The following is a 57,671-nucleotide window of genomic DNA, read 5'->3' as shown; positions in this document are numbered from 1 at the left end:
GGATATAAGAACTCCGCTCGCGCAGACGTCCTGTCTGTGTGTTGCGTAGCAAACGTTTTTGCCCTGTCAGCAAGACACGGACGGAGGCCTAATCATTTTCTCAAAGAACTACAAGTTAACTGCCAATGGCTAATAGCTACATATATAGATAAAATTTCCAAATACTGATTCACATTATCAATGAATATTCCATCAAACAGAAATAAACAAAAACAAATTAATTATCTTTGCGCGAAATCATTACCCTACATCACATACATTCGAGATGGAATACAGACTAAATAAATATATCAGCAACTCCGGATTTTGTTCCAGACGTGAAGCCGACCGCTTTATAGAAGAGGGCCGTGTGACTATCAACGGCAAACGCGCCCAAGTGGGAATGCGGGTTCTTCCGGGACAAAAAGTAAAAGTAAACGGAGAACTTATCATAAATAAAATCGAGCCGGTATACATTGCTTTCAACAAGCCGGTAGGCATCGTCAGCACTACCGATCCGCAGGAAAAAGATAATATTATCAATTTCATACGGCACGAACAACGGATATTTCCTATCGGACGACTGGATAAAGATTCCCAGGGACTAATCCTCTTAACCAATGATGGCGACATTGTAAATAAAATATTACGGGCAGGCAACAATCACAAAAAAGATTACCTTGTAAAAGTAAACCGCCCTATTACAAAAGACTTCCTTACGCGCATGGCACAGGGTGTTCCTATACTGGATCGCGTTACCCGTCGATGCGAAATTGTAGAGATAAACCCCTATATGTTCCGTATATCGCTTATACAAGGGCTGAACAGGCAAATCAGACGTATGTGTGAATATTTCGACTATGAAGTTCTTAAACTCGAACGCATACAGATAATGAATATCAAACTCGGCGATCTGGGACAGGGAAACTGGCGCAACCTGACACACGCCGAACTGGAAGGACTTTTCGATATGCTGGAAAATTCTGAAAAAACGCAGACAAACAAGGCTTCGAGCAATAAAACTTTTAATAAGGCTCTTGAAGAGTTTGATATAAAAACCGACTATAGAAAAGCCAGCATCGCTGCAAAATATGGAAAAACTAATAAAACGGATAGCACGAATAAGAAGTCTTCGAATACCTCTGCACCATCCTCCGACGAAAATGAACATAAGGCAAAACCGAAACGAAAAGGCAAACCTGCCAGCGGGTTACGCGTAGGCAAGCAAAAGGTGGCTGCCAATAAGCCTAAAGGCGGTTCAAAGCCAAAGCCTAAAGCGAAAAATCAATCCAAAAAGAAGCCTCTTAACTAGGCTTATTTTCTTTAACGATAAAATTATAAGCAGTAATTATTGTCGAATTTAGGGGCGAATATCTATTTGCCCCTAAATTCTATCGCTCCCTCAAATATTATATTGATTTTCATTTGCTATTTTATTCAAAAATTAATGACCGTTCGCCATTCATATTTATATTATTTTATAATTCTTTTCACTACCTTTGTATGCCTATTAAAAAGTCAATTTATTAACTTGAAATAAAAATATGGTTTCCTTCTTTCAAACCCCTTCCAAGAACATCATTGCTGTTCAAACAAGCTCAAGTCTTAACGCCGATTTTATCCAACGTCTCACATGGGCATTCAGTGGTGCAACCTTGCTCGAAGCAGAAAATGTTCCGGGCTTTTTTGTTGGTCCGCGCCGCGAGATGATTACCCCATGGAGCACCAATGCAGTGGAAATCACGCAAAATATGGGTATCGGCGGAATCATGCGTATAGAGGAATTTTTTCCGGTAGATACAAACGACGCGAAACACGACCCGATGCTTCAACGCATCTATGACGGACTGAATCAGGAAGTATTCAATATTTACAAGCAACCTGAACCGATCATCGAAATAGATGATATAGAAACATACAATCAGCAGGAAGGCCTTGCCCTCAGCGAGGATGAAATAGAATATCTGAACGAAGTAAGCAAAAGACTCAACAGGAAACTAACCGACAGCGAAGTATTCGGATTCTCGCAGGTAAATTCGGAACATTGCCGCCACAAGATTTTCAACGGTACATTTATCATCGACGGAGAAGAAAAAGAAAGTTCGCTTTTCAAATTAATAAAGAAAACATCGCAGGTAAACCCCAACAAGCTGGTATCGGCATACAAAGACAATGTAGCCTTCAGCCAGGGACCGGAGATAGAACAATTTGCACCGGAAAAAGGAGAAGAACCAAGCCTTTATCAGAAAAAAACAATCAAATCGGTTATCTCCCTGAAAGCCGAAACCCATAACTTCCCTACTACCGTAGAGCCTTTCAATGGTGCTGCTACCGGTTCGGGAGGTGAGATCCGTGACCGTCTGGGCGGAGGAAAGGCATCCCTGCCAATCGCAGGAACCGCCGTATATATGACATCCTACCCACGTACAAAAGCTGGGAAGGCTTGGGAAGAAACTATGCCGGAACGTCCTTGGCTATACCAGACACCGGAAGAAATACTGATAAAAGCATCGAACGGAGCATCCGATTTCGGAAACAAATTCGGACAACCGCTTATCTGCGGCTCGTTGCTTACATTCGAACATCAGGAAAATCAGAAGAAATTTGCGTACGATAAAGTAATCATGCTGGCCGGCGGTGTTGGCTTTGCGAACAAACGCGACGCGCTGAAAGGCGAACCTAAACCGGGAGAAAAAGTGGTTATCCTCGGAGGGGACAACTACCGTATCGGTATGGGTGGAGGCGCTGTATCATCTGTAGATACAGGACAATACTCAAGTGGTATAGAACTGAACGCCGTGCAACGTGCCAATCCTGAAATGCAGAAACGTACCGCGAATGTGATACGTGCATTGGCAGAATCGGATAATAATCCAGTTGTCTCTATTCACGACCACGGTGCAGGGGGACACCTGAACTGCCTTTCGGAGCTTGTAGAAGCTACCGGAGGAAAAATAGACATATCCAAACTTCCTATCGGCGACCCTACCCTTTCGTCAAAAGAAATTGTAGGTAATGAAAGTCAGGAGCGTATGGGCTTGCTTATCCCTGCCAACGCGACCGACAGAATTAAACGTATTGCCGAACGCGAACGCTCCCCGATGTATGTTGTCGGAGAAACGACTAACGATATGAAGTTTGTATTCGAGCAAGCTGACGGAAAGCGTCCTATCGACCTCAAACTGGAAGACTTCTTCGGAAAAGCGCCTAAGACAATCATGCGCGACGAAACCATTGACGAAGTTTATACAAACCCTGAATATGATATCTCCAAACTGGAAGATTATATAAAGAATGTGCTACAACTGGAAGCCGTTGCCTGCAAAGACTGGCTGACAAATAAAGTTGACCGCTCGGTTACAGGTAAAGTGGCACGCCAACAGACACAGGGAGAAATCCAGTTGCCATTGAGCGACCTTGGAGCCGTAGCCCTCGATTATAAAGGGAAGGCAGGTATAGCAACATCTATCGGCCATGCGCCGCAGGCTGCGATGGTAGACCCGGCTGCAGGTTCTGTACTGGCAATAGCCGAATCGTTGACAAACATCATTTTCGCACCGATCGAGGATGGATTGAAAGGCATTTCATTAAGTGCAAACTGGATGTGGCCTTGTAAGAATCCGGGAGAAGACGCACGTCTTTACAAAGCAGTAGAGGCTTGTTCAGAATTTGCCTGCGAACTGGGAATAAACATTCCGACAGGTAAAGACTCCTTGTCGATGACACAGAAATATGGAGATGATAAAGTATATTCACCGGGTACGGTAATTATATCGGCTGCGGGTGAAGTGAAGAATATCCGCAAGATCGTATCTCCGGTGCTGGCATATATCAAAGGTACTTATCTCTACTATATCGATTTTTCTTTCGATACGTTCAAACTCGGAGGCTCCGCATTTGCCCAGACAATGAGTAAACTCGGTGAAGAAGTGCCGACCGTGAAAGACCCTGAATATTTCAAGAATGCGTTCAATGCGGTGCAGGAACTGATAGACAGAGGGCTGATACTTGCAGGGCACGATATATCTGCCGGAGGACTTGTAACAGCCATGCTGGAAATGTGTTTTGCCAATCCGCAGGGAGGACTTGAAGCCCGCCTCGACAAACTGCATCACGCAGATCTGATCAAAGTATTATTCTCAGAAAATCCGGGTATACTTATTCAGGTGAAACATCACCACCTAGTAGAAAAAATACTGGACGATTACGGTATCGGCTTCGCCATCGTTGCCCGCCCTATCGAAGAGCGCAAATTTGTTATCCAAAAAGATGCTTTCAGTCAGGAATTCAATATAGACGAATTACGTGATGCATGGTTCGAACCGTCATATCTTCTCGACAGGAAGCAAAGTACCGAAAAACTGGCGTTGGAACGTTTCGAAAACTATAAGAAACAGCCGCTTCAATTCAAGTTCAACCCTTCGTTTACAGGTAAATTCGCTCAATACGGTATCGACCCTAACAGGACTACGCCAACAGGCCTGAAAGCTGCTGTTATACGTGAAAAAGGCACAAACAGCGAACGCGAAATGGCTTACTCCCTATATCTCGCCGGTTTCGACGTAAGGGATGTGCATATGACTGACCTGGCCTCGGGACGTGAGACACTGGAAGATATCAATTTAATCGTATTCTGCGGAGGATTCTCTAACTCGGACGTACTAGGTTCGGCAAAAGGATGGGCAGGTAGCTTCATCTACAACGATAAGGCAAAAGAAACACTTCGTAAATACTACGAGCGTAAAGACACATTGAGCCTCGGCGTATGTAACGGTTGCCAGCTGATGATGGAACTGGATCTCATCTATCCGGAACATGACAAGCATCCGAAAATGGAACATAATCGCTCACATAAATATGAATCGACTTACATAAGCGTGGATATTCCTGAAAATAAATCAGTAATGTTCGGTTCATTATCGGGAAGTAAGATTGGTATCTGGGTTGCACACGGTGAAGGACGATTCGCTATGCCGAAGGCTGAAGCCGAATATAATGTAATTGCTAAATATATATACAGTGAATATCCGGGAAATCCTAACGGTTCCGATTATGATATAGCGGGGGTTGTTTCGAAAGACGGACGTCATATAGCAATAATGCCCCATCTCGAACGCTCATTATTCCCTTGGCAATGCGGACACCATCCTTTCGAACATCGTAAAGATGATTTTACTCCTTGGATGGAGGCATTTGTAAATGCAAGAGAATGGGTGAAGAAAGTGAAAAGTGAAAAGTGAAAAGTCAGAAGATACATATATTAAACAGGCATGGGTTTACAGCCCATGCCTTTTATCCTTATAGCGATGGCTAAAAACAACGATACATCAAATTCTATCTTTACATTCCTGAAAGCGAAAGAGCAAAGGACTGACCATATTACAATGATAGTCAATAATATAATCGGAAATTATATATAAAAAAATAAAGAAGATATAAAACAATGAATAAAGCATCTATATACGAATATACAATGAAAGTGCGCGACTACGAATGCGATGCGCAAGGCATAGTTAATAATGCTAACTACCAGCATTATTACGAAGTAGTCCGCCACGAATTTCTGGAGCAACACGGGTTGAATTTTTACGAATTGCATGAGCAAGGTATAGATGCAGTAGTAGTAAGTGTTTATATACGATACAAACATTCCCTGCGCGGTGCCAATGATTTTATATGTACTGTCGATTCCATTGAAAAAGATGGCATCCGCTATATTTTCAACCAGAAAATCATTCGCCTGAAAGACAATAAAGTTTGTTCGACAGCGAGGGTGGAAACAGCCTGTATGGTAAACGGAAAAGTAGGAAAACCTGAATTATTCGATAAAACTCTCGGGCATTTGCTAACTAGCTAATCATTAAATTATGGCTTTAACTTTTGAGAACAACATGAAGGTACGTGACTACGAATGCGATTCACAAGGCGTGGTCAATAATGCTATCTATCTGCATTACTTCGAAGCTACCCGCCACGAGCTGATGGAAAAATGCGGTTTACGGTTGCGCGATCTTACCGAAGCTAATATTATCCCCGTTGTGCGGAATGCCAATATCAGCTACAAAAGTTCCCTCCGCGGCTCAGAATATTTTATTTGTACTGTCAACATAGAAAGGAAAGGTGTCAGGTATTACTTTCATCAACAAATAATCCGTGTCCCCGACAACACTTTATGCGCCAGTGCTGTTATAGAGGTAGTGTGTCTAATGGATGGCAAAGTTTCTGCACCGGATATGTTTGACAAAGCTTTTGCAGATTACATTAAATAATATACTAATTATCTAATATGCCAATGTGCCAATGGAATGATAAAGATATTATATTGGCACATTAATAATTAAAACAATGAGTTCAAAGATTACATTATACATTGCCCGTCACGGCAAGACAATGATGAATACCCTCGACAGGGTGCAGGGTTGGTGCGATTCACCGCTAACAAAAGAAGGCATAGATGTAGCCCGCTATCTGGGCTACGGACTGAGCGATATAAATTTCCGTACTGCTTATTGCAGCGACCTGCGCAGGACTGTACAGACAACCAAAATAGTTCTGGGAGCCAAAGGACAGGAAGATATTCCCGTGATCGAGCTCTCGGGATTACGCGAAGCATGCTTTGGTAGCTTCGAAGCCGATTTTAACCATCATATGTGGAACAGTGCCGCTTTATACCTCCATCATACTTCGTCAGAAAGTATGATTAAAGCGATTATGGAAAAAGAGATCAGCTACCGGGAGGTACTCGATGCCGTCAAAAAACTGGATAAAATGGGCATGGCCGAAAACTTTTCCCAGGTAGAAGCACGCACTCAGGAAAGCCTTCTCGAAATAGCAAGAAATGAGTCTCAACACGGCGATGCCAATATACTGGTCATCTCGCACGGGATGAGTATACTGGCTATGTTACTGGGACTGGGAGGAGACAAATTATTTAAGAAACCATTGGAAAATGCAGCTGTATGCAAAGTTATTTATCAGGACGGAAAGTTTACGGTGGAATCAATGGCAGACATGAGTTTTGTGGAAAAAGGTAAAAAAGAAGCGGTTACAATATCAGGACAATGAAAAAAATATATTTAATAATATTCCTCGCCTTATTTAGTATTACTCTGTTTGCGCAGAAAGAAACAGTTCCGACGTTTGCATATGACAGCACAACTAATTTCCTGGGCAAAAATGCAATAGGATATACAGGGCAGGAACTGTACCTGAAAGGACTGGATAAATCATCCCAATCTTTCGGATATAGCGGTTTTATACTGAAATACAAAAAAGACGACGACCTGCTGAACGACGAAAAGAATATATATAAACCGAACGATAATTACAATTCCCGTTACGAAGATCTGGCAGGTAAGTATTTCCATGTACTTGAAGTTATCAGGCACCCGAAAGCAAAAACAAATACTAAAGATTATAGTGACGAATTCTATCTGAAATTACAGGAACTTTCGAGTGGAGATATCATATATTATAAATATAATGCCGAAGCCGACTATACTTTTCCCTTTCTTGTAAAAGGCTTTTTCGAAAAGCAAAAAGAATTACTGACAGGGAAAGAGTATGTAATATCGGACGATATATTAAAGATGTCCCGTAATCTGGTTACAAATAAGGCTCTGGCTTTCACCACCGGACAGACATGGAAATGTACGGACGTGACAATGGACAATACAACGAATGAACTCTCATTGGTTCTGCAAAATGCAAAGGGTATAAAAACAGCTGTCCCCTACTCTTCCACACTGAAAAATGAGAGCATCAAGAAAGTATATACTGTGGCCGAAGCCTCAGCCCTGACAAGAAAATATAATGTAAATAATTTCCGCCGTATCCTGCAAAACAAAATCAGAGTTGGGATGACCAAGGAAATGACCCGCCTTGCATGGGGTGAACCGACAGAAATAAAAGAAAACGGAAATACGGAACAATGGTTTTATCCTGCCGGAAACCTGACTTTCAGAGGTGACAAAATTACAAGTACAAAATAAAATCCAATTACTTAAAACTGTATATTTGTACTTTAAATATAGATAAATGGATAAGACCCAGACAGCCCAAAAGGCATCTGTTTTTAGTATAATAGGTAATACTCTTTTAGCAGTATGTAAATGGCTGGCCGGATATTTCGGCAATTCCTATGCCCTGATCGCCGACGCTATTGAATCCACCGCCGATATATTTTCTTCCATTCTCGTTCTCTTAGGCTTAAGGTATGCCAGCAAACCTGCGGATGAAGACCACCCATACGGGCATGGGCGGATAGAGCCGCTTGTTACCTTCGCGGTTGTAGGCTTTCTTATCATTTCTGCTACAATTATCGCGATAGAAAGTATAGAAAATATACGTACGCCGCACGAAGGCCCCAAGCTATTTACATTATTTGTACTGGGAGCAATCATTATATGGAAAGAATTATCGTACCGTCTGGTAATAAGAAAAGCAAAACAAACAGGAAGCACATCTCTGAAAGCTGACGCCTGGCATCACCGTAGCGATGCTATTACTTCTGTCGCGGCTTTTATAGGAATATCCATCGCTATTTATAAAGGAGAAGGGTATGAATCAGCTGACGACTGGGCAGCATTATTCGCAGCATTTATTATCCTGTATAACAGTTACCGCATACTGAAACCTGCATGGGGAGAAATGATGGATAAAGATATGTATACGGATATGGCCAACAATATCTGCGATTTTTCAAAAACAATAGACGGAGTGGTAGATACCGAAAAATGCCATATCCGCAAAACGGGGATGTCATACTATGTAGACCTACACATTATTGTAAATAAAAATATTACTGTGAAAGAAGGACATGATATTGCCCACGAACTTAAACGCAGGCTAATAGCCCATAAACCCGAAATAGCAGATGTGCTGATACATGTAGAGCCTTCGAGATAAGCCTCCTATCCTATTACAAGAGAGGTCATACTCAGCGATCCGGCGATTACCTTATCGTTAAATATCCTAATCTGCTCATCCCTTTCCCGCAAAGCCAAAGTGTAAAGTAATGGGATATAATGCTCGGGAGTAGGAATAGCCAGACGGGCCGCATTGTGCAAACGGGTATAATCTATCAGGGAATGGAAATCTCCGTTCAATATCTTATCTTTGAACAAGTCATTCAGTTCGAAAGCCCAGTCGTAACCATATTCCGTATTGAAGTCATCCCCTTCGATGCGTACCATCCGCAGATTGTGAATCATATTTCCACTGCCTATCACCAAAACTCCTTTGCGGCGCAAAAAAGCCAGTTCCCGTCCCAGATCGTAATGATACTGCATTCCTTTGAAATGGTCGATACTCATCTGCACTACCGGAATATCCGCCATGGGATAAATGTGTTTCAATACGCTCCAGCTACCATGGTCGAGTCCCCATTCATAATCTTCTCCGATGATAACATCGTTTATCTGTCCTCTGACTAACTCAGCCAGTTCTTTCGATCCCCGGGCAGGATACTGCTGGGCAGATAATTCACGGGGAAAGCCATAGAAATCGTGTATAGTCTTAGGTTCATTCATGGCAGTAACCAAAGTTCCACGAGTTTCCCAATGGGCTGAAATACAAAGAATAGCCTGTGGTTGCGGAAGATTTTGCCCCAATCTGCCCCATGCCTGTACAAACTCGTTATCCTCAATGGCATTCATCGGCGTACCATGCCCTACAAATACAACCGGCATAGGCGGTGTATCGTGAAACTGCATGGCTTGTTTATGTAAATCTTTTAGTGTCATAAATCTATGTTATTTAAGCTAATCAGTGGATGAATTTTAACGCTCTTTTTTTTCTAACGCGCCTGCCGTCTTGTATTTGGCTAACGCCGATTTGGCTCCGCCGATTTTCAATTCGGCTTCGCTCCAATTCATTTTGCCTTGATGCAAAACGAAACAAAAAATCAAGGCTGCATCCCCCGGCGACCCAAAACCGCAGCTTCGGTAGGGCAAAATAATACGGAATCATCTTTAGCCGGATTATCAGCAGGGTATAGCAGCTACCGTATTTTGCCCTACACCTCCGCTTTACGGATTGGGTACCCCGCCTGCGGGACGAGGCCGGAATCGCGATGCGACGACAGGACAAAGGTTTTCCGGGCTTTAGCCGCACGTGCGTCAGCAGCACCGTTAGCTTTAAGTACGGGGCACCCATAGGACGAAAAAGGCGTTAAAAACAAAAACGTGTTTGAGCTTATCCGCTAATGCGTATTATATACATCCCGGAGCGAGTTTTTTTTATTTAGCCTTTGAGCCCGTTATGGGTCGGACGTTGAAGCGGGGCGCTAAAGCATTTTTGGGTCCTTTTGGGGCTTAGGCCAAAAGGAACGCAAGCAATTTTAATTGCGCGCAGTAGAAAAATCGAACAATTTTATACGACAATAATCTCTTCAACTACTTATTGGCGGAATTTATAAAATAACGGCCTTGACACTATAGTCAAAGCCGTATATAATAAAAATACCGTTTAATGTATTATTGAGCCGCTTTAGCTACAACTGTTATCTGCAATTCGATATTATCGTTTACAATATTTTCTTTCAGATTGGCAAACAAAGTCTTTGAACCATATTTCACATTCCATTGAGTACGGTCGATAGTAAACGGAACGGTAACAGCCTTATACAGTTCACCTTCTTTTGTAACTTTTGCACCGAAAGAGATATTCTTCTCTACATCTTTCAGTTTCAGATTACCGCTAACCGTATAGTTTACACTGTCGTTTGGTGTTGCCAGAGCTTCCACTTTTGTAATAGTAAAAGTACTTTCAGGATATTTTGCGACATCAAAGAAATCTTCACTTTTCAGGTGGTTTACCAGCATTTCATTCATTTTAGCTTCGGTAAGATCTTCATCTACGATCGCATTCATATCTATTACGAACGAACCCGAAGCCACTTCTTCCCCATTAACAGCAAGGCTTCCACTCTTTATACCGATTGTTCCGTGATGGGAACCCCCTACTTTAGATCCTACCCAATGTATAGATGAAGCAGAAGGGTCTACTGTCAGTTCTACTCCGGTCCCAGATGCCGCCACCTGAGCGTCAGTTCCTTCAACCTTGTTTTTAGCAGCGTTGTTGCACGATGCTACGAATATTAATGATGCGATAGCTAATAAATATGTTTTCATTCTCAATTTCCTTGTTTAATATTAATATAATTTTGTTTTAAATATGTCGCAAAGTTAAAATACTTTATTCTATTATCAAAATAGTTATATTGATACATAATCATAAAAAAATTAATAGATTTGCAGAATAAATCAATTAAATAAATATCTACAACTAAAGAGTAAACAGATTTGGCATACGACATGTTCACTCTCTAAAACTATAAATCATAATTATTATATGGTCAATCTGGAATGGTACAGAACATTCAAAGCAATTTATCAGTACGGAACACTAACGCGGGCAGCACAGGAACTGATGATATCCCAACCCAATATGAGTATCCAGCTGGCATCGCTGGAAAGCTATATCGGACAGCAATTATTTGTCAGGCTTCCCCGGAAAATGATGCCCACCGAGTATGGCAAACAGCTCTATACTCAAATTGTGGAATCGATAGATAATCTGGAGCGGGTAGAAACCGAATTTAAACGTACCGTTCTGAATAAAGCCCCAAGTATCCGTTTAGGCACACCTGCCGAAATCTTTAATGATTATCTGGCAGAACATGTAGGTAATCAGAAAGACCTGCATCTGACAGTAGAATATGGTCTTGCTGATACTCTGACCGAAAAGGTTATCAGTAACGATCTCGATATAGCTATCATCACACGGCAAAATAAATCTGCGGATAACCTTACTTACGAAGCATTATTCACCGAATCGTTTATGATTGTCTGCAACCCGGCTATAGATACGACAGATTTTGACGCCTGCATAGAAAAAAACAGTATAGAAGATATCGAAAAATGGCTCAAAGCCCAAAAATGGATTGCCTATAGTACCGATCTGGCATTAGTAAGAAGATTCTGGCGGGAGAATTTCAAAAAACGTCCTATACTGAAACTGCATGCGACCATACCGGACAATGACGGCATATTGAGGGCTGTAAGTAATAGCGATGTATTGGCGGTTTCATCTGACCTGATTGCGGGGAGAGCTCTGGAAGAGGGATTGGTAAAAATACTCTGGAAAGGAAATATACCTGCAACAAATACTCTGTATCTGGCATACAATAAGGATAAAATACAACCTCAATACGTAGAAAAAGTACGAACTTTCATAAAAACACATATTAATACCACTGAATAAACTCTATCTGCCACATGAAATATATAATAATACCCATACCATTCTTATTCACATCCTGTAATGTAAGTTCTATCGCAGGATTCGGCATAGCAGGCATCGTTGCCATGTTTGTCCTGATGTTCATACTCTTTGCCGTCATGTTTTTCCTGATTGCAAAAAGACGGAAACAGGGAGAAAAAAGCCTTGTAAAATTTAATAATGACGTCTATATTGCGCTCAACAAACTATCTTCCCCTCAGCAGAAAATAAATATGCTGAACAACCTGATCGAACGCATCAATAATGATGAGAAATATAAAAAAGATACCGAGTGGCGTAATAAAGTGCTGGTAAAAACATATATGCACCTTGCTACTATCTATTATCAGACAGGCAACGAAATGGAGACGCTCAATACATGCTCGAAAATCATAGAACTCGACCCTAAAGACGGAATGGCTTTTTATAACCGGGGATCGATTTATAGCAATATGGGTCTGTATGAAAAAGCGCTGCATGACTTTAACCGGACCATAGAATTACTGCCCGATTATGCCAGTGCCTACAATAACAGAGGACTGACACATGAAAAAATGGAGCATTATGATGAAGCACTCGCTGATTTTGATGAAGCCATAAAACTGGAGGGTTCACCCGTTGCCTGGTACAACCGAGGAAATACATATTACGAACTGTCTAATTACCGGGCAGCTTTGGAGGATTATCAGGCGGCACTGGATAATCTCGATACAGCCAATGACAGCGAAATGAAAAATGATATAGAAATCAGTATACGCGCGACAAAAGAAAAGATAGCTGATATATAAAATTAATGGAAGCATAGGTGCTATCTATACTCCAAAGTTGTCTGTTCGGTTTAAAAAGTATAATTTTGCACATCTTTTTCAGATCAGGCTTCGTATTGTCTGGAAACATCCTGTATTTTATATTTAAAATATTTAAACATCCATAATGAAAAATAATATATCCGATTTTGAAATAATGGCGCCTGTAGGGTCATACGACTCTCTCACAGCAGCCATACAAGGAGGAGCTGATTCTATATACTTCGGCATCGAAGGACTGAATATGCGTGCCAGGTCATCCAATAATTTCACAATCGACGATCTGAAACAAATAGCATCTGTCTGTAAGGAGAACGGGCTCAAAAGTTATCTTACAGTCAACACCATTATCTATGATAATGATATTTCATTGATGCGTCAGATAGTAAATGCCGCCAAAGAAGCCGAATTGTCAGCTATTATTGCGTCCGATGTATCGGTAATGATGTATGCCCGCAGTATCGGTGTGGAAGTGCACCTTTCCACCCAATTGAATATTACCAATACAGAAGCGTTGAAATTCTACGGACAATTCGCCGACGTCGTGGTGTTGGCCCGCGAACTGAATCTCGATCAGGTAGCAGCTATCTATAAAGATATTGTAGAGCAGAATATAAAGGGCCCTAACGGTGAACTCATTCGTATAGAGATGTTTTCACACGGTGCGCTCTGTATGGCTGTATCGGGTAAATGCTACCTCAGCCTGCACGAACGCGACCTGTCGGCAAACCGTGGAGCATGCAACCAGATATGCCGTCGCAGCTATATTGTAAAAGATAAGGAAACGGATATAGAGCTTGAGATAGATAACGAATATATCATGTCACCAAAAGACCTCAAAACAATCCACTTCATGAACAAGATGATGGATGCAGGTGTACGTGTATTCAAGATAGAAGGCCGTGCCCGCGGCCCTGAGTATGTCCGTACCGTAGTAGAATGCTACAAGGAAGCTATAAAAGCCTATTGTGAAGGTACGTTCACAGAAGAAAAAGTTGAGAACTGGGACGAACGGCTGGCTACGGTATTCAACCGTGGATTCTGGGATGGCTACTATCTGGGACAAAGGCTCGGTGAATGGTCCAGCAATTACGGTTCGGGTGCTACCAAACGGAAAGTGTATATTGCAAAAGGAATCAAATACTTCTCCAATCTGGGCGTGGCAGAATTCCTGATGGAAACCCAGTCGCTGAAAGTCGGAGACGAGATATTGATTACAGGACCTACCACCGGAGCTGTTTTTCAAACGGTTGAAGAGATTCGTGTCGACCTTAAATCTGTCGAAGAAACAGTTAAAGGCGAAAAATTCTCTATAAAAGTGAGTGATAAAATCCGTCCTTCGGACAAACTTTTCAAGCTCGTAAAAGTGGAACGGAAAAAGAAATTTGTAGAGAAAGTATAATAAGAAGGCTGCCCCATAAGCCAAATTGAGGCAGCCTTTATCTTTTATTCTTTACATCCTACCATATAAAAACCCGAAGTTTTAGCTCCATCTGTAGTTATTCCATATAGCTCTGTTATCTTACCATCTTCCGGTTTTATTTTACTTCTGTCAAAAAAGACTTTCCCATAACGACATTTATCCATGAATTTATTCCACGAATATTTCTTCCCGTCTATCACATACCAATAAATACGAAGATAACCCGACTTATTCCCGTCTGCTTTCTTATTGTATGACCTTGGAAAAACTGTAGTTTTGTTTTCCAAATCTCTTGTGTCACTCATCATCATTACCTCAAACTTACCCGTCGGCGGATTACCAATTCTATTTTCAGACTTGTAGCCGTTCTTATCTATATATTCATTCAGGGCCTTACTTACACTATCTCTTTGTTGATTCGTCGTTACTTGCAATGGAGGAGGTGGTGGTACATCTTGTTTTATCTGGGGAGGAGTAAACTTTATTGCTGACTTAGATACAACCTGATCCACATCAGCAGTTGCAGAGGATGAAAGTTCCTTATCCAACATTTTCACATCCGATAAATTCTCTGTACTTTCGTAATTGATGAGCGTATTTAATGGCTCATTTACTGAAGGGCGGGCAAAAGCGTATACAGTAAGTATACCTAACGGGAGCAATAATAAGAGCTTCAACCGTGCCCATTTGTTTGATTTTTCTTTTAACATCATAGTAATTCGTTTTTTAATTTTACTGTGGTTAAAGCTGTTGGCTAGAGTGTAGGAGCTTGCGCCAACGGCTTTTTTTACTAATAAGAGTTGATATTTTGTTGCATCAATACCAGATTCTAAAACACTTATATCGGCCTGATATTCATGTATATCTTTCAATTCCCTTTTCAAAAGCCACGCAGCCGGATTGAACCATTGCACAAGAACAACCAGTTCCATATAAATCAAGTCGAGGGAATGCCGGTGCCTGATATGGGCCATCTCATGCGTAATAATTTCCGAAGAATTACCGGCATAATCCGGTTCTGACAAAACAATATACCTGCGCCAGCTAAAGGGATTTATATCAGAAGAAACGACAACAAATATATGCCGATTTTGTACAATCTTACGCCCACCCCGGATAAGGCGATACATTGAATAAATCGATCTGGCCAGTATTATCAGATTAACTCCGCTACCTATCAGGTATATAAACAATAATACCGTACCAACCAGAATAGCCGGATTTTCCGGTTCGGATAAGGAAGGTAAAGCCCGTATATCATACCGGTATATCTCCATATCAGACGACTGTTCTACAGGAATGAGGGCTTCTTCTATAAGGACGAAAGGTTTCTGAATAGGACTGTATTCCCGTACATTTATTTTTATAAGAGGTAATGCAAAGCAAATCCCGGTACCAATAAGTATAACCGCGCGGTTGAAACGATGAAAAGTTTCATTAGACAAGAATGCCCTCACACAAATATAAAATAATGTGAAGCATGCAGTAACTTTCAATATGTAGAAAAGAAACTCTTCCATCGTTTTTCCGATATTTAGCTCAAAACTCTTTTACTTATTTTTAATCTGACGGATTAATTCCTGCAGTTCATCTATCGACAACTTCTCTTCTTCGATCAATGATGAAACAACACGTGTATACGAGTTGCCGAAATACTTATCTACTACATTGCTGAGTGTGCTTTTTCGGTAATCGTCTTCTGAGACCAAAGCATAGTACTGATATGTATTCCCGTAAGCCTTATAGCCTATATATCCCTTTTCCTCCAGTGTGCGCACAATCGTGGAAAGGGTATTATAATGAGGCTTTGGTTCATCTTGCAAATCGAGTAATTCACGTACAAACATCGGGCCTTTGATCCAAAAACAGGCGAGTATTTCTTCTTCCTTTTGTGTCAGTTTTTTCATGGAAATATTCTTTTGTAATAACTATATCACAAACATAACTATATTTTTTAGTAATACAACTATAAAATATAGTTACACGCCCATGATTAACAATAATTAACTATCATATAATACAGACACATAAGCATAAACAGAATTCATTCATTTAATAATCAGACAATTGCTACACACATAAATAAAAAAGACCGCTAATCAGCGGTCTTTCTCATTCTATATATAAGTATTTCTTTTATGGATTTATCAGGAACAGTACTGCCCTGTTCTTGTCATTATCAAGTTCAAACGGTTGCAATCCATCACCTTTCCAGTTAACGGAAATTCTATTCTTATTGATACCGTACTTTTCTTCTAATACCTTTGCTACAGCATTTGATCTCTCTTTTGAGAGACGCAGGTTAATCGCTGCATTACCGGTTTTCTTATCCGCATATCCTGTAACAACTACAGTAGATCCGGGATTTGCATTAAGATAATTAACAGCCAGTTCGATTTTAGCCCATTCTGCCTGGTCGATCACCCATTTATTGATTCGGAAAAATACCGGGTCCGGCAAAAAGAATGGCTTACCTTTTACGGGTGGTTCCGGAGCCGGAGTTTGCGGTAATGTTGGCTGAGTAACTTCTATTTTAGGATCTTCGGGTTGTGGAGCCGGAGGTGCAAAAATATCAGGACAATCGAAATTTTTTCTGCGTTTAGCCATATTCGACTGGCTCACACTTAATTGTTGCGTACTTCTTTTTACGACTATTACTTCCTCCCCGCTATTCAGTTGGAGAAGTACGGAATCTCTGGAAGTTTCACAATTACAAGGATCGGGGTTCGCCTTATTGCTTTGTGCACTTAAAGAAAAAGTCAATACCCAAAACAGGATTGGTAGTAATAAAAATCTCATTTTCATAATTTCATATGGTGTTAAGGTAATACCTAATTTATAGCTTTAGTGAGTTCGAAGTTTTTTCTAGGATACAAATTTATACATTATTCTCAAATTATTTTTTATTTTTTATGAAAAGATTCATTTTTAACGATAAATATGCGTATTTCAGCTTTTTAATTGGAAGATAATCCTCTTTCAATAAATTTTCGGGTCAAATAATATCTATAATGATAAAGTTATTCAACAGAAACAACAGACAGAAAAATATAAATAAAACACTACTTTTGTTACTCTTTTAAACATTGTACATTACCGGGATAATACAATCTCCGTTTTTAATTACTATTTCATATAAGAAAATAATGGAGCAAGAAACAATCATAGAAATATCAGCGGCCGTACCCCGTCTGGAGCATCTGCAATTTGAAGAAGCCGTCAATTGGCAAATCAAAAGCGGAGAGCACTGGGCTATTATAGGCCCCAATGGAAGCGGGAAAACCATATTAACTGATATCCTATTGGGAAAATACGCCCTTAAAACCGGTGAAATATTATGTAAGAACAGCAAAGGAGAAAACCTGCCTATTTCATCTGTAGCCAAAAGCGTAGCTTTCCGCGACATATACAGTATCATCGATTCTCAAAACAGTTATTACCAGCAACGATGGAATAAAGGCGACGAACAGGAAATACCATTGGTTAAAGAACTTGTATCCAAAGCCGACCCCATATGGCTGAACACATTGCTCGGGTGGTTTGGTATATCTGAATTGATGGATAAGGAAGTGAACATGTTGTCGAGTGGAGAGCTTCGTAAGTTCCTTATCGTACGCTCGTTACTATCCAAGCCCCGCATTCTTATACTCGACAATCCATTTATAGGTCTGGATGCGGCTTCGCGAACTGTTTTGAACGACTTGCTGGCACGTCTGGCAGAATTGGAAAACCTTCAGATTGTCCTGATCCTTTCCAACCCGCACGATATACCCGAGGCCATCACGCATGTGTTACCCGTATACAATAAAAAAGTACTGCCAGCCCTATCCTGTAAAAGTTTTCTCAACGATACGGATTTGAAAAACTTATTGTTTGCACAAACCGGTAGCCTGAACATCACTTCCCTGAAAAATGATTTTGACAACGAATCGTATTCCTTCGAATACGCCGCGGATATGAAAGATATACACATCCGGTATGGAGAACGTACAATACTAAAAGATCTGAACTGGCAGGTAAAACGCGGTGAAAAGTGGGCTTTACTGGGTGTTAACGGTTCAGGAAAATCAACTCTGCTAAGCCTTATCTGCGGAGATAATCCGCAAGCTTACGCAAACGACATTACCTTATTTGACAGAAAGCGGGGTACAGGAGAAAGCATTTGGGATATAAAAAGACGCATTGGTTATGTTTCTCCCGAGATGCATCTCTATTATCAGAAAAACGTAAGATGCCTCGATGTTGTAGGTTCAGGATTCTTTGATACAATAGGCCTGTACCGCAAATGTAACCCGGAACAGGAAAACCTTGCGCAGAAATGGATGGAAGCCCTCAATATCGGCCACCTCAAAGACATCTCGTTTCTCAATGTATCATCAGGAGAACAGCGCCTAGTGTTATTGGTGCGGGTATTTATAAAAAACCCTGACTTGCTGATTCTGGATGAACCGCTTCACGGGCTTGATATCGCGAATAAAAAACGTGTCAAAAAACTGATAGAAGATTTCTGTGATAAAGATAAATCCCTGATATATGTTACACATTACGAAGACGAAATACCTGATGTTGTGAACAAACGGCTAGTATTAACAAAAAACGTATAACCCCGGACTCCTCTGCATCTTCTAAACATTGCAAGCTATAAATTGTTAATATAAATAGATTAAATAAGATAATTTTATGAAAACGATATTATACTTTGCGATTCTGTCTTTACTTGTTTCAGCGTGCGGACAAAACAAGAGTAACGATATTCCGAAATCCGCGCCGGCTGTAAATGCATCCGAGTCGGAAAATGATTCCCAAAATCTGAAAAACGTGGAATTAACGGATGTAGATGGCTATTTTTCGACAAAAAGAGTCACTTCTCCCGAAGTTATGTTATTGAACGAAACAGACTTCGACAAATATTTCCACCCTGCCAAAACATTGGATAATGTGTTGACGATTATAGATTTTGATACGCAAAAGGCTGGTGCAATTATTTTACCGGAAACAAAGAATGACGTCACTATTTCGCTGGACAGTTCGTATCTGAAAGGAAGAACTCTCAATATCATATATTCAATCATGCAAGAATCTGACGAACGGTCGTTTACAATAACTCCCGTCAAAGTTTTCACGTTCGATGCAAGCCTGAATATAGATTCGGTTGCTTTCTACAATGGTGATTCCATTGTAAAGTTTGCTGTTAAATAAATATAGAACGAAAAGAAGGGGATAAGTAATTGTTGCTTATCCCCTTCTTTTATTTTATCCGGTAATCAGAATCTAACTCCGTATCCCAACATTATATTGGCATTATCTACATCCTGAAACGAATATTTAAATTCCAAGTTCAGATAACCATTATTACCTATATCGTAACTTCCTCCCGCACCGATATTCACACCGAAATCCGTACTGCTATCAGAATATCCGCCAAAAGAAAAGCGATTATTCACCATGGCAACACCAGCCAGAGGATATAATGAAAAACCGCGCTGGATAGGAAATACATAGTGTATATTTGCATTAAAATCCAATCCGGTCAAATGATTATTTGGAAAATAGAAAGTGAAATCCGGTGCCAGACGGAGATTATTTGTTATAGAATAACGTCCTTCAACGCCTAAACCGAATCTTTCATAATCCGTTTGATATCCGGCTTTAACTAATACTGATTTGGAACCGCTTTGAGAAAAAGCCCCGATAGAGAGGCCAGCCAGAACTAATACTAAGAGTAATTTTTTCATTTTGTGATAAATTAGTTTATAAATAAGTGAATCTTTATCGATTTTCTTTTATCTATAACAACAGAATTATTGATTAGGTTCATTCACCTGTATTACTTATCCTGAAAAGAATCCCTTTGTTGAACTCATTTTTTATACGATTCTATGCTCTTTGTAAAAAAATTATTACTTTTGAATTAGGATTAAAAATGTCTATTTAAAATGGTATTCAGATTTTTACTTTTATCGGATGAAGTGGAAGACTTCAAACGTGAAATTCAGATAGATGCAGATGCTACATTCTTTGATCTGCACAAAGCTATTGTCAAATCGGTCGACTACAAAGAAGGCGAAATGACTTCATTTTTCATTTGCAGCGACGATTGGGAAAAAGAACAGGAAATCACTCTTGTGGAAATGGATACAAGCCCCGAAGAAGATTCCTATACGATGGAGGCTTCCATATTAAACGACTTCCTGGAAGATGAACGCCAAAAACTGATGTATGTATTCGATTATCTGACCGAACGTGCATTCTTCATGGAACTCCGCGAAATCATCACAGGAAAGAATCTCGATGAAGCAGTGTGCACTAAATCTACCGGTAATCCGCCTGCGCAAGTCGTTGACTTCGACACAGTAGCGGCAACCTCTTCCTCTCTTGATATAGGAGAGAATTTCTATGGAGACGAAGGCTATGACATGGACGAGCTCGACGCTGAAGGTTTCGATGGTCTGGATAATGCCCCGCTACCAAGCGACGAGGAGTATTGATGAAACAGCTTATAGTTCTGCTTGGTCCTACCGGCGTAGGAAAAACAGCGCTTAGCCTCAATCTTGCAGAGCACTATCATTCGCCCATTATTTCAGCCGATTCCCGGCAATTTTTTAAAGGATTGGAAATAGGTACTGCTGCACCAACGACAGAGCAATTGTCACAAGTGCGGCATTTTCTTGTTGGCATGCTCGGTATCACAGACTATTACAGCGCCAGCGAATTTGAGCGGGATGCGTTGGATATAATAGCAGAACAGCATAAAACACACGACGTACTGGTTGCCACAGGCGGCTCCATGATGTATATCGATGCATTATGCAATGGTATAGACGACGTACCCACAATAGACGAAGGACTAAGAAAAGAGCTATATGACCTTTACGAAAAAGATGGATTAGAACCTATCCGTGCACAATTGAAAACCCTCGACCCGGATTTTTACAACATAGTAGATCTCAGAAATTACAAACGCGTAATTCATGCGCTGGAAGTATGCCTGATGACAGGAAAACCATATTCCTCCTTCCGCACCAATACAAAGAAGCCACGACCATTCAATATTGTAAAGATAGGACTGATGCGAGAACGTGAACAGCTTTACGAACGTATCAACCGACGGGTGGACGAGATGATGCTGCAAGGTCTGCTCTATGAAGCGAAACAATACTATCCGCAGCGCCAGCTCAACTCCCTGAATACAGTAGGATACAAAGAACTGTTCAAATACTTCGACGGCGAATGGACACTTGATTTTGCTATCGACAAAATTAAACAAAACAGCCGGATCTATTCCCGTAAGCAAATGACATGGTTTAAGCGGGATAAAGATATACACTGGATAAATCTGTCGGAAACGACTGAAGAAGAAGCTTTACAACGAATAATTTCTATCGCAGGTAATCATCTGTAATTTTTTCCTACCTTAGATGTATGAAACGAGGACATGCCGATTTACCCCTCCACTACGGAACTGTACCCCCTTGGTTGGCTCAACGGATGAGTCTTCTGGGCGGAGCCATTGCCGAAGCCATCGTTATCGAATACGGGCGTCCGGCATTGTTGCAGCGCCTTAGCGACCCGTTCTGGTTTCAGTCATTAGGATGTGTATTAGGTATGGACTGGCACTCGTCGGGCATAACCACCTCTGTGATGAACGCTCTGAAAAAGGCAATAAACAAACGTTCGGCCGAGCTGGGTATCTATGTTTGTGGCGGACGGGGGAAATCTTCACGGCAGACACCTGCCGAGCTTATTGAGATAGCCAATAAAACAGGTTTGGACGGGGACGAACTGGTAAGAAGCAGCAAATTATCGGCGAAAGTGGATAATACGGCTATTCAGGATGGCTATCAGCTGTATCTACATTCTTTTGTTGTAACTATTGATGGGGAATGGACTGTTATCCAGCAAGGCATGAATGGGAACAACCGTATGGCACGGCGCTACCACTGGCTTTCGTCGTCCCTTGAATCCTTTATGGAAGAGCCGCATACTTCTGTCTGCGGAAAAAATCAAGGTTTAATACTGAACCTGACGGATAAACTTGCTGCCCCGACCAAAGAAGGGATTCTGGAACTGACAAAAGAAACTCCGGATAAACTGATGAATGAGGTTTCCATCATTTTGCCGAACCATCATGACGTACAAGCCGAAGATGTGAATCTAAAACGTCTGGGAGCCGCGCTCATTCTTGCCCATGAAACAAATGTATCTGATATAGAATCACTCCTGCTACTCGAGGGTGTGGGGCCACGCACATTACAATCGCTTACTTTGGTCAGTGAAGTGATACATGGTACACCATCACGATTTTCCGACCCGGCACGCTTTTCATTTGCCCACGGAGGGAAAGACGGACATCCGTTCCCGGTTCCGACCCGGGTATATGATGAGACAATTGAAATATTCGACAAAGCTATCCATCAGGCAAAGCTGGGAGATAAAGATAAATCGGATGCGCTCAAAAACCTTTCTAAAATATCGCAGGAGATGGAGAAAGCATACTCCCCCAATAATTACTTTGACGATTTGGTACAACACGAACGGAATACCTCATACAAATATGGGGGTAAAACCGTATTCGGAGATGCCAGGAAACCAAAGGATGAAGGGACGCAGCTGAAACTGTGGGACTGACCATGAGACCCCGCTAATACAGAGCGAAGAACTATTCTTTCTTTGAAACATTCCTCATCGGCTTGTGTGTTACCGGGACAATAATCTGCATTTCATCCATCTGGCTGCCTTCAGGTATAATCTGAACAATATAAGCTTCTATAAACCCCATAATGGTGGTTGCTACGATCATACTTTACCATGCGGCAATAATTATATAAAGAATCCGGAGATGAGGGGTAAAACTCTACAAGGAGGTTTCAGAGAAAAGAAGAATTAAAAGGCAAAAGACTGAACGATACAATTTATCAGGTGTTTAACCGTTAAAAACAAATAAATTATCGTTACTTTGCACACCATAATCCACTAAATTTGTGAATGAGGCTTAAATATATCATATTATCCGTTTTGTTTTTCGTTTTTGGGTTCAGTACCGTTTACGGACAGTGGGATGCCCAGATAAGCCAATACTGGCGGATGAAGAACTTCTACAATCCTGCCTTTATCGGCGAAACGGGCAATATTGAAAGTTCGATGTTGCACCGCCGCCAGTGGGTAGGTATGACCAATGCCCCGGTTACTTCCGTAGTCTCGTTGAATATGCCCTTCAATTTCCTTGGTAAAGAGCATGGTATTGGCGCGATAGTCACAAACGAAAAAGCAGGGCTATTTTCTAACACGTATTTTCTCGGACAATATGCTTATAAGTTCAAGTTCAAGAATAATAAGATGTTGCATATCGGGTTACAGGGCGGTTTGCTTAATGTGAATTTCGATGCTGCCGGCATACATATTCCCGGCAGTAACTATCATACCCCGGGCGATCAGGACCCTGCATACCCCTCTGCTGCAGGCAGCAAAGTCATTGATGCAGGGCTGGGCATGGCATGGATCACATCCGACTATTATATAGGATTCTCGGCTACCCACCTTTGGGAACCGAAGTTCGACCTGAACGATAACAGTTCGGCATTCGTAGGACGTACCTATTATTTAATGGGAGGATACAATATTAAATTGAATAATCCGTTAATAGAATTGCAGCCTTCTGCTTTCTTTAAATCTGATGCTGTGACCTATCAGTTTGATATTACGGCAAAAATTGAATATAATGAGCTGTTCAATGGGGGAATATCTTGGAGAAAAGACGAAGGTTTTGTATTTTTGTTGGGCGTAAAAATAAGGAACATAGACGCAGGCTATTCATACGACTTATTGACATCGGATGTGTCGACAGTCAGTCATGGAAGCCATGAGTTGTTTATACGCTACAGCATTCCCTTACAAAAGAAACGGGAAGTAAAAGCGAGCAAGAGTATAAGGATATTATAGGGCCCCGCCTAGCCTCCCCGGAGGGGGAGAATATAAAATAGAATAATAAAGAGTTTCCCCTTGGGGTTAGGGGGCTTAATACAAAATTACGACAAACAATTAAAATCAAGCCTAAAAAATTAGTAGCCGAAGGCTAACATACATATATATGAAACAACTGTTTTTTGTAACTATAGCTTCACTTGTATTACTGGTTTCCTGCGGAAGATCGACAGGCGGTTCAGGCATTGGCGGTGAAGTAACCGGACAAAAAGGCTCATCATGGGCCGAACCGTCACCTTACGGTATGGTACTGGTATCAAGAGGTTCGATAGAAATGGGCCCTGCCGAAAACGATTCCCTGTGGGATATAAAAGCTAATCCGAAAGGTGTATCCGTCGATAACTTCTGGATGGACGAAACGGAGGTGACTAACTCGAAGTATCGCCAGTTTGTATATTGGGTACGGGATTCTATTATCCGTGAACGTCTGGCAGACCCGGCTTTCGGAGGTGATGAAACCTTTAAAATAACAGAAGACCGCTACGGGGAACCGGTAAAACCTTATCTGGACTGGAAAAAACCAATTCCCAAAAGGCCCTTGGAAGAGGAAGAGCGTGCTATCAACAGTGTAACAGCCATCCATCCGATAACAGGAAAAAGAGGTATAGATCCTACCCAAATGAATTTCAAATATGAATGGTTTGACTATACAGAAGCAGCCAAACGCAGAAACAGGCTGAATCCACAAGACCGGATATTAAATACGGACATAGCAGTGGACTTGAACCAGGTGGTAATGATTTCGAAAGATACAGCATATATAAATGAAGAAGGACTTCCGGTGAACGAAACGATCGTTCGCCCTTTGAGTTCACTTTTCGACTTTGTCCATACCAAGATTGTAAATATATACCCTGATACGACAGTTTGGGTGAATGATTTCAATAATGCATACAACGAGCCTTATATGAGGATGTACTTTTCTCATCCGGGCTATAATGACTACCCCGTAGTCGGCGTTTCATGGGAACAGGCCACAGCTTTTGCCGAGTGGCGTACGATGTTCTACCGTATGGGGCAGCCGAAGAATGCCCGTCCGATAGAGAACTTCCGCTTACCGACCGAAGGTGAATGGGAATTTGCTGCACGAAACGGGCGTAGCGAAAACAAATATCCGTGGGACAGAGAAGGCACAATGGATGAAAAAGCCTGTTTCATGGCTAACTTTAAACCGGGAGAGGGAAACTATACCAAAGACGGGAATCTGATACCTTCGCGTGTAGCATCATATATTCCAAACCGCTTTGGAATATATGACATGGCAGGAAACGTATCGGAATGGACATCAACATCTTATACAGAATCAGGCACAGAACTGATGAATGATATGAATCCACAATACAAATACGATGCGGCTAAAGAAGATCCATACGCTGTAAAGAAAAAAGTCGTAAAAGGCGGTTCGTGGAAAGATATAGGACGCAATATCAGAGGAGATATGAGAGAAGGTGAATTCCAGAACCAACCACGCTCTTATATCGGTTTCAGATGTGTAAGAACACAAATCGGCTTTGCAAAATCAAAGAAATAATGAAAAGAATATTCCACATAACAACAATATTGCTCTGCGTGTTCTGCCTAACCAATATGATGCAGGCGCAGAACCAGCAGGAATCGCTTCGCGACAGACTGGCCAGAAAGCAGCAGCAAGAGCAAGGAGCACAAGGTCAGAACAATGGCCCTAAGGTGCCTCAATTATCAGTTCGCGCCGAAATGATGAACGAGAATCAGACTCAGAATCTGGCAAATGCCACATGGATACGTGAAGTATACCGGTTTCTGGATCTGACTAAAGGGAAAAATGCCGCCTTACTATATCCGGTACAGTCCGTAGGACAAAAAATGAACCTGTACACAATGATTTTCAAACTGATGGCCAACGGAAGCCTTATAGGATATGACTGGAATCAGGGACAGGATTTGTTTACAGACAACCTGATTATAGATTTCGGCGATGTACTTAACCGGCTTGAAATACCGTATCAGAAAAACGGTAATGTCTATACATTCGATGAATTTAGTATTCCCAGCAATGAAGCGTTGGGTTATTACATAAAAGAAGCCTGGTATTTTGACCAGTCGAATTCAGTACTGGGTGTAAAAACAGTGGCCATATGCCCGGTCTTGTTCCGCCAACGTTATTTTGGTGATGACGATATGGAATCGTCCATATCAGCTGCAGGTTCCCGCGAACCGCAATTCTGGATACCATACGAATATGTAAGACCATATGCGGCGCGTATGCCAATTATGACTTCCGACCTGAATAATGTAATGAATAAAACCATCGATGATTATTTCAGGCTCCGACTATATGAAGGAGAGATATACAAGACAACCAATATGGAGAATAAGTTCCTGCAAGAAAAATTTACCACTCCGGAGGCATTGAAACATGCACAGGATAGTATCGAAACCCAACTGAAGCAATTTGACAAAGATTTGTGGGTTATCAACGATTCGATAAAAGCAGCGGGGGATATGAATCCTAAAAAGACAAAGGCATCCAAAGCCAGTAAACCGAAATCATCCTCATCAAATGCAACTTATTCAGCACGCGACAGAAGATGAAAGATTCTGACTAAATAAATAGAATATAAGAAAGCGGCGATCTCTTGATTGCTGCTTTTTTGTTACTCTTTCACGGAAACTTTATCTATAGAATATCGCTGATGGATTTTTTTCATCAGGAAATAGTTCCTTGACATTTTTTGAACCTGAAAACGGAGATACAGTAAAAAGTAAGAGAAAGAAAAATTTGTAAGAAGTGTTACTTTTGTTACCTTTTAACAAGTAGTAAGTTATAAGTAAAGAGATACGAGTAGACGAGGTACGAGGTACGAGTTGTTGACTGTTCACTGAAAAAAGTGTTACCTTTGTTACCCTTTTGCGCTTTAGCGTCTCTGCATGAAATACTGTTAACTGATGACTGTTGACTGCTAACTGATACATGTGTTACCTTTGTTACCTTTTAACTAAATATAGTTGAGAATATGAAATTAGAATACAGGGTCAGTAGTGAGATAAAAAGCAAATATGAACTTACAGAATTATTAATTTTTCATTCTTAATTATTAATTAGTTTCTGTTACTTTTGTTACTTTTTCATATCTGGATACAGATAAAACAAGAGAGGCTTTCCTCTCGGAAAGCCTCCTCTCTCACATTAATTATCTTAACTAATTAGTAACAGATCATTTAAAATCTGATTCCTAATTTTATCATCGGTTGTGATAAGATTGAAAAAGAGTGACTATCTGATGAAAGCAACCCCAATCCCGCCTGAGGACGGATACTGTAAGTTGAATACTGATAAGCCACCGGACGAATATCGAATCCTAAGAATAAAGCAGAATTAATAAAATAGTCCGCACCTACAACCGGAGCTACCTTCAATGCATAAGCCTCACCTACACTCGCACCCAGATAGTCCTCACTATCTTCGGCATTTGCAGATACACGGCCATAAGCATAACCGAATTCACCTCCTAGGCGCAGATGTAATTGATCCCATTTCGTTTTGAAATAATGATCCGCACCTACTGTCACCGAGAATTGAATATTATCTCTGCCAGGCACAGCATTATAGGTAGGAATATCACCGGATTCTGAGCCTGTACCGGTAACTTCATTATAAGCCGGATTGTGGCTGAAATTAAATCCTCCCGTCAATTTTAGCGCCCACTTGTCCGACACAAACCATCTGCCTTCTATATCCAATATCGGATTCTTATCGAACCATGCCGATGTAGATGCCGACAAAGTATAAGCCGGGTTGTTGGGAGCCGGAGCATCTGTCCCGATATATGACCCGACTCCAAAGTTGACAGAAACCATCCAGTCACCTTTTTTCGGAGCCACGTCACTTGAGTTTTGAGCAAAAGCCGAAAAAGCAAAGGACAGGAGCATTGTTAAACATAATATTTTCTTCATTTTAGCTTCTGTTTTTTATCAGAATGAGTTGAGGAAGGAATATTGTTTCCTCAACTCATTGCCAGATAGATTAACCTTCCAGTGTTTTTATTTGATTTTCGCGTCTATTATAGCTTTAGCAACAGCTGCTTCCTTTTTAGCTGCATCCATCTGGAGTTTTTCTTGAGCTACTTCTTCTGTCAGAGCAGCAATCTCGGCTACTTTCGTAGATATATCGTATGTAGTAGTAGCTTCCAACTCTTTGATATCTCTCTCTATGTTACTGATAGCCAATGTAGTGCTAGCAATAGCATCTTCAAGTCTTTCTATCTGCTGCTCTTTTATATCTCCTATATATGTGCCGTTAAATACAGCTGATTCAAGCGTCCAGTAGTAGTTTCTCAAAGAATTTGCTTCACGAACTTTTACATCCTTAGCATCAACAGCTGCATAATAGTCTGTTCTTGCTTTATCATAGGCAGCTTTTAACGTTGCCGGAGTAGATTCATCTTTGTAGATAGCTTTCACGGCTTCCATATCAGCAATATCTTCTGTCAAATAATTAATAGCGTTAGTAGCATCTTCCACTGCATGCTGCGCATTGTCAACCTTATTTTGGCCGTCATAGTACTTGTTGCTTTTATCGGCAAGAGTTACTGCGGCTGCGTTATCTGCAGTATCAGCAGCGGCAACAGCAGCGTCAGCAGCATCTTTCTGAGCCTGTGTAGACGAAGGGTTGTTATAAACTGTATTGCGATCTTCTATTGCTTTATCCAGAGCCTCTCTTGTTTTAACTTTGTCAGCTTCTGCTTTTCTGAAATCGGTATGTAATCCTACCAGTGCCGAAGTAGCAGCAGTAAAATCAGCTTCTGCTTTAGTCTTATCTGCTTTAGCTGTAGCCAGATTAGCTTTCATGTCTGCAAGGATTGTGTTCAATTCAGCGATTGTATACACCTTGTCGGTTCTCCAGTTGTAAGCGTTATCATAGAAATCGTACCATGTATTACTTGCATTGTTGTAAACGATCTCCGCTTGCAAACGTTTGTTTTCAAGAGCAGGGATATCAGTAAACAGCAGTATTTTTTCGTCGGCTTTTGCTTTAGCTATTTCTTTTTCGATATCTTTTATATCAGTAGTAGCTAAAAGATCCTGCCATCTCTTAAGGTCGGCTTTGTCGTTTTCGAGGCCAATGTTCATATTAGCGATATCTCTTTCCTTCAACCTGATATCATTAGCTAAAGTTTCATTTTTCCCTGCTTTATATCCGGCAAGCAACTCATTTTCTTTAGCCAATCTGATTGTCTTTTCAGACCAGACAGCTGTATGTGCATTTACTTTAGCTATCGCATCCTGATATGCAAGTACCGCAGCTTTCAATTCCGGATCTTCTACTGCGGCTTTAGCCAAAGCTTCAGCCAACTCCTGTTGCGCTGTTACAAGATTAGCTTTTTCCCGTTCCAATTCAGCCTCAGCTTTCTTGATTGCTACTTCTGTAGCTTTTTCCATTTTCTTGATCTCTTCAGCCCAATACTTTTTCTGGTATTCTGTTTCGGCTTTCCTGTACTCAATTTCTGCTTTAATTCTTTCTGCTTCCGCTTCTTTCAAAGCTTTTTCAGCTTCTGCAAGGATTTTTTCAACCTCCGCCTGTGCTCTTTTAAGCTCTGCATCAGCCTTCAGCTGGTCGGCCTTAGCGCCACGCAATTGGGTTACGCTTTGCGACTCGTTGTCATCAACGCACGATGTTGTAGAAAATACAATTCCTGCGCACGCTATAGCCAATACAGGAATATAAAACTTAAGTTTTTTCATAATAAAAAAGCTAGTTGTTAATAAATTAGTTGTTTATCAATTCAGTTATTTATGTGATAGCATATGTTGTCTCTAAATATTAAAATATATCAAAAAGATATGTTTCTACGATAATTATCTAACTTTACTTGTTTATATATACTGTGAATAGCTAAGCACTATTCATAAATACAATATTTGATTGCAAATATACAATTTTATATTGTATAAAAAAGTTTTTTTGATATTATTTTAAAATTTGTAAAAGGAAAATGAACGACAACTGGGATAGACTTGTAAAAGTCATAGAATCGACCAATCTCTCTATCAATAAATTTGCAACCTCAATAGGTCTGAAAAGATCTGAAAACTTGTACCGCATAAAAAATGGCAAGAATTCAATAAGCAAAGATCTGGCAGAACAAATTACAACAAAATATTGCAATATAAGTAAAGCGTGGTTACTTACCGGGGAAGGAACGATGTACATCAACGAATCTGAAGAAAACAGGAAATCTTCATCCAAAAAGAAAATACCATTCTATGATTCCATAATAATGGACTCGGATGAACAGACCGAAATCACTCTTCCCGAACCACTATATTATATCGAGGTGCCATCATTGGCTAATTGTGATCTTGCAGCACTCTTTGTCGGAGAATCAATGAAGCCGGAGATACCATCCGGTTCGATAGTTGCACTGAAAGAAATAAACCTGCATCTGATACTCCCGGGAGAAATGTACCTGATTGTAACAGACAAGTACACAACAATTAAATATCTAAGAACTGTGAATGAAAACAACACTCTGTTGCGGCTCATCCCACGCAATACCGAACATTATGATGAAATGCTTCTGGATAAATCTCTTATACGCCGCTTGTTTTTAGTTAAGGGTGTAATTTCTACAAAAGTGTTATAAACTTATACAAATAGAGAAAAGGCTGATCTCCAACAGTCAGCCACTACACATCCTATTTATCACAGGATAAATACTGCGCTTCTATAAACTGTAATTGACTTCTCAACATAGTAATCCGTGTCATTTTATAACCCACACTCTCAGCCTCGGAAATAGGACGTGAATAAATATACTCTATCTCCATAGGCCTCCGATAATCAAAGTCCAGCTTCATGCTGGGAGAGTATGGTGTCATATGCCGTGTCATCTCCAATATATCCCTCGCATAGCTTTCCGGTATAGAGAACCTGCCCTGACCGACAGAATTAGCTCCATGCACGACTTCGAGCATAATGCTGTAAAGTAATTCTACCATAACCGGATCACTCATTAAATTAGCGGTGGTGCTATTCATTACAACTGTCATACCATTATAAGGGATGTTCCAGATCAACTTCATCCAACGGGCCTTCTCCAGTTCGAGCACCTGTGTTCTTACACCGGATTGTATGAAATCATTACATACCTGTTCTAATATTTCGGGATTGGCACACGAATAAGAGCCAATGTTGAGATGCCCCTCATCGAAGTGCCCGATATGTCCTTCCCCTATTTTACTGGAACAGATAAAAGCAAGTCCTCCGGCAATGTTCAGTCCCGGAAAATCCTTCTGTAAATCGGCTTCCAGCCCCAGACCGTTCTGAATAAGTATAACTACCGTATCTTTATGTAGCAGAGGCGGTAAAAGTTCTTTTAGCAACTTATTATTTGTTGTTTTCAAGGCAACAAGTACGACATCACATTTCGGCATATCCGATGTTGATCTATATGCATATACAGACTTCAAATAAAAATCCCCATGGACGGAATCTACTTTTAGTCCATTATTCTTCACGTATTTATAATCGGAATGAAGCAAGAAATGAACTTCCTGTCCCGAATTAGCTAATCTACCACCATAATAACCACCTATGGCTCCGGTACCTATTACTGCATATTTAAGTGACATAAAACGATTCTCTTAAAAAATAATTTAAAATGTACGAAAACCTTACCATAAGATCAATTTTCGTCGTCTCTTTACCTATAGATAAATATATTTAGATTTCATAAATATACAAACAAAAAGCGACTATCTTCCGATAGCCGCTTCCAATTCTATAATCAAAACTTACTAGTCTTTGAATTTTGCTTTCAGGAACTCGCGGTTCATGCGGGCAATATTTGCAATAGATACGTTCTTCGGACATTGTACCTCACAAGCCTGTGTATTGGTACAGTTACCGAAGCCCAGTTCATCCATTTTACCTACCATTGCTTTCGCGCGACGTGCTGCTTCTACACGTCCCTGAGGAAGAAGTGCCAGCTGGCTTACTTTAGCCGATACAAACAACATAGCCGATCCATTCTTACAAGCGGCAACACATGCACCACAACCGATACATGATGCTGCATCCATAGCTTCGTCAGCATCTGTCTTTGGAATAGGTATAGCATTAGCATCCGGTATACCTCCGGTATTTACACTAACATAACCTCCCGCCTGCATGATTTTATCAAAAGCAGTACGGTCTACCATCAAGTCGCGGATAACAGGGAAACCTGCCGAACGCCAAGGTTCAACCGTAATGGTTTCACCATCCTTAAATTTACGCATATGCAGCTGGCATGTTGTAATATCTTCGTCCGGTCCGTGAGGATGTCCGTTTATATAAAGGCTACACATACCACAGATACCTTCGCGGCAGTCGTGATCGAACACGACAGGCTCTTTGCCTTCGTTGATTAAGTTTTCATTCAAAATATCCAGCATCTCAAGAAAAGAACTTTCTGTAGAAATGCCTTTTAATGGATATGTCTCAAAAGCCCCTTTTTCCTGAGGACCTCTCTGACGCCAAACTTTTAATGTTATATTGATTAATTTTTCCATTTTTTTGAGTTTTTAGATACGAGATACGAGATACGAGATACAAGTTTATTGTTTTAAAGAATTTATTAAAGCTGACAACATTTTAATTATTTCGTTAAGTAAAGCATTCAGCGTTTGGTACACAATTTCTGATAAATATTCTAATTCTCTGGAAATTATCATTTGTGTTTCCAATTCCGAGGCAGAACCTAAAGCAATGTATACAAAATGTGTACATTCTTTTTTTGAACCTCTACCAAATCCTTCTGCTATATTGGAAGGTACAGAAACAGATGAACGCCTCATTTGAGAAACTAAGCCAAATAACTCTTCATTTGGAAAGGATTTAGTTTCAACATATATCTGTTTCACCAAACTGATACTCTTCTGCCAAACAATCAAATCCTTATGAGTTCCCATTTTCAAAAACTTGTCTACTCGTTTACTTGTTAACTCGTCAACTGATTTAAGCCTTGTAATTTCTTTGTTGTCTAACTACAAATTCATAGTCGAGAGGTTCTTTCACCAGCTCAGGAGCTTGCTCTTCACCTTCATATTTCCAGCAGGCAACATAAGAATAATGTTCATCATCACGCATAGCCTCACCTTCCGGTGTCTGATATTCTTCACGGAAGTGGCCTCCACAAGACTCATTACGATTCAATCCATCATATGCCATCAATAAGCCTATCTCGATAAAGTCTGCTAAACGCAATGCTTTTTCAAGCTCTGTATTCAGGCTAGTAGCTTCACCCGGGATGCGGACATTTGACCAGAATTCCTTTTTCACAGCTTTCAATTTCTCGATTGCTGCTTCCAAAGATTCCTTTGTACGGCCCATACCTACAAAATCCCACATGATAAGCCCCAGTTCCTTATGGATAGAGTCAACAGAACGTTTCCCCTTAATATTCATTAATTTGGCAACTTTCTCCTTAATCTCATTTTCTGTCTGAGCAAATTCAGGCAGATCGGTACTGAAGCGAGGAACAGAAATCTGGTCAGCCAGATAATTCTGGATTGTATATGGTAATACGAAATATCCGTCAGCCAATCCCTGCATCAGAGCAGATGCCCCCAAGCGGTTAGCTCCATGGTCGGAGAAGTTGGCTTCACCAAGTGCAAACAAACCTTTGATGGAAGTCATCAACTCATAGTCTACCCAGATACCACCCATCGTGTAGTGGATCGCCGGATAAATCATCATCGGTGTTTCGTATGGATTTTCGTCTACAATTTTGTCGTACATCTGGAACAGGTTGCCATACTTGGCTTCAACTACATCTCTACCAAGGCGGTTGATAGCATCAGAGAAATCAAGATAAACGGCCAGACCTGTAGAACCTACACCAAAGCCGGCATCGCATCTCTCTTTAGCTGCACGTGATGCAACGTCACGAGGCACAAGGTTACCGAAGGCCGGATAGCGTCTTTCCAGATAGTAATCCCTGTCTTCTTCTTTCAATTGAGTTGGCTTCAGTTTGCCTGCGCGGATAGCTTCAGCATCTTCTTTCTTTTTAGGAACCCAGATACGGCCATCGTTACGAAGCGATTCTGACATCAGAGTCAGCTTAGACTGGAATTCGCCGTGAACGGGAATACATGTCGGGTGAATCTGAGCGAAGCAAGGATTCGCAAAGTAAGCACCTTTTTTATAAGCCTGAATAGCTGCAGAACCGTTCGAACCCATTGCATTGGTAGAAAGGAAGAATGTATTACCATATCCACCTGTAGCAATAACAACTGCATGTGCTGCAAAACGCTCCAGTTTACCTGTTACAAGGTTGCGGGCAATAATACCACGGGCACGTTCTTCTCCATTGTTGTCCTTCACAAGTACAACATCGAGCATCTCATAGCGGGTATATAGTTTCACGCTGCCTTTGTGCACCTGACGGCTCAATGCAGAGTATGCACCCAGCAACAGCTGTTGTCCGGTCTGTCCTTTAGCATAGAATGTACGCGATACCTGTGCTCCACCGAAAGAACGGTTATCCAGCAAGCCTCCGTATTCGCGGGCAAAAGGAACTCCCTGAGCCACACATTGGTCGATGATACTGTTTGCAACCTCCGCAAGACGGTAAACGTTTGCTTCGCGGGCACGGTAGTCACCACCTTTGATAGTATCGTAGAAAAGACGGTAAACCGAGTCACCATCATTTTGATAATTCTTTGCAGCATTAATACCTCCCTGTGCTGCGATCGAGTGCGCACGGCGGGGAGAATCCTGAATACAGAAGTTAAGCACATTGAAGCCCATTTCTCCAAGAGAAGCGGCCGCCGATGCTCCTGCAAGGCCTGTACCTACTACAATAATGTCGAGGCGACGTTTATTAGCAGGATTCACCAATTTCTGGTGCGCCTTATAGTTGGTCCATTTTTCTGCCAATGGCCCTTCAGGTATTTTTGAATCTTTTTTTGGATCTAGTATATTACTCATATCTGTTTTTCTTTTAATCTTTAACAAAAATAATCAGCGCCTACTTAACAAAACGGACACAGTAAATGTCTTGCATAAAAGTAGATGGTTACAAAAGCAAATGCCAGACAAATAACAGTGGCAAGTACCTGACTGATCACTTTCCAGCGATTCATCCAAACCAGATTGTTCCAACCGATGGTTTGAACTGCACTCCAAAATCCGTGAGATAAATGGAACCACAATGCAACATACCAAACAAGGTATGCAACCACAACCCAGGTCTGACTGAAATAATACTTGATGAAAGCGGCTCCGTCCTGAGGAGAAACCATTTCGCCACCAAGCGCCACTTCGTGATGTCCCATCAATTCGGTAAACATCATTTTATACCAGAACTGGCTAAAGTGAAGCACCATGAAACCAATGACAATTACACCCAGGACAAACATGTTTTGTGAAGCCCACTCTACATGTTTAGGACGTACGTTTACTGCATAAGCGTCACCTCCGCGTGCTTTACGGTTTTGTAAAGTCAGAATAAGAGCGTAGATGAAGTGGATGGCAACAAGTGCACCCAAAGCAGCAGTCCCGGCCACAGCATACCAATTAGCCCCTAATAAAGCGCAGATGGTATTGTAGGCATCCTCCGAAAATACAGCCGTCACGTTCATCGAAGCGTGAAACAGCAAAAACAAGATAAGAGCGATACCAGTGATACTCATTATCAACTTCTTACCAATAGAAGATTTAAGTAACCAACTCATAAATTAAAATTGTTTTTAGTTATTTAGAATAGTTAAATTTTTAGCTGATAGTGATAGAAAATAACCATATGCAATTGCTTTTTTCTATTGTCATGCAAAAATAGATTAAATAAAGGGATTTTCAAAAGAAATGGAATGCGTTTTTGATTAAAAAGTAAAATGATTAGTTAATCCGTGAACATATTTTTTCGTATATTCTATTTTGTTCACAGCTAGGGTTTACTGTAATAATCATAATGTAAATTTTGAGTGGAAATAGTAACAGAAAGTAATTAATAACTAAGAATGAAAAATTAATAATTCCTGTAAGTTCAGATTTGCTTTTTATCTCACTACTGACACTTTATTCTAATTTCGTATTCTCAACTATATTTAGTTAAAAGGTAACAAAGGTAACACATGTATCAGTTAACAGTATTTCATGCAGAGACGCTAAAGCGCAAAAAGGTAACAAAAGTTACAGCTTTTATACATTTTAATTTTTAAACCTTAAATCTTTAAATCCTTATTCAACCTTTCAAAGAACGGTAAGCCGTTAAGCTCACTATATAGATAAACCAGAAATATAAACATAACAAAGAGGGTGTGTCAAAAGTAAAACTGTACTATCAAATTATTACCCTCTTTGCCATTCTGAATGTAATGAAGAATCTCGACCCTCCTGGCACGAGATGTTTCACTCCGTTCAACATGACAACCAACGGTCACAGGAGCGTAGCGTATGTAAATAGAAAGAAAAACTGCTTTTGACACACCCTCCTTATCTTTTCTATCTAAGCTTTTTATATATATTTCTGCGCAAGGTCATAAACCTGCCGGGCGGATTCATCCCACGAATATTTTTTTATCTGTTCCAGACCTTTAAGGCGAAGTTGCTCCCTTAAGTCCCGGTCTTTCAGCAATTGGTTTATTTTAGCTGTCATATCTTTCACATCATATGGGTCTACATATAAAGCGGCATCCCCGCTAACCTCACGCAAAGCGGGAATATCGGAGCAGATTGCAGGACAACCATAAGTCATGGATTCCAATGGCGGTAGTCCGAACCCCTCGTATAAAGACGGGTAGACGGACAGCAATGCATCCTGATACATTTTTTGGAGCTGATTGTCAGGGATATATCCCGGCAGATGCACATTCTCTCCTATCAGTTTTTTTAGATCAGGAGTATTGAATGCCTTGAAGGACATGCCGATGATATATAGCTTTACCGATTTATTGTCTATCTTATCGAATGCTTCCACCAAACGACTGAAATTTTTACGGGGGTCCATGGATGATACAGCAATTATATATTTTTCGCTGTCCGGGTCAGGCTTATAATTCAATATTTCTTCCCGTGCAGGTTTATTATGAAACGGCACATTGCTATGTATCACATGTATTTTAGCCGCATCTATCCCCAGTGTATCCACAATCTCATTTTTAGAAAACTCACTCACTGTGAGTACCGCGTGCGCTTTTTTGCCTATACGGGGCATCATAAAATGATAAAAACGGTAATAATTCTTCGAGAACCATTCGGGGTAACGCTCATGCGATACATCATGGATAGTCATTATCTGATTATCATAGGACAAGGGACCGCATCCGGTGAAACTGATAAGCAACGGGCTGCCGATACTCTTCAGATAGCGGGGCAATGAGACTTGTTCCCACAAATGAGTTTTCAGCGAACCGCACTTTACCGTTCTAAAACTGAACTTGTAATCGGGCTGTATTTCCTGCGGAATGGACACATGAAAATCCACACCCATCTCGTGCAGTTTATTACATATCTCGAATGCATAGCGGTGAACGCCTGTGGCCTTTTGAGTAAGAAATCTCCCGTTTACAACGAACATATAAGAGTCTGTTTAAATTTTATTTAGGTAACCAGTCTTTATTTTTTTCAATAAATGCATCCACAAGACTATCCACCCGCTGTGTCATTGCATCCACATTCGAAGAATTTATTTCATACTTAGGGTTAAACATATTAGTCATTATGGTATCGCCCAAAGCAGGGCTAAAATGGGTAACATCCCCATAATAGTTCAGATCTGTAATCTCATTCCTGTCGAGAAAAGAAACGACCCTTACATTGTCGTACTTCTCCACCATCCGGATAAACTTAGCCGCAAAACCAAGAAACTGGCTATAATAATCATGCTTGCGTGTATGATACCAGTACAGGGCCGAATAGGACGGGAACATAAATGTGTAATCCACATCCTTGTGTTTATCTATTTCCAGCTTGGCAATAAAGGAAGTGAGGCTATTGTCCATCCGTTCCTCCATATGTTCCACATGCTGGTATAATACACTGTTTCCTGCCAGATAGTAGTTCTTTACAAATTCGGCGCTGTAGGTCTTGGCATAGCTTTCAGTACCTATCTGGTCAATATTTGTTTTCATCTTATATACATCCGGCAGATTACCGTCTTTAATTTTAAAATACAGTTCCAACCCTAAATTTGCGGGAATATATTGTATCTGGGCTTCATAACTATACAAGTATTGTAGCTTATTCATGAAGCCGTCTTCATAAAGATAACCCGGATAACGGGATACAAACCCGGCCTGATTGAAAAACGGCATATCTACATTCATTATGATGTTTTTCACCCCCTTCTCCTGTACTATTGAATACAATAGCTCCATTTCTGCCAGATTCATTCCTCCGGAGGATAACTTCACAGGTTTCATCCCCTGATAAGTATTACGCAAAGTAGATAAATCGAAACTCTGTACCATCGACGAACCTATAAGTGCGGTATTGTATTCATAATTCTTAGCCAGTCCTCCATTTACAAAACGGGGATTCAATATATAGCGGGATTTCGGATCTACCCTGAATTGCAGAAACGGATCGACGACATAGCAAGTCAGCCCGATAATGAACAGCAAGGTGACTGCCGATATGCTGAATACCGTCAGAAAGCCTTTAGATGTATATTTCTTACCTGATATATCCATAATTTGCTAAAAATTAAAATAGATAAAAGCTCCTACTTTAGAAAAATGGATTACAGCTATCGAAAACATAATTGCCGACATTATAGCGATTTTCGGTTTCGGGTTGAATTCATTATACAAATCGATGCTGTTTTTCGGGAACAGGAATACAAAATAAGACACTATCAGAAGAATTCCGACTACAAATATCGACTGCATCATGTCCGGATAAGCCAACGTAGTATTGAATGCCAGGTGTGAGATTCCGTTAAACGAAATTACATCGGGGATGTACATCGTTTTCAGCATTATCAATGCATCATTTACTGTCAATGAACGGAACAATACCAGTGCGGAACTTACAAACAGAAATGTAAAGAAAATCCTTACCAGGTCAGGGACTTTATCCAGTTGCTTGTCAAATATCTTCTCAAATACACGGACAAGCCCGTGTAACGACCCCCATAATACAAACGTCCATGCTGCTCCGTGCCAGAGTCCGCTCACAAAGAACACCGCAAAAAGGTTGAAGCAGGTACGGGCATATCCTTTCCTGTTACCTCCGAGCGGGATGTAAATAAGGACAAACAAAGATCGCCCCAGAGTTATATGCCACCGTTTCCAGAACTCGGTAATACTTTTCGACTTATAGGGTGAATAGAAGTTCACAGGCAGGTTAATATTGAACATCTTACCCAGGCCTATCGCCATATCGGAATAACCGCTGAAATCGAAGAATAACTGGAATGTATAAGCCAGAGAACCGAGCCATGCCGCTCCGAAAGATAAAGAACCGGGGTCGAAAAAAGCATTCGAGGAAAAGATGTTCAGCGTATCGGCTACCACGGCTTTCTTGAAAAGACCAATGATAAATATGAAAAGGCCCTGTACAAAATTATCTGTATTGAAGAAACGGTTTTTGTCTTCCTGATATTGAGTCATTACATCCTGAGAAAAGACAATAGGGCCCGCTACCAACTGTGGGAAAAAGGTGATAAAAAGAACATAATCCAGTACTCCGGGCACTTTTTCCTGTTTTTTATTTACACTTATCAGGTAGGCTATCTGCTGGAAGGTAAAGAAGCTGATCCCCAGCGGTAATATGATCTGCCTGAGAACAAAATGAGTATCAAATAGGGTATTGACATTATCCACAAAGAAATTATAATACTTATAATATCCCAGTAAACAAACATTAAACAGAACTCCGGTAACAAAACAGACCTTCCTAAAAAGAAGTCTTGTCGCATTCTGCACTCCTGTTGCCATTATATAATTGACAGATATCGAAATAAGTATCAGCCATACATAAGAAATATGGTTGTATCCGTAAAAAACCAATGAAGCGAATATCAGAAGTAAATGTTGTACTTTTCGCGATACATAGCGCGATATGCCGAAATAAAGAATCAATACTACCGGCAAAAAGACAAAAGTGAATATATATGTCGAAAATATCATAAATCTGAAAAATCGCTTTACCCTATTACTTTATATGTTTTTTTACTATACCAGCTACGTTTTACAAAACATTTGCTCAGTCCTATCCAGAAGTTCATTTTAAAGCGGTTCCACGCCTTATTTCCGGATTTCACCTGAGGAAAGTAATCTGTGCCGGCCACAATATTAAAATAACGCTTCTTTTGTTCCATTCCACCTTTCAGAAACTCGATATGGTGAGTCACTGTCCTGGATTTCGGGAATACATAAAAACGCCCTTCTTTTATATTGGGTACATAAGGATAGCTATAACGAATATAACTGGGTACATGTACCGGCATATTCTCTTTTATCCACATGAATCTGACATTCGTATCTCGTAAAAAGTTTGTGATATGACACTCCGGAAAAAGCTCAAAATCAAATATTCCGGGGTTATTTTTTATATATTCCGTTTTAATAATTGCAAAGTCTGTAGCCAGGGCATAATACTTATCATACCAGTCGGCGCTGGCCCACACGGTATCTGCCTTCTCTGACAGTAGTTTCGTATATTTAGACTGAATACTATCTCCGTAAACCCATGTATCAGCCTCCAGTATCAACGTATATTTACAGTCCCCTGGGATGTACTTTACTCCTTCCATCAGTAATTGGGAGTTTCCCTTCCTATGTCCGGCATTTTCTTCGAGAATTACCAGTTTGTCTATGTGAGGAATAGATTCGGGTAAAATGTCGTAACCGTTTTTCTTTCCATTACTGACAACTATAATATAATAATCATTCTCTTTCCAGGTATCGGAGATAATCTGAAGATTGTATTTCAAATCCTCTATTCTATCGTAAACACGTATAAGGACAGCCAGCTTCATTTTGTTTATCTTGTGTGCCAGGTTTCCAGTCCTTTTTTGGTAAAGGAATACTGTTGCACTCTTCCCCCAAGGCTTTCCAAAGCTCTGGACACAGCAAACCGTGTATTACCCGGACAATAAAAAAAGACATAACCTCCGCCGCCGGCACCGGATATCTTCCCGCCCGACGAGCCTGCGCTTATGGCCGTGTTATATATCTCTTCAAACAATGGGGTCGATATACCATCTGCCATTTCCTTTTTATATGTCCACCCGCGATGCAGGATATGTCCTATTTCGTCAAGATTATTTTTAAGAACGGCTTCTTTTATTTCATATGCCTGGTTCTTTATCTGATGCATTGCCTCAATAGACTTTGACTTTTGTTCTTTGACGTTCTTCTGCTGCTTTTCTATTATATCACCCGAATTACGGCCAGTGTTGGTATAATACAGCAACATATTGTTTGACAATTCATTTATTGTCTCATTGCGGATACGCAACGGATTTACAATAACTTTATCATCAGAGTAAAACTCCATAAAGTTAAATCCCCCGAATGCCGCAGCATACTGGTCCTGCTTTCCTCCGGCTTGTTTCAGGTCGGCACGTTCGATAAGATAGGCCAGATAGGCCAGATCATATTCACCTAAAGGTAGTGTAAGCCATTCCGCATATGCCCCTAATATGGCGACGGCCAATGTTGAAGATGTTCCCAATCCCGAGCCAAAAGGAACCTCCAAAGCACATGTAAGTGTAAAAGATAACGGTTTGTGTATGAAATCTTTCACCACCCTATTGTAAATACCTTTCATCAGATCCGATTTGTCATTCAATATGGGAAGTTCCAAAGCAGCATCGAATATATATTCTTCATCATTCTGAGGTATACGGAATACAATTTTGTTATCGGCGCGTGGTTCTATATTGGCATATGCATACAAACTGATAGTAGCATTCAGTATGCAGCCCCCATACAGATCCGAATATGGAGAAACATCCGTTCCTCCACCTGCCAATCCCAGTCTGAAAGGCGCTTTACTTCTTATAATCATAGCCGGATTTTTTTATTTTGTAAAATTAACTGCAAACTTATACAGATTTTCGTAATAAGCATTTACAGCCTGATATATTTTATGTTCTTTTTTATATTTATCACCAACCAGCACAGTCAACATCTCCAGCTTATTACCAAACTCAATATCTGATTTGCTGTTGCCTACCATTATTGACCGGGCAAAATCAACCTCAGGATAATCCCGCTGAATCTGAAATGCCATACCTATATTGGGTTTCCGGTTTATAGCTGCAGAATCCAAATCGGTACAGAAGTATATATCGGTAATATAACCTCCGGCTTTTTCTATCTCATGTATCATATAGTTATGTACATGCTCAAGATCGGACAGGGACATTACATTCCGCCCCACTCCTCTTTGGTTTGTTACAACAAATATATAATCAAAAACCTGAGATAGTAACGCTATTGCCTTTAATGAATCTTTTTCGAAGACAAATTCAGATGTATTTTTCACATAATCACCTGGACGTTCCACATTGATTACGCCATCTCTGTCTAAGAAAAGATATTTGTATTTCTTCAAATTACTCATCTTTTTATTCACGTCTTCTATTTTTCAAGAAAATCCGCATTCGCTTTTTCAAAATCGGAAGGTATCCCTATATCTATAAAGTAATTATCCTGCTGATAGCCATAAATATTTATATTGCGAATATGTGACTCCATTATATCTTTTTCAAAAGAGAATTTTTCAGGTAGGGATAATTTGGAAAATAGTTTTTTTGTGACTATATATACCCCCCCGTTAATCAATCCTTCTTTTTTATATTCCTTTTCATTAAAGCATATAATACGTTTTTCATCATCCAATTCTACAGAGCCGTACCTGTCAAAATCCAGCATAGGTTTAAGGGCTACTGATATATCCGATTCCTTTGCCCTGTGGAACTCCAGTAATGATTCCGAATCTATATCAAAAAAGGTATCACCGTTTATAACAAAAGCTTCTGTCCCTTTTACTTTTTCGAATGCTAACTTTATAGCTCCACCTGTACCTAAAGGATATTGTTCTACTACATATGAAATTCCGAAAGGTCTGTTTTGAGTTCTAAGCCAGTTGATAACAATATCAGACTTATAGCCCAATGAAAGGATTATGTGATTGAATCCTTCATTAGCTGCATAATCAAATAAGTATTGTAAAAACGGTTTTCCGGCGACTTCTGCCATACATTTAGGAACATCGTTCACAACCGACTGTAAACGAGTGCCAAAACCTCCTGCCAGAATAATACACTCTTTCATTATTTTTTTATTTAAGATCTTTGACTTATTTATTATTTTTTATGTATAACTACCGTAGTTTAGTTGCTGCTGAATAATATTTTATTAAAACTTTCACTTACTCATCATATGGTTGATTCCCTATTTCTCCGCTTCTTTTCATTTTTGTAACTAACCAAAGTCCTCATTCCTATATTCCTGCTTGGTATATAGATATAGTATTTATAGAACATGAAATAAAAGAAGAATAAGTATATAATCAGATTTAAATCGACCCAACCTTTCACATTTAACCCTAAAGAGTAGATAATTATAGCTGCCGACATCAGATTTACCGCCCAATCTTTAGTTAAATAAAGCCGAGCCACCAACATAGCAAAACAATAAAAATAAATAGTGCCGGGAATCCCTATCCAAAAGAGCATACGTGAGTATCCGACATCTGTTCCAAAAAAAGACATCCTCCCGGAACCAAAAATTAGAGTATCCAGATCTTTCGGAATTAGAAACATTTGTTCCAATCCGTTAGATGAACGGGTTTCCAGTTTGCCTGTCCTTATAAAGTTGGTAAACAACTCAAATGCCCAATCGGAGAAATGAGGAAAATAAAACATAGCAAAAACATATCCGCCGGCCATCATAAAGATGGATGATATGAAAAAGATTCTCGCCTGTTTTTTTACCGACTTATTATCCCAAAAATACAATATGCCTATTACCACCAGCCCTACAGCCGCACCGATTACTGTTGTACGTGCCATAAACAAACCGATATAGAATGTAAAGACATATAGTAATATCAATGCGATAAAACCTTTATTGTTCAGTTTCAGCCTCATTAACAGATAAGAAATTACAATAAGTCCGATACCGCTTATAACACCTGCTCCAAAGAAGGCGATACCATATCCCATCAGCCGTTGGCTTCCTCCTACGTCCATTACATCTTCTGTATATTCAGCCTGCATCTGTATCGAAAAGAAGAAATCATGTATAGCCTCGCTCTGATTCATTCCAAAGGTGATTAGTGCCTGCAACCCTATAGCTGCTGCAATATACAGGAGAACTATATTAAACGAGGGTTTCTTATGTATCTTATATATAGAAAAAATAACCAGATATGCCGAGAAGAACCATGCTATCTGGCTTCTGATATAACCAAATGTATAAGGATCATTCGTATCGTTCAACCACCCGGAAGTGTAAAATATAAAAAGCATTACAAGTAAGCCGGCCATTACATATATCACTTCCCTAAATGGAAAGTTATGATAAGTGTATAGCCCCAGTCCCAAAACTCCCGATAAGAGAATAAAGGAAGAACCCCGTATGTCAAGCGCCTGCGGATATATGAAGTAAAACGTCAATATCAACGGCAGAAACATCGGTATAATCTCTTTTAACTTGGCCATATATTACCTGAATACAAGTTTGTAAATAAGCGATTTTTTATATTTGAGTTTAAAAGTACACTTTGTGTAAAGAATAGCAAAATCTCTTGATGTATAATTCTCTTCCTTATACAAAGGAGACTCTTTCAGCCTGCGCAGGACTTTCAATCCCAGACGCGAATTGGCACATAACCGGAGCCAGTGAACTGATAACATGTGCTCAAGATAGGCTGCATCACAAAATGGTTTATCCCTGTTTATCCGAATCAATGAAAGCATAAGCTCTTCACACTGAGCCAAATACTTAAAAGATGAATGTAAAGGTACACATTCTGCGACCGATGCATATATTTCCAGAAAATCATCGTCCATGGGCAGACCCAAATGCCTGCAATGAATCTTAAATACCTTTTTCTTATTATTAGTTTGTAGCTCTTCATTCAGCGACGACACCTGGTGTTGGTGAACACGATACAAAAGAAGCGGTTCCCCAATATTAGCAAGTTTTGTTTTATATATAGCCTTAGACCATAATGCATAATCTTCGACATGAAGGTACTCTGCTTCAAAGCTCAGTCCTAATTCAGTAAATACACGTTTGCGCATCATTACAGCCGGATGGCAAATACCGGATTTAAATAACAGGTAGGCTCTTAATTCCTCATTTTGCAGGGGACTATGGTGCAAATCCCGTTTCCCGGGATTCTCTGTTCTGAAAGCATAAAAAAGCGTACTGACAATATCATGTTCTTTATTTCTCTCCAGAAATGCAACCTCTTTCTCTATACGGGTAGGCAAAGCTATATCATCCGCATCCATACGGGCGATATATTCGCCTTTACAGAAACCGATTCCTTTATTCAACGTTTTTATAAGCTTCAGGTTCTCCTCATTTTCTATAATTGTTATACGCGGGTCTTTTCGGGCCAGTTCTTGCAGTATCCGGCCTGTATTATCCGTAGAACAATCATTTATGGCTACAATCTGTAAATCTGTATATGTTTGATTCAGAAGCGAGTCCATCGATTCTTCCAGATACTTTTCCACATTGTAACAAGGCATCAATACTGAAACCAGAGGCTTGTTCATTTTTTATTTGCAACGATTGCGTTAAAGACGGATTTATATCCGTCTACCATTTTTTCGATTGTAAAGTTAGCAAGATATGATTGTCTTGCATGTATTGACATGCTTTTTTTTATATTTTCATCCGAAAGGATGTATTCTATCTTCTCTGTAAACAGATTTATATCATTGTTTACAGCAAAACCGTTTTGTCCGTCGAGTACCTCAGTTATGCCACCAACCGCTGAAGCAACCACCGGGACTCCGAATGCCAAAGCTTCCAATAAAGACATAGGTAAGCCCTCGTAATTAGACGGAAGTATAAACAAATCTGCATATTTCAGGTAGGAACATGCCAGATGGGCCTCCCCTAAACAGAAAACATTGGAAGGTACATTATGTACTTCTTTTTTATTTCCAATCCACACAAATGCATATTGCGGCATTCGTTTTGCTATATCAAGGAAAAGGTCGAATTTCTTCTGTTTTGAGATACGGGATATGCACATTACGGTTTTGGAATACGATAATTGCAGTCTGTCCAGTTCTGTTGTAATCCGGTCCTTTATTTCCACCTGCTCCAGATACTGGTCCGTAACTCCATTGTATATACATTCCACATTCTTATAGATACCTTCCTCACGCATACTGTCCACATCGTATTGGCTGACCCCTATTATTTTATACGCGCTGTTTTTGAGAAAACGTTCTACAATCAGAAAACGCTTAAAAGCTTTCCGTATCGAATCGAATCCATGAACCGTATATACTGTTTTTTTACGGCTGAAAACAATACGTCCCAATACACCCATCTTCGAAGAATGAAGGTGTACGACATCAGGATTATATTTGAATCTATAATAATAAAGTTTGAGGAGCAGACCTATATCTCTTATTGATACCTCTTTGCGGTGATTGTTTAATTTTATTTTTGTAAAATTATTTCCTAAAGCGTTCCATGCTTCGCCATCGCCTCCATATAAAACAAACAGTTCGTGTTCGGAACTCAAAGTTTTAACAAGATTTGCCACAATCGTCTGCGCTCCCCCATATTCTGAAACTGTTATGATTTGGAAAATCTTCATTTAATGCTTTGCCTACAATTTGAAATTGTAAAGATAATAGGAATAATCTATTATTGAGAAAAATATTGATTTTATATATTTCCTTTAGCTTATTTTTAGATACTTAATTAACTGGTAATCATTCTTCTCCAATTAGTATATCCGAAAATAGATACCACAAAGAAGATGAAAAACAATATTCCCGACATAACATCTTGTTGTATGAATAACAATATACTAGATACTGCGTTAGCCGGTATTACGAGCAACCACTGCTCGGCCCACTTACGGGAGATCATCCACAATGCGACAATATTGAGCGATGTGGTAACGGCATCACCGATAGTAATAAAAGACTGATTGTGACTAAATTGTATCAGAATGAAATAAATCAACAACGAGATAATTATCACTCCTAAAATAACGGGAACAATGAACCGCCTCCCGACATGGGTAATAATCTCCGCTCCCGAATCTTTGTCCCTGTTACGCATGATCCATACTATCCAGCCGTAGACAGAAGCCAGAAAGAAATAGATATAAATTCCCATGCTGGCATACAACTCTGTTTTATAGAATATATAGATATAGAATGCGGCCATAACGATACTTGCAGCCCACATCCATACATTAGCTTTGTATTCCAAATACAGGAAAACCAGCCCTATAATTGCGCCGGTTATACTTACCCAGTTATTTTCTATAAAAGAAAGAATTAAATCCATCATAAAGTTACGGGTTACTTCGCCCTTTGGGCAGTTACGAGTTACAAGTTACGAGTTGCAATACACGGTTACTTGTAACTCGTAACTTGTAACTCGTAACTCGTAACTAATATTTCTATCAGAAGCGGTATCTTATTTTCCCCAGCAGGTTCGCGCCTGCCTGTGGATATAAACCACGGTCAACCGATTCGCTCCCATCTTCGAAACGGGCAGTATATACCCATGCATTCGCACTATATTTGATACTTGCCAAATTATTGATAAAGAACTGAAAATCAAATTTACCTATTTTATGGGCATCCAGTGTATATGAAGCCACCATATCGGTTATAAAATAATCTGACAAACGATTTTCGGCATTCGAGGTGTTATCATAATACATACGACCAACATACTTATTGATAAAAGACAGCGTAAAATCTTCTTTCTCGAATGGTTTAAATGTAACGCCGAGGCTACCCACCGTATTCGGAGAGAATGAAATATCAGTCGATTTATGGAATTCCGAAACTTGTCCTACCTGATTCCAGTCATTCTGATTATCATACAGATCGTAATAAACCGTATAGTTCTTTATCTTATTGCGGCTCAATGTCAGGTTCCCATCCAGGCGCAACCATTCGGTAGGGGTATAAGCCAATGATAGTTCTATACCTGTACGGTAACTGTCCGGTACATTTTCCTGCAATTTATAACCGATATCATTCAGTTTACCGGTTTGTACCAACTGGTCTTTATAATCCATATAATAGAAATTGGCGCTGAATGAAACCATTGAATTAGCATACTTATAACCCAACTCATAATCATATAGCTTTTCGGGAGCAATACTTCGCGAACCTCCGCCTTTCAGTGATTCTTTCAGGTCTGCGCGTAATGGTTCCCTGTTAGAAATCCCGAATGATCCGTAAATCTCATTATAGTTACTGAACCGGAATGAGATTCCGCCTTTCGGATTTATAAAGTTATAATAATTCTTATTGGTCAAATCCATCAGATCATCGTCCAATCCATTCATGCGATAATCTATATAGCGTTCCTGTACCTCCGCAAATAGCGACAGGTTATCTACCGGACGGTATTCCATTTTAAGAAAGGCGTTCATGTCCTGTTTTACGGCTGTATTCCGATTCCAGTTATACCCTTCCGGGATATTCTCATTATGCTTTACCCACAATAGTTTACCGTAATGCGATCCATCATAATAGCTGTACATTGCTCCGGCCGTAATGCCCAACTTACCAGCTTTATAATCCAGATTGAACCCGCCTACATAAAAGTCATTTTGCATCAGTTTACGCAATGTAAGATCCGAACTCTCATAGGTCGTCCCTCCTACAATTTGTTTACCTAGTCCGTAATCAGCAAAATCCTCATCTACTTTATAATTCTCGTAATAGCCGTAACCATTATTATAACTCAGGTTTACATTCAGTGTCAGCCTGTTTGTCAGATAACGGGTATAAATCAATTGTCCTATATTGGAATAATAGTTATCCGTTTCGTTATCATAATATTGGGTTCTGCCATTATCATCTTTATATTCTCCGGCAGGATTATAGCGCCTGTTAATTTTTATCATTTCAGGACTTATGCCTTCCCACGTAATACCCGTATGTTGGATACCATTCATATAAATAAGACGAATCAATTGTTTATCGGAATAGTGCGACAATGCCGCATATATATTCTTGTGGTCTACTTTTCCGTTCCGTATATATCCGTCACTCTTGATATATGAATAGCGGGCATCGAGCGACAGGCCATTTTTCATGATACCTGTTCCGGCTGCGCCTGTCAGCAATAAAGTATTGTATTGCCCATAGGCAGATGACAGGTCGGCATATGCTTTATTTCCCTTTCCTCCGGCTGTCTGCATCGAGATGCTGGCTCCAAAAGAGGCCGTACCGTTTGTCGAGGTACCCACTCCACGCTGCACCTGCATGCTCTGCAGTGAGTTGGACAAGTCAGGTAAATTAACCCAATACACCTCCTGACTTTCCGGATTATTTAGCGGCATACCGTTCAATGTCACATTTATACGGCTTGCATCCGTACCTCTGATACGAAGCGCCGTGTTTCCTACGGCTGTTCCGCCTTCGGTATATGAAACTACCGATGGTAAAGATTGCAATATAAAAGGAATGTTCTTTGCGGCATTATCTTTTTTAATTTCCACTTCTCCCAAATCTGAATACGAGATGGGTGCTCCCCGGCTTACCCGGGTCGCAGATACGACGACCTCCTCCAGTTTTATGAGTTTAAGGCTATCCGCCTGTTGTTGAGAATAAACAGCTCCTGCTCCACTTATTACAAAAGCAGCAAAAGCTAAAAATACCTTTTTCATTTACATACAAAATTTTTATAAGCATAAGACAATCATTATTGTTTCATACTTTGACGTTAAACAAAAAAGGGGTTTAATAAGATGATTTCCCGGAATTTAAGAATATGCACGTGCGCAATAGCATCTTCTTTCCCTACGCCGGCATTACCCGGATCAGGTTTAATGGGTGTGATCTCAGCCTGTAATTTTAAGGCACCCCTAAGATTTCGAGGCAAAGATAACCAAACCTTTTCAATAAATAAGTGTTTACCTATTATAAAATTTTTCTATAACTAGGATTTCCGATGTTACAAAACGGGATTTCTTTAGTCATATATAATATTAGATAAATTTAATTTACCTTTGTAACATAAAACTTAAAAAACATGAAGAAGAATATTTTTATTGCGATCCTCTTTTCTATTGTAGCGTTGATTTCTTTCTCGTCGTGTGAAAGCGATCGTTACGAGTGGAAGCGTGGCACACTAAATTTATCCACAGAATTTGACGAAGAACCTATATACACAGATAGTCATGGTGGGTTTAGTTTTTGGTACGATTTGCGAGCTGAAGATATTAGAGGTATAGATGCTCGTAGATTAGATATTGTCAGTGTAGAATCTTATAGTTCCGAAATTTTTCTTTTCTACGGGGAGCTATTCAGACCCGGTGATCGCATAAATATCAGATTGAAAGCCGATGGCGTAAATAACTGTGCGCTAAGAATGAGAGTAGTTGTTATGGATAATGGAAGTGTAGAAGCACTAGTAATAGATGAAGACTATTATCTACTAAAAGGCTTTATGGCCGATATGGCATATAACTTATCTCGCAGAGGGCAACTTCGATTTTACATTGAAGGCGAACTATTAGACATATTTCAACCGACCTCTTTCGACTTTGAAGCTAGAAATGATTTCGATTTCGAAATCAGATACTAATGGGCATATGTCAGAACATATCTTTATACAATCTGACTATTTCTCCGAAATACAACAAATAGATAGCTCCGACCTATCATTAAGAAATAAATATATCCGTCTGAAACGGGTGCTTGAGAGAGGCTGCAAAGATATCACCGCCGGTGAATCTTTGCAGTTTCCCTCTTTATTTTCACGCCTTGTCTTTATCGGGCAAAAATATGAACTGCCAAAATCGCTGGAATGGCAGTTGCAGAATATACGCATAAAAGCATCCTACCTGCTGCGAAACGACAAGAATCTGGTATCTCCCGGCCAGTACCAGCAGGCAAAGGAAGGCCTGGAAAATTTCCTTTTATATATCGAGGGCGAGAAACAGGATTTCAACTATGTAGAAGATACTGTTTTTGATTTTGAACCTGTGCCTCAGGATTTATCGAATAAGATACGCGTACAGGTATTGGAAATAGATACCGAAAACAAACTTCTTATCTGTCAGTCCGAAATTCTTATTGGTCAGAGCTTAAAAGTGAGATATAACGTCTCTCCCGTTAATAATATATTCAATGAAACCATTGAGCGCCTTTGGATTGGTGCGCAACTCAACCTTATTGACGTAAAAGTAGACGATGCGGGGTTCTACATCCCTAAAATGTTTGTACTGGAACCCGATTATCTGATAGATGCTTCGGCAATGGCAGAGTGTTTTCAATCTTATGGCAGTTCATACCTGCACTATTTCCGCCGTAAATTCGAGCCCAATGTAAATACTCATTACATATTATTGGGAAATCTTGCCAATTTCTTTTTGGATGAACTTATTTATGCCGGGGATGCCGATAGCCTGTCATTCGAAGAAGTATTCATGAAATCGTTCCGCTCCATGCCATTCGAATATGCGGCATGTAAAGAGATTAGTGACAATGCTGCTTTCAAAGAATTTATGACGAAAGCCCGGAGCCAGTTCGAAAACATAAAGCGTGTGGTGTTGAACGATATGCCTGCAAACGGATTCGATGTGGCATCCTGTACGCTTGAGCCATCTTTCTTTTGTGAGAAATACGGGTTTCAGGGACGGCTCGATTTACTTCAGCTATCAAATGACAAAACGGGTATAGATCGCATAATCGAACTGAAATCGGGTAAACCTCCCTATCCTCGCGAGGACGTGACCAAGATAGCACCTAATCATGAGACACAGACAGCCGTTTACCGCCTCATGATACAAAGCGTATTCGAAAAAGATACACGCCATATATACCCTACTATTCTTTATTCCTCGGCTGAAAATGCAGGAGAGAACATCCGCTTTGCTGCAATTTACCAGCGATTAGAAAAAGATATTATAAATGTACGGAATCTCATTGTTGCTACCGAGCATGATCTATATATCGGCGACATGCAATACGTAGAGAAAGTATTCCGAAATCTCTTTAATCTGGATAATTACGGACGTGTACCCCAGTTTTTTATAGACAAGTTGGCAGAGTCAGAAAAAGTAATAGATAAGGCTACCCCATTAGAGAGGGCATATTTCTATCGCTACATCAGTTTCATCACCAGAGAACTATACCTTCAAAAGACAGGGGACGAAGGCTATAATACATCAATGAGTGTATCTGCCTTATGGAATACTTCGTTTGAAGAACGGCAGGAGGCTTTAGACCTGATCGCCAATCTTGAAATAGAAGATATCGACGATTCCGGCCGGGATATGATTATCCGCTTCAAAAGGGACAAAGATGATTGTGTCAATTTCCGGGAGGGAGAAATATGTATTCTTTACCCCCGCCAGAAAAGTGAAGAATCGGTACTGACAAACCAGATACTGAAAGGCACAGTAGTAGAAATTTCCTCGTACTATGTCATTCTGCGATTCAGATATAAACAGCGAAACCACGATTTTTTCTCCCGTTACAAATATTGGGCTGTGGAGCATGACAAACTAGACCATAGCTACAATACAATGTACAAAAGCCTGTTTGCTTTTCTGTCTGCTCCTGATGACAAAAAAGAACTATTGCTTGGCTTACGAAAGCCGGCCTTATCCGCACTGTATACATTAAAGACAGACGCCACAAAAGAGGAAAAACAGGAGAACATCATAAATAAAGCCTTAGCAGCCGAAGATTACTTCCTTATTGTAGGGCCTCCGGGAACAGGTAAAACATCCATCTTTGCCCGGCAACTTATAGAGCGTTTCTCTGCCGGGAAGGATACAAATATCCTTGTAATGGCATATACCAACCGTGCCGTGGATGAATTATGCGCCTCCATCTGTCAGGCATTCGGCAAAAGTGAAGACGAGTGTGACAGATATATCCGTATAGGTGCGGAACTCTCGTGCGGTGAAGATTATCGTCATCGCCTGCTGCAAAATATCTCCCATCAGGCAGACAGTAGAAAAGAGCTGATCCAAACCATAGACCGTACCCGTATTTTTGTCGGCACCCTTGCTTCCATAACCGGAAAGCCCGAATTATTCGATCTTAAGAAGTTTCATGTTGCTATCATAGACGAGGCATCTCAAATACTGGAACCACAGATTATCGGGCTTTTACCTCTATTCGACAAGTTCATCATGATAGGAGATCATAAACAATTGTCTACAATCACTTTGCAGGATGAAAACAAATCGAAGGTAAAAGAGACCATATTAAATGACATTGAATTATCCAATTGCCGTGAATCTTTATTTGAGCGACTGTTTCACGTCTGTCAAAAACAAGGTTGGGCACATGCATATGATACTTTGACCTATCACGGACGGATGCATGAAGATATTGCGTCCCTTGTCAATGCCAACTTCTATGACAATATGCTAAATGTAGCTACTGACAGGCAATGTAAGCCTTTAATATATCAAACATACGACAGATCAGATAAATTACAAGCATTAATTGCAACAAAACGGACAGCATTCATCCCTGTCAGGCAAACAGACAACACGAACAATTCGGATAAGCTGAACAAACAGGAAGCAGATGTTGTTATTTCTTTAATAAAAGCAATACTTGAGATTTACAGAGTTAATAACATGGCTTTTGATGCCCGGAAAACCATAGGCGTGATAACTCCCTACCGTAATCAGATTGCCCTGATAAAACATAAACTGGAAGAAACAGAAATTCCGGGACTAAACAATATTATGGTAGATACCGTAGAACGCTATCAGGGTAGTCAGCGGGATATCATCATTCTTTCTTTTTGTTTCAACAAGCCATACCAATTGAGATTTTTTAGTAATCTGAACCGTGAGCGTACTGTAGACCGCAAACTGAATGTAGCCCTTACACGGGCTCGCGAACAGCTATTTATGATTGGAAATGATTATATCCTGAATCAGAACCTAATCTATAGGGAGATAGTAAATCAGTCGGTTATCAATCTATGATAACTACATTTTGTTTAAAAAAGAATAAGCAATGACCAATAAAATAAAAGAATTACGGAAAATAGTCCCTGTACCGATACATGAAGCCTTGCAGCTATTGAAAGCGAATGACGGAGATGTCGAGAAATGCGTCTATCTGTTCAAAGCCAAATCAATCAAAGAGATATGTGAACAGACGGGCTGTGACGAACAAACTGCAGCTGAATACTACGAAGCAGAGAAATTTGATATTAACAGGGCTGTATCTAATATTAAAGAAGCTATCTATGATAAAAACTATCAGCCAATCGAAGGTGTCACTAAAGAGAGTATCGGCAATATCCTGCAATGGCTACGGGTAGTTGAAGCCGAAGATTTCGGCATATCCCTCGATTATCAACTGCTGGATAAGGCATTGGTGACATTAAGCCTCATTCCCCCATTAAATGGCACCGCAACGAAAGTAAAAGCTGCTAAACAAGCTAAGGACTTGATATTTGAGGGATATACGGATGCCGATAGCCTCGAAGATTTTGTTCGCAGGCACCGAAAGCTGGATGACGATAAGGATTTCATAGAAGCGAACCGGATTGTCAGCCTTGGAATTACAGTTATCAAAGAGGAGCTTCTGAGACATGTACGAAACCTTAATTAAAAGGTCTTAAAATAAGATGCAAAGAGGCGCTGACTTTTACAATCAGCACCTCTTTTATTATAATGATCTTACTATTAAGCTTGCGCAAGTTCATGAGCCACAGCTTTCAACTTATCCTTCTCTTTATCCACTTCGAAAGATATAGTACTGCCTTCTTTGGCTGCACCCGAAAGTATCAGTTCGGCTATTTCATCCTCCACATAGTTTTGGATAGCACGTTTCAACGGACGGGCACCGAATTGAACATCGTAGCCTTTATCGGCAAGGAAATCTTTTGCCTCCTGAGTAAGTTCGATCGTATAACCAAGTTCGGCCATACGTTTATAGAATCCTTTCAGTTCTATATCGATGATCTTTTCTATAGAAGACTTGTCTAGCTGGTCGAATGTAATAATATCATCCACACGGTTCAGGAACTCAGGCGAGAACGTCTTGTTCAATGCTTTTTGAAGTACACTTCTCGAATACTCGCGGTTTGCTGCCGATTGTTTATTGAACCCGATACCTCCACCAAAATCTTTCAGCTGGCGTGTACCGACATTTGAAGTCATTATCAGTATCGTATTCTTAAAGTCTATCTTACGCCCCATGCTATCGGTCAGATGACCTTCGTCCATCACTTGCAACAAGATATTATACACATCCGGATGAGCTTTCTCTATCTCATCGAGCAACACCACAGAATATGGTTTGCGACGTACTTTCTCACTCAATAAACCTCCTTCTTCGTATCCTACATATCCCGGAGGTGCTCCGACCAGGCGTGATACGTTGAATTTCTCCATGTATTCACTCATGTCGATACGGATAAGGGCATCGGCGGAGTCGAATAATTGCTCGGCGATCATCTTGGCCAGATGGGTTTTCCCTACCCCTGTAGGCCCAAGGAACATAAATGAACCTATCGGACGGTTAGGGTCTTTAAGACCTATGCGGTTGCGCTGTATGGCTTTCACAATCTTATTTACAGCTTCATCCTGACCAACAACCGAGGCCTTCAGACTGTCCTGCATTCCTACGAGTTTAACCCCTTCCGATTCACCGATACGTTGCACAGGCACTCCCGACATCATGGAGACCACTTCGGCAACCATCTCTGCATCTACAGTCTCCGGTTTTTCCTTCAATGAAGCTTTCCATTCAGCTTCTGCCGTATCCAGTTTAGCCATCAGCTGACGTTGTGTATCGCGGAAACTGGCTGCCAGCTCATATTTCTGAGCCTTCACCGCTTCGCCTTTTTGTTCCACAACATCCTTTAGTTCCTTTTCAATATCTTCTATCTCCTTAGGAACATGTATGTTTGCGATATGCATACGGGAACCCGCTTCGTCCAGGGCATCAATAGCCTTATCCGGGAAGTTACGGTCCGTAATATATCTGTCAGTCAGTTTCACACAGGCTGCAAGTGCATCTTCCGTATATTTGACATTATGATGCTCTTCGTACCGCTCCTTGATATTATGCAATATCTGCAATGTTTCTTCAGCAGTAGTAGGATCTACCATTACTTTCTGGAAACGGCGTTCGAGTGCACCGTCTTTTTCTATATTTTTACGGTATTCGTCAAGCGTAGTTGCACCGATACATTGTATTTCTCCACGGGCCAAAGCCGGTTTCAACATATTGGCAGCATCCAGCGAACCGGTTGCCCCTCCTGCACCTACAATGGTGTGTATCTCGTCAATAAACAATATAATGTTCGGATTTTTTGACAATTCGTTTAGTATTGCTTTGATACGTTCCTCAAATTGTCCACGGTACTTAGTACCAGCCACTACGGAAGCCATATCGAGAGCAATCACTCGTTTGTCGAACAAGACACGTGACACTTTCTTCTGAGTAATACGCAAAGCCAGCCCTTCCACGATAGCTGATTTACCCACTCCGGGCTCACCTATCAGTATGGGATTGTTCTTCTTGCGGCGGCTCAATATCTGCGCTAGCCGTTCTATTTCTTTTTCACGGCCTACTATCGGGTCCAACCTGTTTTCCAGTGCGGCCTTTGTCATATCCATACCGAAGTTGTCCAGTACGGGCGTATCAGTTGCCTGACGGGGTTGTTGGGTATTCACATTCGAGCTACCGCCTACAGCTTCGTCCTCATCATCGTCGTCATCTGTGAAATCAGCTCCCATACGGGGCGATTCCTTACTGTTTTTATGTATTATATCACCCATGCTTTTAATATAGGTGAAAGCTCCGTTGTAATCCATATGATTTTCTTCCAGTAACATCGCCGTAACATTGTCGTGATCTTTCAGAATAGCAAGAAGTAAGTGTTCGGAGTCAGTTTCCTGACTTTTAGTCAAACGCGCTTCCAGTATACTCATCTTCAAAATCTTTTCAGTGCTTTTACTTAATACGATCTCACTGTTTGGGTATGCATCCTCCTGTTGCTTTAATATGTTATTATCAATACTGTCTTTTAACTCAATTAGATCTATTCCGAAA

Annotated in this window: 51 protein-coding genes and 1 riboswitch (1 of these 52 cut by a window edge); of the genes, 24 read left to right on the top strand and 27 right to left on the bottom strand. The window is 40.4% G+C overall.

Features of this window, described 5'->3' with window-relative positions:
• Positions 1-265 precede the first annotated feature (265 nt).
• The 8 genes from rluF to B3317_RS02715 all read left to right on the top strand — a co-directional run bounded on the left by rluF (position 266) and on the right by B3317_RS02715 (position 8,886).
• Positions 266-1,291 carry a 23S rRNA pseudouridine(2604) synthase RluF gene (gene rluF, locus B3317_RS02750; RefSeq protein WP_291108390.1) on the top strand — a complete coding sequence of 342 codons (1,026 nt, stop codon included), beginning with the start codon at positions 266-268 and terminating at the stop codon, positions 1,289-1,291.
• Between the two features lie 232 nt (positions 1,292-1,523).
• On the top strand, positions 1,524-5,219 hold the full coding sequence (purL, locus tag B3317_RS02745; protein ID WP_291108389.1) for a phosphoribosylformylglycinamidine synthase: 3,696 nt from the start codon (positions 1,524-1,526) through the stop codon (positions 5,217-5,219).
• 30 nt (positions 5,220-5,249) lie between these two features.
• A complete protein-coding gene (locus B3317_RS02740; protein ID WP_291108387.1) occupies positions 5,250-5,399 on the top strand; it encodes a hypothetical protein in 150 nt (49 codons plus the stop codon).
• A gap of 23 nt (positions 5,400-5,422) precedes the next feature.
• The gene (locus tag B3317_RS02735; protein WP_291108385.1) at positions 5,423-5,836 is read left to right on the top strand and encodes an acyl-CoA thioesterase; all 414 of its coding nucleotides are present in this window, start codon (positions 5,423-5,425) and stop codon (positions 5,834-5,836) included.
• Positions 5,837-5,846: 10 nt separating this feature from the next.
• The gene (locus B3317_RS02730) at positions 5,847-6,248 is read left to right on the top strand and encodes an acyl-CoA thioesterase (RefSeq protein ID WP_291108383.1); all 402 of its coding nucleotides are present in this window, start codon (positions 5,847-5,849) and stop codon (positions 6,246-6,248) included.
• Between the two features lie 76 nt (positions 6,249-6,324).
• Entirely contained in the window at positions 6,325-7,044 is a 720-nt protein-coding gene (locus B3317_RS02725; protein WP_291108381.1) for a histidine phosphatase family protein, read from the top strand.
• Complete coding sequence (locus tag B3317_RS02720; protein WP_291108379.1) at positions 7,041-7,970, top strand: hypothetical protein; 930 nt, start codon at positions 7,041-7,043, stop codon at positions 7,968-7,970. The genes B3317_RS02725 and B3317_RS02720 overlap by 4 nt, the downstream gene beginning before the upstream one ends.
• Positions 7,971-8,016: 46 nt before the next feature.
• Positions 8,017-8,886 (top strand): cation diffusion facilitator family transporter, encoded by an 870-nt coding sequence (locus tag B3317_RS02715; protein ID WP_291108377.1) that lies wholly within the window; start codon positions 8,017-8,019, stop codon positions 8,884-8,886.
• Positions 8,887-8,891: 5 nt separating this feature from the next.
• Here the strand turns inward: B3317_RS02715 and ygiD are convergent, their stop codons facing one another.
• A complete protein-coding gene (ygiD, locus tag B3317_RS02710) occupies positions 8,892-9,722 on the bottom strand; it encodes a 4,5-DOPA dioxygenase extradiol (protein WP_291108375.1) in 831 nt (276 codons plus the stop codon).
• Positions 9,723-9,863: 141 nt separating this feature from the next.
• On the opposite strand from ygiD, the gene B3317_RS02705 reads away from it, so the two are divergent.
• Entirely contained in the window at positions 9,864-10,136 is a 273-nt protein-coding gene (locus B3317_RS02705; protein WP_291108373.1) for a hypothetical protein, read from the top strand.
• A 318-nt stretch (positions 10,137-10,454) separates the two neighbouring features.
• On the opposite strand, the gene B3317_RS02700 is transcribed toward B3317_RS02705, so the two are convergent.
• Complete coding sequence (locus B3317_RS02700) at positions 10,455-11,111, bottom strand: YceI family protein (protein WP_291108371.1); 657 nt, start codon at positions 11,109-11,111, stop codon at positions 10,455-10,457.
• A 220-nt stretch (positions 11,112-11,331) separates the two neighbouring features.
• Between B3317_RS02700 and B3317_RS02695 the strand changes: the two genes are divergently transcribed.
• The 3 genes from B3317_RS02695 (at position 11,332) to B3317_RS02685 (ending at position 14,469) form a co-directional block, all read left to right on the top strand.
• Complete coding sequence (locus B3317_RS02695) at positions 11,332-12,243, top strand: LysR family transcriptional regulator (RefSeq protein ID WP_291108369.1); 912 nt, start codon at positions 11,332-11,334, stop codon at positions 12,241-12,243.
• 14 nt (positions 12,244-12,257) lie between these two features.
• Positions 12,258-13,049, top strand: coding sequence for a tetratricopeptide repeat protein (locus B3317_RS02690; RefSeq protein ID WP_291108368.1), 792 nt, complete (start codon positions 12,258-12,260; stop codon positions 13,047-13,049).
• Positions 13,050-13,194: 145 nt separating this feature from the next.
• Positions 13,195-14,469 (top strand): peptidase U32 family protein, encoded by a 1,275-nt coding sequence (locus tag B3317_RS02685; protein WP_291108367.1) that lies wholly within the window; start codon positions 13,195-13,197, stop codon positions 14,467-14,469.
• Positions 14,470-14,513: 44 nt separating this feature from the next.
• On the opposite strand, the gene B3317_RS02680 is transcribed toward B3317_RS02685, so the two are convergent.
• The 3 genes from B3317_RS02680 to B3317_RS02670 all read right to left on the bottom strand — a co-directional run bounded on the left by B3317_RS02680 (position 14,514) and on the right by B3317_RS02670 (position 17,295).
• A complete protein-coding gene (locus B3317_RS02680) occupies positions 14,514-16,010 on the bottom strand; it encodes a M56 family metallopeptidase (protein WP_291108365.1) in 1,497 nt (498 codons plus the stop codon).
• 30 nt (positions 16,011-16,040) lie between these two features.
• Positions 16,041-16,397 (bottom strand): BlaI/MecI/CopY family transcriptional regulator, encoded by a 357-nt coding sequence (locus B3317_RS02675; protein WP_291108363.1) that lies wholly within the window; start codon positions 16,395-16,397, stop codon positions 16,041-16,043.
• Positions 16,398-16,626: 229 nt separating this feature from the next.
• Positions 16,627-17,295, bottom strand: a complete 669-nt coding sequence (locus B3317_RS02670) for an OmpA family protein (RefSeq protein WP_291108361.1) — start codon at positions 17,293-17,295, stop codon at positions 16,627-16,629.
• Between the two features lie 341 nt (positions 17,296-17,636).
• Here B3317_RS02670 and B3317_RS02665 point away from each other — a divergent pair, with 341 nt between their 5' ends.
• Both B3317_RS02665 and B3317_RS02660 read left to right on the top strand, forming a co-directional pair.
• A complete protein-coding gene (locus B3317_RS02665) occupies positions 17,637-19,094 on the top strand; it encodes an ATP-binding cassette domain-containing protein (RefSeq protein WP_291108359.1) in 1,458 nt (485 codons plus the stop codon).
• 76 nt (positions 19,095-19,170) lie between these two features.
• Positions 19,171-19,689, top strand: a complete 519-nt coding sequence (locus tag B3317_RS02660) for a hypothetical protein (RefSeq protein ID WP_291108357.1) — start codon at positions 19,171-19,173, stop codon at positions 19,687-19,689.
• Between the two features lie 65 nt (positions 19,690-19,754).
• Here B3317_RS02660 and B3317_RS02655 read toward each other — a convergent pair whose 3' ends face one another.
• Positions 19,755-20,225, bottom strand: a complete 471-nt coding sequence (locus tag B3317_RS02655) for an outer membrane beta-barrel protein (protein ID WP_291108355.1) — start codon at positions 20,223-20,225, stop codon at positions 19,755-19,757.
• 201 nt (positions 20,226-20,426) lie between these two features.
• On the opposite strand from B3317_RS02655, the gene B3317_RS02650 reads away from it, so the two are divergent.
• From B3317_RS02650 to B3317_RS02640, 3 genes are read left to right on the top strand one after another with little or no spacing between them, the layout of a single operon-like run.
• Positions 20,427-20,978, top strand: coding sequence for an IS1096 element passenger TnpR family protein (locus tag B3317_RS02650; RefSeq protein ID WP_291108353.1), 552 nt, complete (start codon positions 20,427-20,429; stop codon positions 20,976-20,978).
• On the top strand, positions 20,978-21,892 hold the full coding sequence (gene miaA, locus B3317_RS02645; RefSeq protein WP_291108351.1) for a tRNA (adenosine(37)-N6)-dimethylallyltransferase MiaA: 915 nt from the start codon (positions 20,978-20,980) through the stop codon (positions 21,890-21,892). Before B3317_RS02650 ends, miaA begins: the two co-directional genes overlap by 1 nt.
• A gap of 20 nt (positions 21,893-21,912) precedes the next feature.
• Positions 21,913-23,118, top strand: coding sequence for a DUF763 domain-containing protein (locus B3317_RS02640; protein WP_291108349.1), 1,206 nt, complete (start codon positions 21,913-21,915; stop codon positions 23,116-23,118).
• A 31-nt stretch (positions 23,119-23,149) separates the two neighbouring features.
• Here B3317_RS02640 and B3317_RS02635 read toward each other — a convergent pair whose 3' ends face one another.
• Positions 23,150-23,290, bottom strand: coding sequence for a hypothetical protein (locus tag B3317_RS02635; protein ID WP_291108347.1), 141 nt, complete (start codon positions 23,288-23,290; stop codon positions 23,150-23,152).
• Between the two features lie 185 nt (positions 23,291-23,475).
• Here B3317_RS02635 and B3317_RS02630 point away from each other — a divergent pair, with 185 nt between their 5' ends.
• The 3 genes from B3317_RS02630 (at position 23,476) to gldN (ending at position 27,042) form a co-directional block, all read left to right on the top strand.
• Positions 23,476-24,429 (top strand): PorP/SprF family type IX secretion system membrane protein, encoded by a 954-nt coding sequence (locus B3317_RS02630; protein ID WP_291108345.1) that lies wholly within the window; start codon positions 23,476-23,478, stop codon positions 24,427-24,429.
• A gap of 148 nt (positions 24,430-24,577) precedes the next feature.
• Positions 24,578-26,002, top strand: coding sequence for an SUMF1/EgtB/PvdO family nonheme iron enzyme (locus B3317_RS02625; RefSeq protein ID WP_291108343.1), 1,425 nt, complete (start codon positions 24,578-24,580; stop codon positions 26,000-26,002).
• Positions 26,002-27,042, top strand: a complete 1,041-nt coding sequence (gene gldN, locus B3317_RS02620) for a gliding motility protein GldN (RefSeq protein WP_291108342.1) — start codon at positions 26,002-26,004, stop codon at positions 27,040-27,042. Before B3317_RS02625 ends, gldN begins: the two co-directional genes overlap by 1 nt.
• 627 nt (positions 27,043-27,669) lie before the next feature.
• On the opposite strand, the gene B3317_RS02615 is transcribed toward gldN, so the two are convergent.
• A complete protein-coding gene (locus B3317_RS02615) occupies positions 27,670-28,404 on the bottom strand; it encodes a BT1926 family outer membrane beta-barrel protein (RefSeq protein WP_291108341.1) in 735 nt (244 codons plus the stop codon).
• Positions 28,405-28,491: 87 nt separating this feature from the next.
• Complete coding sequence (locus B3317_RS02610) at positions 28,492-30,192, bottom strand: hypothetical protein (RefSeq protein ID WP_291108339.1); 1,701 nt, start codon at positions 30,190-30,192, stop codon at positions 28,492-28,494.
• Between the two features lie 251 nt (positions 30,193-30,443).
• On the opposite strand from B3317_RS02610, the gene B3317_RS02605 reads away from it, so the two are divergent.
• Entirely contained in the window at positions 30,444-31,094 is a 651-nt protein-coding gene (locus B3317_RS02605; RefSeq protein WP_291108337.1) for a S24 family peptidase, read from the top strand.
• A 52-nt stretch (positions 31,095-31,146) separates the two neighbouring features.
• Here the strand turns inward: B3317_RS02605 and B3317_RS02600 are convergent, their stop codons facing one another.
• The 17 genes from B3317_RS02600 to B3317_RS02520 form a co-directional block, all read right to left on the bottom strand.
• The gene (locus B3317_RS02600; RefSeq protein ID WP_291108335.1) at positions 31,147-32,082 is read right to left on the bottom strand and encodes a putative 2-dehydropantoate 2-reductase; all 936 of its coding nucleotides are present in this window, start codon (positions 32,080-32,082) and stop codon (positions 31,147-31,149) included.
• Between the two features lie 165 nt (positions 32,083-32,247).
• The gene (locus tag B3317_RS02595) at positions 32,248-33,003 is read right to left on the bottom strand and encodes a succinate dehydrogenase/fumarate reductase iron-sulfur subunit (RefSeq protein ID WP_291108333.1); all 756 of its coding nucleotides are present in this window, start codon (positions 33,001-33,003) and stop codon (positions 32,248-32,250) included.
• Positions 33,004-33,048: 45 nt separating this feature from the next.
• On the bottom strand, positions 33,049-33,402 hold the full coding sequence (locus B3317_RS02590) for a four helix bundle protein (protein WP_291108331.1): 354 nt from the start codon (positions 33,400-33,402) through the stop codon (positions 33,049-33,051).
• A gap of 46 nt (positions 33,403-33,448) precedes the next feature.
• Positions 33,449-35,422, bottom strand: coding sequence for a fumarate reductase/succinate dehydrogenase flavoprotein subunit (locus tag B3317_RS02585; protein ID WP_291108329.1), 1,974 nt, complete (start codon positions 35,420-35,422; stop codon positions 33,449-33,451).
• Between the two features lie 44 nt (positions 35,423-35,466).
• Positions 35,467-36,168, bottom strand: a complete 702-nt coding sequence (locus tag B3317_RS02580; protein ID WP_291108327.1) for a succinate dehydrogenase cytochrome b subunit — start codon at positions 36,166-36,168, stop codon at positions 35,467-35,469.
• Between the two features lie 782 nt (positions 36,169-36,950).
• Positions 36,951-38,012 carry a glycosyltransferase family 4 protein gene (locus B3317_RS02575; protein WP_291108325.1) on the bottom strand — a complete coding sequence of 354 codons (1,062 nt, stop codon included), beginning with the start codon at positions 38,010-38,012 and terminating at the stop codon, positions 36,951-36,953.
• Positions 38,013-38,031: 19 nt separating this feature from the next.
• Positions 38,032-39,126, bottom strand: coding sequence for a hypothetical protein (locus B3317_RS02570; RefSeq protein ID WP_291108323.1), 1,095 nt, complete (start codon positions 39,124-39,126; stop codon positions 38,032-38,034).
• 6 nt (positions 39,127-39,132) lie between these two features.
• Positions 39,133-40,566 carry an MBOAT family O-acyltransferase gene (locus tag B3317_RS02565; RefSeq protein WP_291108321.1) on the bottom strand — a complete coding sequence of 478 codons (1,434 nt, stop codon included), beginning with the start codon at positions 40,564-40,566 and terminating at the stop codon, positions 39,133-39,135.
• Positions 40,567-40,583: 17 nt separating this feature from the next.
• Positions 40,584-41,417 (bottom strand): hypothetical protein, encoded by an 834-nt coding sequence (locus B3317_RS02560; protein ID WP_291108319.1) that lies wholly within the window; start codon positions 41,415-41,417, stop codon positions 40,584-40,586.
• 5 nt (positions 41,418-41,422) lie between these two features.
• Positions 41,423-42,451 carry a dehydrogenase gene (locus tag B3317_RS02555; protein ID WP_291108317.1) on the bottom strand — a complete coding sequence of 343 codons (1,029 nt, stop codon included), beginning with the start codon at positions 42,449-42,451 and terminating at the stop codon, positions 41,423-41,425.
• Positions 42,452-42,463: 12 nt separating this feature from the next.
• Positions 42,464-43,009 (bottom strand): D-glycero-alpha-D-manno-heptose-1,7-bisphosphate 7-phosphatase, encoded by a 546-nt coding sequence (locus tag B3317_RS02550; RefSeq protein WP_291108315.1) that lies wholly within the window; start codon positions 43,007-43,009, stop codon positions 42,464-42,466.
• A gap of 17 nt (positions 43,010-43,026) precedes the next feature.
• Positions 43,027-43,722 (bottom strand): nucleotidyltransferase family protein, encoded by a 696-nt coding sequence (locus B3317_RS02545; RefSeq protein ID WP_291108313.1) that lies wholly within the window; start codon positions 43,720-43,722, stop codon positions 43,027-43,029.
• Positions 43,723-43,826: 104 nt separating this feature from the next.
• Positions 43,827-45,113: a hypothetical protein gene (locus B3317_RS02540; protein ID WP_291108311.1), complete on the bottom strand. Its 1,287-nt coding sequence runs from the start codon at positions 45,111-45,113 to the stop codon at positions 43,827-43,829.
• A gap of 3 nt (positions 45,114-45,116) precedes the next feature.
• Positions 45,117-46,181, bottom strand: coding sequence for a glycosyltransferase family 2 protein (locus tag B3317_RS02535; RefSeq protein WP_291108309.1), 1,065 nt, complete (start codon positions 46,179-46,181; stop codon positions 45,117-45,119).
• Complete coding sequence (locus tag B3317_RS02530) at positions 46,178-47,242, bottom strand: glycosyltransferase (protein WP_291108307.1); 1,065 nt, start codon at positions 47,240-47,242, stop codon at positions 46,178-46,180. The genes B3317_RS02535 and B3317_RS02530 overlap by 4 nt, the downstream gene beginning before the upstream one ends.
• A 107-nt stretch (positions 47,243-47,349) precedes the next feature.
• Positions 47,350-47,949: a nicotinamide riboside transporter PnuC gene (gene pnuC, locus B3317_RS02525; protein ID WP_291108305.1), complete on the bottom strand. Its 600-nt coding sequence runs from the start codon at positions 47,947-47,949 to the stop codon at positions 47,350-47,352.
• A gap of 115 nt (positions 47,950-48,064) precedes the next feature.
• On the bottom strand, positions 48,065-50,293 hold the full coding sequence (locus tag B3317_RS02520; protein WP_291108303.1) for a TonB-dependent receptor: 2,229 nt from the start codon (positions 50,291-50,293) through the stop codon (positions 48,065-48,067).
• Between the two features lie 113 nt (positions 50,294-50,406).
• Positions 50,407-50,503: riboswitch (TPP riboswitch) on the bottom strand.
• Between the two features lie 155 nt (positions 50,504-50,658).
• Between B3317_RS02520 and B3317_RS02515 the strand changes: the two genes are divergently transcribed.
• The 3 genes from B3317_RS02515 to B3317_RS02505 are packed head-to-tail and all read left to right on the top strand — an operon-like array spanning position 50,659 to position 55,220.
• Positions 50,659-51,213, top strand: coding sequence for a hypothetical protein (locus B3317_RS02515; RefSeq protein ID WP_291108301.1), 555 nt, complete (start codon positions 50,659-50,661; stop codon positions 51,211-51,213).
• A gap of 7 nt (positions 51,214-51,220) precedes the next feature.
• Positions 51,221-54,586, top strand: coding sequence for an ATP-dependent helicase (locus B3317_RS02510; RefSeq protein WP_291108299.1), 3,366 nt, complete (start codon positions 51,221-51,223; stop codon positions 54,584-54,586).
• A 31-nt stretch (positions 54,587-54,617) separates the two neighbouring features.
• On the top strand, positions 54,618-55,220 hold the full coding sequence (locus tag B3317_RS02505) for a hypothetical protein (protein WP_291108297.1): 603 nt from the start codon (positions 54,618-54,620) through the stop codon (positions 55,218-55,220).
• Positions 55,221-55,294: 74 nt separating this feature from the next.
• Here B3317_RS02505 and B3317_RS02500 read toward each other — a convergent pair whose 3' ends face one another.
• On the bottom strand, positions 55,295-57,671 hold the 3' portion of the coding sequence (locus tag B3317_RS02500; RefSeq protein ID WP_291108295.1) for an ATP-dependent Clp protease ATP-binding subunit. It continues 152 nt past the right edge of the window; 2,377 of the gene's 2,529 nt are visible here — the last part of the coding sequence; its start codon lies off the right edge, out of view; it ends in the stop codon at positions 55,295-55,297.

The sequence above is a fragment of the Dysgonomonas sp. UBA7710 genome (genome assembly GCF_002482385.1).
Taxonomy (GTDB): Bacteria; Bacteroidota; Bacteroidia; order Bacteroidales; family Dysgonomonadaceae; genus Dysgonomonas.
Note: the sequence above shows the minus strand (reverse complement) of the source record. Positions and strands in the feature narration are given on the sequence as shown.

Coding starts and splice junctions, on each gene's coding strand:
- rluF (WP_291108390.1), top strand. CDS start 266: ATGGAATACAGACTAAATAAATATATCAGCAACTCCGGATTTTGTTCC.
- purL (WP_291108389.1), top strand. CDS start 1,524: ATGGTTTCCTTCTTTCAAACCCCTTCCAAGAACATCATTGCTGTTCAA.
- B3317_RS02740 (WP_291108387.1), top strand. CDS start 5,250: ATGGGTTTACAGCCCATGCCTTTTATCCTTATAGCGATGGCTAAAAAC.
- B3317_RS02735 (WP_291108385.1), top strand. CDS start 5,423: ATGAATAAAGCATCTATATACGAATATACAATGAAAGTGCGCGACTAC.
- B3317_RS02730 (WP_291108383.1), top strand. CDS start 5,847: ATGGCTTTAACTTTTGAGAACAACATGAAGGTACGTGACTACGAATGC.
- B3317_RS02725 (WP_291108381.1), top strand. CDS start 6,325: ATGAGTTCAAAGATTACATTATACATTGCCCGTCACGGCAAGACAATG.
- B3317_RS02720 (WP_291108379.1), top strand. CDS start 7,041: ATGAAAAAAATATATTTAATAATATTCCTCGCCTTATTTAGTATTACT.
- B3317_RS02715 (WP_291108377.1), top strand. CDS start 8,017: ATGGATAAGACCCAGACAGCCCAAAAGGCATCTGTTTTTAGTATAATA.
- ygiD (WP_291108375.1), bottom strand. CDS start 9,722: ATGACACTAAAAGATTTACATAAACAAGCCATGCAGTTTCACGATACA.
- B3317_RS02705 (WP_291108373.1), top strand. CDS start 9,864: ATGCAAAACGAAACAAAAAATCAAGGCTGCATCCCCCGGCGACCCAAA.
- B3317_RS02700 (WP_291108371.1), bottom strand. CDS start 11,111: ATGAAAACATATTTATTAGCTATCGCATCATTAATATTCGTAGCATCG.
- B3317_RS02695 (WP_291108369.1), top strand. CDS start 11,332: ATGGTCAATCTGGAATGGTACAGAACATTCAAAGCAATTTATCAGTAC.
- B3317_RS02690 (WP_291108368.1), top strand. CDS start 12,258: ATGAAATATATAATAATACCCATACCATTCTTATTCACATCCTGTAAT.
- B3317_RS02685 (WP_291108367.1), top strand. CDS start 13,195: ATGAAAAATAATATATCCGATTTTGAAATAATGGCGCCTGTAGGGTCA.
- B3317_RS02680 (WP_291108365.1), bottom strand. CDS start 16,010: ATGGAAGAGTTTCTTTTCTACATATTGAAAGTTACTGCATGCTTCACA.
- B3317_RS02675 (WP_291108363.1), bottom strand. CDS start 16,397: ATGAAAAAACTGACACAAAAGGAAGAAGAAATACTCGCCTGTTTTTGG.
- B3317_RS02670 (WP_291108361.1), bottom strand. CDS start 17,295: ATGAAAATGAGATTTTTATTACTACCAATCCTGTTTTGGGTATTGACT.
- B3317_RS02665 (WP_291108359.1), top strand. CDS start 17,637: ATGGAGCAAGAAACAATCATAGAAATATCAGCGGCCGTACCCCGTCTG.
- B3317_RS02660 (WP_291108357.1), top strand. CDS start 19,171: ATGAAAACGATATTATACTTTGCGATTCTGTCTTTACTTGTTTCAGCG.
- B3317_RS02655 (WP_291108355.1), bottom strand. CDS start 20,225: ATGAAAAAATTACTCTTAGTATTAGTTCTGGCTGGCCTCTCTATCGGG.
- B3317_RS02650 (WP_291108353.1), top strand. CDS start 20,427: ATGGTATTCAGATTTTTACTTTTATCGGATGAAGTGGAAGACTTCAAA.
- miaA (WP_291108351.1), top strand. CDS start 20,978: ATGAAACAGCTTATAGTTCTGCTTGGTCCTACCGGCGTAGGAAAAACA.
- B3317_RS02640 (WP_291108349.1), top strand. CDS start 21,913: ATGAAACGAGGACATGCCGATTTACCCCTCCACTACGGAACTGTACCC.
- B3317_RS02635 (WP_291108347.1), bottom strand. CDS start 23,290: ATGATCGTAGCAACCACCATTATGGGGTTTATAGAAGCTTATATTGTT.
- B3317_RS02630 (WP_291108345.1), top strand. CDS start 23,476: ATGAGGCTTAAATATATCATATTATCCGTTTTGTTTTTCGTTTTTGGG.
- B3317_RS02625 (WP_291108343.1), top strand. CDS start 24,578: ATGAAACAACTGTTTTTTGTAACTATAGCTTCACTTGTATTACTGGTT.
- gldN (WP_291108342.1), top strand. CDS start 26,002: ATGAAAAGAATATTCCACATAACAACAATATTGCTCTGCGTGTTCTGC.
- B3317_RS02615 (WP_291108341.1), bottom strand. CDS start 28,404: ATGAAGAAAATATTATGTTTAACAATGCTCCTGTCCTTTGCTTTTTCG.
- B3317_RS02610 (WP_291108339.1), bottom strand. CDS start 30,192: ATGAAAAAACTTAAGTTTTATATTCCTGTATTGGCTATAGCGTGCGCA.
- B3317_RS02605 (WP_291108337.1), top strand. CDS start 30,444: ATGAACGACAACTGGGATAGACTTGTAAAAGTCATAGAATCGACCAAT.
- B3317_RS02600 (WP_291108335.1), bottom strand. CDS start 32,082: ATGTCACTTAAATATGCAGTAATAGGTACCGGAGCCATAGGTGGTTAT.
- B3317_RS02595 (WP_291108333.1), bottom strand. CDS start 33,003: ATGGAAAAATTAATCAATATAACATTAAAAGTTTGGCGTCAGAGAGGT.
- B3317_RS02590 (WP_291108331.1), bottom strand. CDS start 33,402: ATGGGAACTCATAAGGATTTGATTGTTTGGCAGAAGAGTATCAGTTTG.
- B3317_RS02585 (WP_291108329.1), bottom strand. CDS start 35,422: ATGAGTAATATACTAGATCCAAAAAAAGATTCAAAAATACCTGAAGGG.
- B3317_RS02580 (WP_291108327.1), bottom strand. CDS start 36,168: ATGAGTTGGTTACTTAAATCTTCTATTGGTAAGAAGTTGATAATGAGT.
- B3317_RS02575 (WP_291108325.1), bottom strand. CDS start 38,012: ATGTTCGTTGTAAACGGGAGATTTCTTACTCAAAAGGCCACAGGCGTT.
- B3317_RS02570 (WP_291108323.1), bottom strand. CDS start 39,126: ATGGATATATCAGGTAAGAAATATACATCTAAAGGCTTTCTGACGGTA.
- B3317_RS02565 (WP_291108321.1), bottom strand. CDS start 40,566: ATGATATTTTCGACATATATATTCACTTTTGTCTTTTTGCCGGTAGTA.
- B3317_RS02560 (WP_291108319.1), bottom strand. CDS start 41,417: ATGAAGCTGGCTGTCCTTATACGTGTTTACGATAGAATAGAGGATTTG.
- B3317_RS02555 (WP_291108317.1), bottom strand. CDS start 42,451: ATGATTATAAGAAGTAAAGCGCCTTTCAGACTGGGATTGGCAGGTGGA.
- B3317_RS02550 (WP_291108315.1), bottom strand. CDS start 43,009: ATGAGTAATTTGAAGAAATACAAATATCTTTTCTTAGACAGAGATGGC.
- B3317_RS02545 (WP_291108313.1), bottom strand. CDS start 43,722: ATGAAAGAGTGTATTATTCTGGCAGGAGGTTTTGGCACTCGTTTACAG.
- B3317_RS02540 (WP_291108311.1), bottom strand. CDS start 45,113: ATGGCCAAGTTAAAAGAGATTATACCGATGTTTCTGCCGTTGATATTG.
- B3317_RS02535 (WP_291108309.1), bottom strand. CDS start 46,181: ATGAACAAGCCTCTGGTTTCAGTATTGATGCCTTGTTACAATGTGGAA.
- B3317_RS02530 (WP_291108307.1), bottom strand. CDS start 47,242: ATGAAGATTTTCCAAATCATAACAGTTTCAGAATATGGGGGAGCGCAG.
- pnuC (WP_291108305.1), bottom strand. CDS start 47,949: ATGATGGATTTAATTCTTTCTTTTATAGAAAATAACTGGGTAAGTATA.
- B3317_RS02520 (WP_291108303.1), bottom strand. CDS start 50,293: ATGAAAAAGGTATTTTTAGCTTTTGCTGCTTTTGTAATAAGTGGAGCA.
- B3317_RS02515 (WP_291108301.1), top strand. CDS start 50,659: ATGAAGAAGAATATTTTTATTGCGATCCTCTTTTCTATTGTAGCGTTG.
- B3317_RS02510 (WP_291108299.1), top strand. CDS start 51,221: ATGTCAGAACATATCTTTATACAATCTGACTATTTCTCCGAAATACAA.
- B3317_RS02505 (WP_291108297.1), top strand. CDS start 54,618: ATGACCAATAAAATAAAAGAATTACGGAAAATAGTCCCTGTACCGATA.